Below are 57671 nucleotides of genomic sequence, written 5' to 3'. Positions count from 1 at the left end.
TAAAATGGTCTCCCGACCTCATCCTGCTCGACCACAACATGCCAGGCATGGACGGCCCCACGACGCTGGCGCGTTTGCGGGAGCGACCACAGACCGCAGGCATTCCCGTTATCTACGTCACCGGCACCACGAGCGCAAAGGAGCTGGACGACCTTCGGCGCGTCGGCGTCGCAGGGGTCATCGCGAAACCCTTCGATCCCACCTCGCTCTGCTCACAGATCAACGGAATCCTCTGCAAGAGCCACCGCGAACTGGAAAGAGCGAAGAATGAGCTCGAAGAAAAGGCCGCAATCGCCGATGCCCTCCTCGACTCATCGGAAGACGCGATCGTTGCCAAGGACCTCTCGGGTACGATCCTGTCATGGAACGTCGCGGCCGAGCGTCTCTTCCAGTTCCGGCCGAACGAGGTCATTGGCCGGAGCATCCGTATCCACATCCCGCCCGAGCAGCTGATCCATGACGACTACATCCTCGATCAGGTGAGGCAGGGTCGACATATCGACAATCTGGAAACGCGGCGTTTGCGCAAGGACGGCACCGCGATCGACGTGTCGATCAGGGCCATCCCGATCCGGCGGCGTGATGGCACGATCATCGGCGCATCGATCATCGAGCGCGATATCAGCCGGCAGAAGCGGGTCGAGGACCAGTTTCGGAAGAGCAATGTCTCCCTCGAGCAGGAGGTCGCCGCCAGGACGGCGGAGCTCAAGACCCTCATCGATGCCGTGCCGAGCGTGATCGCCTATTGGGACCGCGACCTTCGATGCCGCTTCGCGAACTCGGCCTATGCGGAATGGTTCGGCCGGTCGCCGGAGGAGCTCGTCGGTTGCCACGTCACGTCCCTGCTGGACGAGACCCTGTTCGCCGAGGCCGAGCCTCATATCCAGGCCGCTCTGTCGGGCCAGCCGCAGAACTACGAGCGCATGCTGAACAAGGCGGATGGAAGCATCCGCAACACCTGGACCAACTACATTCCGCATCGCGACGCCAACGGCGACGTAATCGGCTTTTTCGTACTCGTCACCGACATCACCGAGATGCGCGAAGCACAGCGCATGATCAAGGAGAGCGAAGCCCGGTATCGCATTCTGGCTGATAACAGCTCGGACCTGATCATCCAGCTCGATCGTGACCTTCGCCTCCGCTATGTCTCTCCGGCGTGTCGGGACATCTTGGGGGTGGATGAAAGCGAGCTGCTGGGCCAACAGCCGTACGGCCCGATCCACCCCGAGGATGTCGAGCAGTTGCAGACGACCCTCAATTCGCTGCTGGCCGACGAGGCCGAGCAGAGTTCGATCTCCATCCGCGCCCACGATCGGAACGGCCGCCGGATCTGGCTCGAAGCGGTGATGAGATCGCTCAAGGATCCGGCTTCGGGCGAGACGACCGGGATCGTCGGCGCGCTCAGAGACATCTCGGCGCGCAAGGCCGCAGAGGAGCGATTCCGTCTCGTGGTCGAGTCCACCCCGACCGCCATGGTCATGGTCGACCGCTCCGGTCTGATTTCGCTGGTGAACCGGCAGACCGAACGGCTGTTCGGCTACGACAGCGACGAATTGCTCCGGCGTCGGATCGATCTGCTGTTGCCGGCCGCCGAACGAGATCGGCACCATGCCCACCTCGAATGGTATTTCGCCAGTCCGGTGCTCAGGGAGTCGTTGCAACGCGCGATGGGTCCGGGGCGCGAAGTCTATGGCCGGCGCAAGGATGGCAGCGAGTTTCCCATCGAGATCAGTCTCACGCCGATCGACACGGACGAGGGCGTCATGGTGCTCGGCGCGATCGTCGATATCACGCACCGGAAGCTGGCCGAGGAGGAACGCCGTCAATTCAATGAAAGGCTGGAGCAAGAGGTCGCGCAACGTACCGCCGAGCTCGAGGCCGCGAACAGGGAGCTCGACGATTTTGCCTATGCGGCATCCCACGACCTCAAGGCGCCGCTGCGGGTCATCGACAATGCTTCGAAATGGCTCGAAGAGGATCTTGCGCCGCACCTGACCGGCGAAAACCTGGTGAGCATGCAGCTGCTGCGCGGCCGCGTGAGACGGCTCGAGAAACTGCTCGACGATCTCCTGGAATTCTGCCGCATTGGCCGCGAGGCCGCCGGCAGCGAGATCATTTCCGGTGCCGAACTCATGGACGACGTGCTGGCCATGATGACGCCGCCGGATGGCTTCGAGGTGATCGTCGACCCCGCGTTCGGCGCGATCGAGGTCTTTCGCATGCCCTTGCAGCAGATCATGATGAACCTGATCGGCAATGCCATCAAGCACCATGACAAGGCGGCTGGTCGCATCGAGATCTCCGTGGTCGATCGCGGGTCGCATCACACCTTTGCCGTCAAGGATGATGGTCCCGGCATTCCGGCTCAGTTCCACGACAGGATCTTCAAGATGTTTCAGACCCTGAGACCACGAGACCAGGTCGAAGGCAGTGGCATGGGTCTCGCCATCGTACGCAAGCAGATCGAACTCTCGGGCGGCTCGATCCTCCTCGAATCGACCGTCGGCGAGGGCACGACCTTCTATTTCACCCTCCTCACTCCCAACGCGGCGAAGGAACGGAAACGATGACGGCCGACGCCGAACGGGCGCGCGATGTGACGATCCTGCTCGTCGACGACGACGAAGGCGACGCCAGATCCGTGCAACGCGCATTCAAATCCGCACGGATCATCAATCCGCTGCTGAGAGCCAACGACGGCGCCGATGCGCTCGACATCCTCCGCGGCACGAATGGGAAGACGAAGCTGAGCTCGCCCTATATCCTGCTCGTCGACATCAACATGCCGCGCATGACCGGCATCGAGTTCGTCAGTGAAATCCGGCGGGACGACGGCTTGAAGCGCAGCATCGTGTTCATGCTGACGACCTCGAGCAGGGACGAGGACAAGGTTGCCTCCTACAACCTCAACGTTGCCGGATACATCCTCAAGGAGCGCGTCGGCGAGAATTTTCAGAAGCTCGTCGAATTGATGCAGGGCTATTGGCGGATCGTGGAGTTCCCATGAGCCAGCCACATGCCGCCAGTGACGCCGTGACGATCCTGATCACGGATGACGACGACGCAGACCGCAAGAACGTCATGCGCGCCCTGAGGCGTGCGGGGATCTCCTGCGAATGCGTCGAGACCGACAGCATCGACATGGCGCTGGCCACGTGCGAGCGGCAGTCGTTCGATGTTGCGGTCGTCGACTATCAACTTCCGGGACGGGATGGGCTCGACGGCGTGGAAGCCTTGCACCGGAGCGCCCCGGGGATGTTCATCGTCATGGCGACGGGCCAGGGCGACGCGACCATCGCGACCGAGGCGATGAAGCGTGGCGCATCGGACTACATCGCGAAGGAACACATCAACGAGCGATCCATCGGCCGCATTCTCCGCTATGCGCGCAAGAAAGCCGCCATGCAGCTTGCGCTGGATCAGCAGCGCGAGGAACTGGAACGGTTCGCCGACGTCCTCGTGCACGATCTGAAATCGCCGATTTCCTCGATCCGCGGATTTGCGTCGATCATCAGCCATGCCGTCAAGTCGGGCAATGCCGACCCGGCCAAGATCAGCGACTATTGCGGACGCATGGTCCACCTCGGCGAGCGCATGGTCGCGTTGCTCGACACGCTTCACGAATACACCAAATCGGACGCGCATGTCGTGTTCGAGCCGGTCGACATGAATCTCGTGGTGGAGGACACGCTCTCCAATCTGGGACAGATCATCAGCAACAGGGGAGCGAAGGTGACGCGGGGCGATCTTCCGATCGTCTTCGGCCACGCGCCGCTCTTGACACAGCTGCTCCAGAACCTGATCGGAAACGGCATCAAATATTGCAAGGCCACCGTACCGGCATTGCACGTGTCCGCCATGCCAGAGAAGGCGGACTTCTGGCGGATCGGCGTTCGTGACAACGGCATCGGCATCGCTCCGGAATTTCACCGGCAGATCTTCGAACCGTTCAAGCGATTGCACGGCCGGGACGAGTTCGAGGGCACCGGCCTCGGACTCGCGACTTGCCGGAAGATCGTGGACCGTCACAATGGCAAGATCTGGTGCGAGTCCAATCCCGAGGGAGGGACGACATTCAATTTCACGCTTCCCATTCCGGCTTGAAGATCCGCACACGCAAGCCAACGACCCCGTTGCAGACTGGCGGCGTGACAGACAGCCGCAACTCGTCCTTGTCGTTGCGCAGAACGTCGACATAGCGGCGATCTCGAGATCTGCACCATCCGCGACCGGCATGCTGCGGCGCAGGCGCCGCGCACGGCCTGAGACAGCGGCCGAGCCCGCACCGCCGCCGCCATCGCTCCGCCTGAAATGCGTCGGAATAATCGCTCGGGCACGGAACCGTGCGCCACGGACCACAGTTACTTGAATCCAGCAGAGTCCCACCGCCGAAGTCCGAGCGTTGATCGCGGCACGGGTCTATGCTCGAGGTCGAATCGTCGCGTCGAGACGAAGGGGACGGTAATGCGCGGCTTGATCCTGGCATTGTCCATCATTGCGATGGTCGACAGCGCACACCTTGCCGAAGCGGGGCTGAGCAGCAAACCTCGTGAGACGTCGGCCCCTGCCACCACGGCGATGGCAACCGACGCAGCGTCCCAGGAGACCGAGGATCAGATCGGCCTCACCCGGGCCAAGCGCCGCGACGTGCAGCGCAGGCTTTCCAGCCTCGGCTTCGAAACCAAGGTCAATGGCAAGTTCGACGAGTCCACGCGAGCGGTGATCGCGCGCTGGCAGGAGGAGCGCGGCTACCCCGCCACCGGCTTCCTCAATGCCGCCCAGCACAAGGAAATGGCGAGCGCTGCAGCGGAGGCGCGAAAGGCCGATCGTCCATCGCGCCGTCGCGTCGCGGGGCGTCCGCGCTCGTCGCCCGGTGTCGGCGGCCCCATCGGCGCGATCGGCGGCGCGATGCACAGGGTGGTCGGAGGAATATTCCGACGTTGACGTCCGGGCTCGCCCCCTCGACGCTTCCCATCCCCGCTCGAACTGGGCTGTGATCGCAGGTCCCGCCGTTTCGTTCTGCCGCCTCGACGGGGAAGCCTGACGGGGTCGCGCGTCTCGCGCCGGATCTTGTCGATCCAACCTGTCCAGCCAACCCGCGAAAAAGAATTCTCTTTCTATTTTTCGGAAACAATGGTATCTATCTTCCTTCGTCCCGCCTCGCCATGAGGGGCGCTTCGCGATCGTCACGACGCGCGGGGCTGGGATGCGGTGGGTGCGAGGGTCTCGCAGCGTGGCTCAAGGCCATGCGGACGAACGGGACCGCGCGCCGGCGAAGTCGCATGGTCCTGGTCTCCCGATGCTGAGGCCAAGCGGATGGTGATGATGATCCGTCCGTGACGGGGGCAAGACAGCCCGGTCCCCGGGGAGAGTGCGTATAAGCCGCCCAACCATCGCGCGGGGAATGCCGGGATGTCTCGGCTGAACCTGTGGTGACTGCTGCCTGCTTTTTTTCTGCAGGCGGGCCATGGGTGCGGCCAGCGCCCGGCATTCCTCGCGCCCTCATGATCCCGAGGGCCAAGGCCTCGATCAACTCGGACGCTCCTGGCGTCGCGAGACGGTGATGCGCATGCCGCAGCTTCGCGCCACGCCGGACGCCGGGGACACCTCGTCACCGGCCCGGCCCCCGCTAGTCGCTCCCGAGCTCGACTCCGGCCAGCGCCTCGCTGAGCTTTGCCAGCGCCGTGTGATCCTGCCCCGGGCCGAGCAGCGCCTGCGCGCTGGCGCTGAGTTCGCGACACAGGTTGGAGAACGGCGCGGCGACGCCGCTCGTCCGCGCCACTTCGAGCGCGATCGACAGGTCCTTGACCATCAGGTCGAGGCCGAAGCCGCTGTTGAACTGGCGCGACAGCACGAACTGCCTGAACTTCTTCTGCGTCGAGTTGTTCATGCCGGTCGAGGCATTCAGCACGTCGGTCATCAGGCCGGGATCGATGCCGAACTGCTGGCCGATCAACAGCGCCTCGATGCCGATCAGGAATCCGCCGGCGGAGACGAGGTTGTTGAGCGCCTTCATCGCCTGCCCCGAACCGAGGCCGCCGATGCGATGGATCGTATTGCCCATCGCGCGCAGCAGCGGCTCGACGCGGTCGAGCGCGGCGGCGTCGCCGCCGGCCATGATCGCGAGCTCGCCGGTCTTCGCGCGCGGCACGCCGCCGCTCACCGGCGCATCGAGCATGATGACGCCGAGCGGCGAGAGATCGGCCGCGATCGCCTGCGTCGCCGCCGGGGCGCCGGAGCTCATGTCGATCAGGATGTGCCCCTGCTTCAAGCCGGGTCGCAGCGCGGCGACGGCCTCGGCGACATGCTTGCTGGTCGGCAGCATCGTGATGATGACCTCGGCCTGCGCCGCAGCCGCCGCCAGATCGGCGGCTTCCGTGCCGCCGGCCTCGCGCACGAAATCTGCGGCGCGCCCGGCGACCGCGTCATTGACGGCCACCGCATAGCCGGCTTTCAGCAACTGCGCGGACATCGGCCAGCCCATATTGCCGATGCCGACGAACAGAACGTTTGTCGGCGCGCTCATGCGCCGTCCTTCTTCGGGATCGCGCCTTCGGCGATCAACACCTCATGCGCCGCCTTGAACGCTTCGAGGCCGGCGGGAATGCCGCAATAGACCGTCGCATGCAGCAGGATCTCCTTGATCTCGTCGACCGTCACGCCATTGGTCAGCGCGCCCTTGACGTGCAGCTTCAACTCGCTCGGCTTGCTCAGCGCCGTGAGCATCGCGAGGTTGACGATGCTGCGGGTGCGGCGATCGAGACCCGGGCGGGTCCAGGCATAGCCCCAGCACATTTCGGTGGTGATGTGCTGGAAGGCCATCATGAAATCGTCGGCCTTGGCGAGGCTGCCATCGACATAGCTCGCGCCAAGCACCTCGCGGCGCACCTTGAGGCCCTTCTCGAACAATTCCGTTTCGTCGCTCATCGGCACGTCTCCTTCACTGCAAAGCTTGTTGCATTTAACGCTTCGCCGCGCCGAACGACAACGACGCCGCGCGTCCTTGTCGCTCACGTCCGCACGGCGGAATTGACCGGAGCCCCGGCGCTAGCCGTGCTTGACGATCAGGGTCTTCATCGCGCCGAACTCGTACAGCGCCTCGAAGCCCTTCTCGCGGCCATGGCCGGATTTCTTCATGCCGCCGAACGGCAGCTCGATGCCGCCGCCGGCGCCATAGCCGTTGACGAACATCTGGCCGACCTTGACCTTGCGTGCGACGCGCATCGCGCGCGAGCCGTCGCCGGACCAGACGCCGGCGACCAGGCCGAAATCGGTGCCGTTGGCGAGCCTGATCGCATCAGCCTCGTCGTCGAACGGCATCGCGGCCAGCACCGGACCGAACACCTCCTCGCGCGCGAGTTCGGAGTTGCGGTCAACGCTCTGATAGAGCGCCGGCGCCACATAGAAGCCTTCGCTCGGGACGCCCTCGGCAATCCGGCCGGAGGCAACCCGTTTGGCACCGCCGCTCTCGGCGCGCGCCAGCATGCCTTCGATGCGCTTCTTCTGCACCGCGCTGATGACGGGGCCGAGATCGAGATCCATCTCCGGCGTGCCGGCGGTGATCTTCTCGAAGCGCAGCTTCAGCTCGGACAGGAAGCGGTCCCACATCGACCGCTCGACCAGCACGCGCGAGCCGGCCGAGCAGGTCTGCCCGGCATTCTGCACGATCGCCGCCGCGACGGATGTCAGCGCGGCATCGAGATCGGCGTCGGCGAATACGATCTGCGGCGACTTGCCGCCGAGCTCAAGCGTACAGCCGATGTGATTTCGCGCCGCCGCCGTCTGCACCAGGGTGCCGACCTCCGGGCTGCCGGTGAAAGAGATGAAGTCGATGCCGTCATGCGCCGACAGCGCCGCGCCGGCTTCCTCGCCGAGGCCCGGCACGACGTTGACGGCGCCCGCCGGAAAGCCGGCTTCCGCCGCGAGTTCGGCGAGGCGCAGCGGCACCAGGCAGGCTTCCTCCGCGGGCTTGATCACGGTCGCATTGCCCATGGCGAGCGCCGGCGCCACGGTGCGGCCGAACATCTGGCCCGGATAGTTCCAGGGAATGATGTGGCCGGTGACGCCGAGCGGCTCATAGACCGTGGTGACGAAGAAGCCGTCGAGGAACGGGATGGTGTCGCCATGCACCTTGTCGGCGGCGCCGCCGTAGTACTCGAAATAGCGCGCGACCGCGACGACGTCGGCCTTGGCCTGCTTCATCGGCTTGCCCGTATCGGCGGCCTCGAGCTTCGCCAACTCCTCGGCGTTATCCTCGACGAGGCGGCCGAGCTTCGACAACAGCCGCCCGCGCTCCACCGCCGTGAGCCGGCCCCACGGACCTTCGAGCGCGCGGCGCGCCGCGGCCACCGCGAGATCGATGTCGGCCTTGTCGCCGGCGGCGATCGCGGCGATCACCTGCCCCGTCGCCGGCGCCAGCATCGCGATGCTGCGGCCCGATTGCGCGGGTTGCCATTTGTTGTCGATGAAGACGCCCTTTGCGGCGGGCAGTTTGACATTGGCGTTCATGGCAGCTCTCCGACTTCTTGCGATCCTTCGATGTGTCCTGCTCGGCGCGGCCCGCCGAGGGCGCGCGACGCAGGCAACATGCTCGTTTAAACAGACGCTCTGCAGCTCCTCCTCGGTCATCTCCGATGGCGGCGCGTGCATCGCGATGCGACCTCGCGACAGCACATCAGCGTCGGAGGCGATCGTGAGCAGCCGCGGCATGGTCCGCTCGCGTCGAGCACGCGCTGCACCATCACCGGAGACAGGCCGAGACCCGGCTCGTCTAGCATCAGGAGCCTGGGATTGCACATGATCGCCAGGCCGATCACCAGCATTTGCGGCTCTCCGCCGGACAGCAGTCCCGTTTTCCGGTCCATCATCTCGCGCAGGAAGGGAGCATCATCCCACCCGCTCAGCGCGCGTCGATCGCGTCGGCGCGTCCCAGGCACTTTCCGCTTGCCTCGCGGTCAGATCTCTGTAAATCGTTTTACCGGCTGAGTTCAGCGCACATCAAGTCGCACGACAAGGGACACCAGCGGACTCCCCATGGTAGATAAGCCGCGATCCATCAACGATGTGGCCAGGCTCGCGGGCGTGTCTCCGGCGACGGTGTCGAACGTTCTGACGGGCCGCAAGCCGGTCAGCCCCGCGCTCGCGAAAAAGGTCGAGGCTGCAGTGCGGGCGCTCGACTATCGCGCCGATCCGCTCGCGTCGATGCTGCGCTCCGGCGACGCCCGCATCATCGCCGTGCTCGTTCCCGAGCTCGACAACCCGTTCTTCACCTCGATCGTCTCGGCGATCGAACAATGCGCGGGCGGCGACTCCTATGAAGTGATCATCGCCAGCTCGCATGACGACGAGGCCACCGAGTTGTCCAGGCTCAAGGCGCTGCTGGCGTGGCGCCCGGCTGGACTGATCGTCGTCCCCTGCTTCGACGGCTCTGCCGGCCGCGACGTCATCGAGGCGTCCCGAACGCCCTACGTCATTGGCGACCGCGTCACCGACGCGTTGAATGCCGACACCGTGTCGCTCGACAATTTCGAGGCGGGGCGCATTGCGGCGTCACACCTCATCGATCTCGGCCACGAGCGCATCGTCATTGCCGCGACATCGTTGCGCCTCGCCAACATTCGGCAGCGTTGTGACGGCGCGGCGGAGGCGTTCCGCGAGCATGGATTGCCCGCACCTGAGATCGTCGAGCTCGGCTTCGATCCCGACATCGAGCAGCGCAGGCTTTCGGACTGTTTCGATCGCGCGCCGGCGCCGACCGCGATCCAGGCGCTCACCAACTCCACGACCCTGACGGCCTTGACGACGATCGCCGAGCGAGGCCTCAAGCTGCCGCAGGACGTCTCATTGATCGGCTTCGACGACTATGCCTGGATGCGCGCGCGCGCCACGCCGATCACGGCGATCGCGCAGCCGGTCCGGGAGATCGGCCACATTCTCTGGGAGCGGCTGAGTGCGCGGATCAAGGGAGACGCGTCTCCTGCCAAACACGTGCTGTTGCCGTGCGAGCTGAAGATCCGGGATTCCTCGGCTCCGCCACGTCGGCCAACGACATCGAAAGGACCTGCGGGGCGCAGCGCCCTGCCGGTTCGAAAATGAGCGACTGACACCAAGGAATTCTGGGCCGGAATCGGTCCAGGGCAGACGGATCTCTCGATCCGCAAATGCGCCAATGAGCGCAATTTAGGGAGGGTAGTTAAGGTCATGACGACATTTTCAGCTTCACGACGTGCCCTGCTCGCAAGTGCGGCCCTCGCGGCCGTGCTCGCCACCGGCTCCTTCATCCACCACGCCGTCGCCGCCGACAAGCCGACCATGGGCGTCGTCGTCAAGATCGGCGGCATCCCCTGGTTCAACGCGATGGAAACCGGCATCAAGGAGGCCGGCGCCAAGGAGGGTGTCGACGCCTCGATGATCGGCCCGACCAGCGCCGACCCGGCGCTGCAGGTGCGCGCCATCGAGGACCTCATCGCCAAGAAGGTGAGCATCATCGGCGTCGTGCCGAACGACGAGAAGGCGCTCGAGCCCGTGCTGCAGAAGGCGCGCGGGGCCGGCATCAAGGTGGTGATCCACGAAGGTCCGGGAATCCAGAACAAGGATTGGGATTTCGAGCTCGCCTCGGCCAAGGGCTTTGGCGAGGCGCATGCCGATCTCCTGGCGAAGTCGATGGGCGGCAAGGGCGAATATGCCGTCTATGTCGGCTCGCTGACGGTGCCGCTGCACAATGCCTGGGCCGACGCGGCCATCGCGCATCTCAAGGCGAAGTATCCGGACATGAAGCAGGTCGGCGAGCGCTACGGCGTCGCCGAGAACGTCGACGACAGCCGCAAGACCGCGCTGGATCTGTTCTCCGCCAATCCCAACCTGCGCGGCTTCCTCGCCTTCGGCAGCCAGGGCCCGATCGGCGCCGGTCGCGCCATCGAGGAGAAGGGGCTCACCGGCAAGGCCTTCGTGGTCGGACCGTTCTCGCCCGGCCAGGGCCGCAAGCTGATCAAGGCGGGGGCGATCCTCGGCGGCTACATGTGGAATCCGGCGGAGGCGGGCCGCGTCTTCGTCCGTGTCGGCAAGCTGCTGGTCGACGGCAAGGAGATCACCGACGGCACCAATATCGAGGGCCTCGGCACCGTGCGTCCCGATCCGAAGACGCGCAACATCATCACCGACAATCTGCTGCCGATCAACAAGGAGACGGTCGACAAGCTCGCCGACCTCGGCCTGTGATCGCGCCGTTCGTTGTTCCGGGTCATCCGCGCGCAACATGGTGACAGCTATCGAGAGCGTGGATGGGCCTGGACCATCGCAACGGGCAGACGGTGTGAGGCGAGATGCCAATTGCGCGCGTGCCTCACACCACGGCCTGTGGATATGGATTCCGGGCTCGCGCTGCGCGCGCCCCGGAATGACGACGGAATGCGTTGCTCCTTGCTCGGTCATTCCGGGGCATCCGCGCGCAACATGGCGAAGCCATGTTGGAGCAGCGCGGATGAGCCCGGAATCCATAGCCACGAAATGATGTTGGGAAGCGAGATGGCAACTGACAGCCTGCCTCACACGTCCGCCCGTGGGTATGGGTTCCGGGCTCGCGCTGCGCGCGCCCCGGAACGACGATTGTCCTGATTTCGGCAACCCGGCTTGATCCATGACGGCGGCAACGGCTCATTCCTCTCCTGATCCATCGGACGCGATCCGCTTCGAGCATGTCTCGGTGCGGTTCGGCGGCGTGCGCGCGCTGGACAATGTGTCGTTTTCGGTCGGGCGCGGCGAGGTGCATTGCCTGGCCGGCGAGAATGGCAGCGGCAAGAGCACGCTCATCAAGGTGATTGCCGGCGTCTATCAGACGGCGCCCGGCGCGCGCATGGATTATTTCGGCGAGCGCGTCGAGGCGCCGCATCCGGCGCTGGCGCGCCGCAAGGGTGTGGCGGTGATCTGGCAGGACCTCGCGCTGTTCCCGGAGATGACGGTCGCCGAGAACATCGCCTTCGACGGCCTCGTCGGCGCGCCCCGGCTCGTCCGCTATCGCAGCATCCGCGAGACGGCGCGCGCGGCACTCGCAAAGCTCGGCGTGGAGTTAGACCTCAGCGCGCCGCTGCGCAGCCTGCCGATCTCCGGACGGCAGCTGGTGGCGATCGCGCGGGCGCTGGCCTGCGACTCCAGGCTGATCTTCATGGACGAGCCGACGGCGTCGCTCACGCAGGCCGAGACCGATCATCTGCTAGCGGTGGTACGCACGCTCTCGGCCAATGGCGTCGCCGTCGTGTTCGTCAGCCACCGGCTCGCGGAGGTGCTGGACATTTCCAGCCGCGTCACCGTGCTGCGCGACGGCCGGCTGGTTGGCGTCTACGACGCCCAGGGCATGACGCAGTCGCGGCTGACGGAATTGATGACCGGCCGCACCTTCGACCATTCCGTCACCGCGCGCGATGTCGGCGATGCGCCGGTGGTCGTGCAAACGTCGGGCCTGACCCGCGCCGGCGAGTATGCCGACATCGACCTCACTATTCGTGCCGGCGAGATCGTCGGACTGATTGGGCTGATCGGCGCCGGCCGTACCGAACTCGCGCATACGCTGTTCGGCATGACCCGCGCCGAGACCGGGACGTTGCGCATCGCAGGCCAGCCCGTCTCCTTCCGCAGCAACCGCGACGCGATCGCGGCCGGCGTGGCCTATGTCTCCGAGGACCGGCTTTCGCTCGGCTTGGTGCAGCCGCAGTCGATCGCCGACAACACGGTCATCACGACGCTGCAGCAGCTCACCGGCCCGAGCGGACTGATCTCGGAGACGAAGAAGGCGGCGGCGGTCGCCAAGGGCATTGCGGAGTTCGCGATCAAGATCGGCAGGCCTGAGGATGCCGTCTCGACGCTGTCGGGCGGCAACCAGCAGCGCGTCGTGCTCGCCAAATGGCTGGCGACGGCGCCCAAGCTCCTGATCCTGGACTGCCCGACCGTCGGCGTCGATGTCGGCGCGCGCGACGGCATCTACCGGATCGCGCGCGCACTCGCCGAGAGCGGCATCGCCATCCTGATGATCTCCGACGAGGTACCGGAGGTGTACTTCAATTGCGATCGCATCCTGCACATGGCCGACGGCCGCATCGTCGCGGAGCTCGATCCGCGCAAGGTCTCGATCGCCGAGCTGGAGCGTGCCGTCTATGCGTGACTATCTGCTCAAGCACGAGGGCGAGACGCGACTGTTCATCGTGCTGGCGCTGCTCGTGCTCGGGCTCGGCGTGGCCGCGCCGAGCTTCCTCAGCGCCGGCAACATCGCCTCGCTGCTCAACAACAACGCCGTCAACGTGATCTGGGCGGTCGGGCTCCTGGTCGTGCTGATCGCCGGCGGCATCGACATCTCCTTCGCGGTCGGCGCATCGGTCGTGCAATATCTGACGGCGATCGCGCTCGGCAAGCTGGGCGGCGGCAATTGGATGCTCGGGCTGGTGCTCGCCGGCAGCATCGGCATCGCGCTCGGCTGCATCAACGCCGCCTTCGTCGCCGGCTTCCGCATCATCTCGATCGTGGTGACGATCGCGACCTTCAATGCCTTCTTCGGCCTCTTGATGTTCGCCACCTCCGGCAAGTCGATCTACGACCTGCCGGACTGGTGGACCGACCGTGTCGCAGTGGCCTCGCTGGGCGATGGCGGCGCGCTGACCCTGCCGGTTGCCGCGATGGTCGCGTGCATGGCGGCGACCTGGTTCCTGATCGACCGGACCACGATCGGCCGCCAGCTCTATGCCTTCGGCGACAATCCCGACGGCGCGCGCCGCGCCGGCGTGCCGACTGTGACGATGCAATTCATCGCCTATGGATGGATGGGGCTGATGGCCGGCATCGGCGGGCTGATGCAGGTCAACCTCGCCCAGGAGGTCGTGCCCAATGCGCTGATCGGCCGCGAGCTCGACGTGCTCGCCGCGGTGGTGCTCGGCGGCGCGCGGCTCGGCGGCGGACGCGGCTCGGTGCTCGGCTGCCTGCTCGGCGTGCTCCTGGTGGCGGTGGTGCAGAACGGGCTGAACCTGCTCGGCGTGTCGCCCTACGCGTTCAAGATGGTGATCGGCCTGACCATCCTGGTCGCGATCTCGTTCTCGAATGTCGATCTGTTCGCGCGCCTTCTCGGGCGGGCCGGGGAGGCGCGCTGATGTCCAAGCCCATTCAAGCCCTGCCCCGACTGATCGGCCGCGACACGGCCGGCCTGCTCGGCCTCTACGTGCTGACGCTGCTCGTGTTCGGCCTGTCGGCGCCGAAGTTTCTCAGCGCCGCCAATTTCGAATCGATCGCGTTCCAGCTGCCAGATCTCGGCCTGCTGACGCTGGCGATGCTGGCGCCGATCATGGCGAACGGCATCAACCTCGCGATCATCGCCATTGCGAATCTCAGCGGTCTGACCCTGGCCTGGATCCTCAACATCAATGGCGGGGCGGATGCGGGCGTGCTGGCCTTCGCGATCGGCGTCATCGCGGCGCTCGCGGTGGGCGGCGCCTCCGGCGCCGTCATGGGCGCGGTCATCGCCTATTTCGGCGCGCATCCGATCCTGGCGTCGCTCGCGATGATGATCTTCCTGAAGGGGCTCGGCGAGTTCCTGACCCGCGGCGGCGACATCTCGGGCTTTCCGGATTTCCTGCGCGAGTTCGGCCACGGCGCCATCCTCGGCGTCCCCGTGCCGATGCTGGTGTTCGTCACTGCGGCGATCCTCTGGCACCTGCTGCTGGCGCGCACGCGGCACGGCTTCGCCGTGGCGATGATCGGCTCCAACCCGCGGGCGTCGGAATATTCCGGCCTGCACGTCAAGCGTACGATCACGCTGCTCTACGCGCTGTCCGGCGTGATGTGCGCGCTCGCCGGCATCGTGATGCTGACACGCTTCAACTCCGTGCGCGTCGGCCATGGCGATGCGCTGCTGCTGGTGACGGTGCTCGCCTGCTTCCTCGGCGGCGTCGATCCATTCGGCGGCTTCGGCCGCGTCGCGCCGGTGTTCATCGCGCTGGTGATCCTGCAGACGCTGTCGTCGGGTCTCAATCTGCTCGGCGCCAACCAGCATCTGTCGACCGCGGTCTGGGGCCTGTTCCTGCTCGCCGTCATGGTGCTGCGCTCGGGCTCGCCCATGATGCGGCTGCTGCTCGGCTTCACCCGGCCGCCGCAGGCTGCACCGGAGGCACGCGAGCAGAGCCCGGCGCTGACGCCGGACAGTCCCGCCCCCGGTCATCCGCGCTCGTGAGCCAGCCGTCATGATGACCCGTTCGCACATGCCGCAGCGCCTCTCCCTCGACGACCTCGTGAAGCAGATCAGGACCCGCGAGGGACCGTCACGCCTCGTCGTCGCCATCGCCGGTGCGCCGGGCTCGGGCAAGTCGACGCTGGCCGAGCAGCTCGTTGTCGCGCTCAATGCCACGCAGCCCGGCACCGCGGCGCTGCTGCCGATGGACGGCTATCACTATGACGACGGCGTCCTGATCGCGCGCGGCCTGCGCGCCCGCAAGGGCGCCCCGGACACGTTCGACGTCGGCGGCCTGCTCCATATGCTCGACCGCCTCAAGCGCAACGACGAGGACGAGATCGCCGTGCCGGTGTTCGACCGCGACCTCGAAATTTCCCGCGGCAGCGCGCGGCTGATCCCGCGAGCTGTCCGCACGCTGTTGGTCGAAGGCAACTACCTGCTGCTGGACCAGGCGCCATGGTCGCGCCTGCACGCCTTCTTCGACATCACCGTCGCCATCGACGTACCCGAGGAGGTGCTGCGGCAGCGGCTTGTCGCGCGCTGGCGCGGCTACGGCCTCGGGCCAGACGAGATCGAGGCGAAGGTCGAGGGCAACGACCTGCCGAACGGGCGCTTCGTGCGGGCGAACAGCCGGCCGGCCGATGTCGTGATCGCTGGCCAGGACAGAATTGATTGACAGGAGGCACCGATGAAATTCGGCATCTATTATTCGTACTGGGAGCAGGAATGGAGCGCCGACTGCCTGCGCTATGTCGAGAAGGTCGCCAAGCTCGGCTTCGACGTCATCGAGATCGCCGCCCATCATCTCAACAGCTACAGCCCGGCGCACATCGCCGAGATCGGCCGCGCCGCCAAAGCCAACGGCATCGCGATCACCTCCGGCCTCGGCCCGTCGCCGCAGCGCAATCTGTCCTCGGCCGATCCGGAGATTCGCAAGGCCGGGCGCGCCTTCTTCGAGGAGACGCTGACCAATCTCGCCAAGATCGACGTCCACATCATCGGCGGCGCGCTGCATTCCTACTGGCCGATCGACTATTCGAAGCCGGTCGACAAGGCCGGCGACCGCGCGCGCGGCCTCGAAGGCATCGCTGGTCTCGCTGATTTCGCCGCCGATCTCGGTATCGATCTGTGCCTCGAGGTGCTGAACCGGTTCGAGAACCACGTCCTCAACACCGCCGAGGAAGGCGTCGCCTTCGTGCGCGAGGTCGGCAAGCCCAATGTGAAGGTGATGCTCGACACCTTCCACATGAACATCGAGGAGGACAGCTTCGCCGGCGCGATCCGCACCGCCGGCCCGCTGCTCGGCCATTTCCACACCGGCGAGAACAACCGCCGCGTCCCCGGCAAGGGCAACCTGCCCTGGCACGAGATCGGCGCAGCGCTCCGCGAGATCGGCTACGACCGTGCCGTCGTGATGGAGCCGTTCGTCAAGATGGGCGGCGGCATCGGCAACGACATCAAGGTCTGGCGCGACCTCAGCGACAACGCCGAAGAGGCACAACTGGACGAGGCCGCGCGGCGATCGCTGGAGTTTTCGAGGTTCGTGATGGCGCCTTAGCCCGCGGCTACTGCATCGCAAGATGCAATGCGGGTGAGCGGGGCTCTCCGAGCACAACGCTCCTGGTGAGTCCTCCTCACCCGCCTGCGCGAAGCACAGCCTCAGGCGCGATAGCGCTCGGCGACCTCGGCGTTCGACAGATGCGGCAGCATGGTCTGCCGTGCCGCGTCCCAGGCCTCGAACTCGGCGCCGTTGGCGAGCGACGGCACGGTGGCGAATTCGCCGCGGTCGAGCCCGCGCAGCGCGGCATCGACCAGATCGGCTGCCGACATCACCCACTCCTTCGGCAAATTGCTCGCCGGCAGTCCTGCGATGTCCCAGAACTCGGTGCCGGTCGCGCCGGGCAGCACCACCTGCACATGCACGCCGGTGCCGGCGAGCTCCTTGCGCAGCGACTGGCTGAAGGCGAGCACGAAGGATTTGCTGCCGCCATAGACGCCGTTCAGGATCTCCGGGCCGATCGCGACGATCGAGGCGATGTTGATAATGGTGCCCTGTTTGCGGGCCACGAATTGCGGCACCGCCGCATAGGTGAGTCGCATCGGCGCGGTCACGTTGATCGCGATCATCCTCTCCATCTCGTCGACCGAGGCTTTCGCGAGCGGGGCGGCGCTGCCGAAGCCGGCATTGTTGACGAGATGCGTGATCGACGCGTCGCTCTTCAGCACGTTCTCCACCTCGGCGAGCCCGGCGCGGTCGGTGAGATCGGCGACCAGCGTGCGCACCTTCACGCCGTGGCGCGTGGTGAGCTTGTCGGCGAGCCCGGAGAGGCGGTCCTGGTTGCGGGCGACCAGGATGAGGGCGTGGCCGCGGGCGGCGAACCGCTCGGCGTAGACGGCGCCGATGCCTGAGGAGGCGCCGGTGATGAGGACGGTCCCGGTGGTCTGGCTGGTCATGGCGAAGATCCTTTCTCGTGCCCGCGCGGTCGCGGGGCGTGTTGCGTGGCGAGAAACTAGCCCTGGACGGTCATGTCTCAAATGTCGTATAAACGTCAAATCGAGACACAAGGACCGACGTCATGCGTCAGATCGGCTTCATCATGGAGGACGGCTTCCAGCTCATGGGCGTGGCGGCCGCGACGGCGTTCGAATTCGCCAACATCCAGCTCGGCGAAGAGGCCTACCGGGTCAGCGTGATGTCGGAGCACGGCGGGCCGGTCCGCTCGACCTTGGGCGTGCATGTCGAGACCAGCCCCCTCGGCGACTTTCCCGACACATTGATGGTGGTCGGCGAGCTGCTGCCGCGTCCGATCAGTCCGGGGCTGCGCGCCTATATCGCCGAGGCCGGGCAGAGATCTCGCCGGGTCGCCGGCGTCTGTACCGGCGCCTTCCTGCTCGCCGAGGCCGGGCTGCTCGACGGCCGCAGCGCGACCACGCATTGGGCGCATGCGAGCACGCTGCAGGAGCGCTATCCCGCCATCAGGGTCGATGACGATCGCATCTTCGTCGCCGACGGCAACATCTGGACCTCGGCAGGCATGACGGCGGGGATCGATCTCACCCTGGCGCTGATCGAGGAGGATCACGGCTCCGAGTTGTCGCGCGCGGTGGCGCGGCGGCTCGTGGTCTATCACCGCAGGCCGGGCGGCCAGTCGCAATTCTCGGCCCTGCTGGAGCTCGAGCCACGATCCGACCGGGTCCGCCGCGCGCTGACTTATGCGAAGGAACATCTGCGCAACCCGCTCACCGTGGAAGAGCTGGCCGAAGCCGCAAGCCTGAGCCCGCGCCAGTTCAGCCGCATCTTTCGGGAAGAGACCGGACAGTCGCCGGCCAAGGCGGTCGAGCGCCTGCGGCTCGAGGCCGCCAAGGCCATGCTGGAGGACGGACGGCATTCGATGGACATGGTGGCGCGCGACACCGGCTTTGCCGATCGCGACCGTATGCGCCGGGCCTTCCTGCGCTTCTTCGGCCAGCCGCCGCAGAGCCTGAGGCGCAGCCTGCGGCTGATCGAGGGCGAACCCGAGCCGGCCACTCGCCTGCCGCTCGTGTCCTGAATTGACGCTTCTATGTCATTTGAGACGTGACCGGCGTCTCCTACGCTCTCCTCATCGCAATGTCGAGGAGAGCGACCATGAGCAATGACGAGACCATCAAGTGGCTGGACACATCGCGCGGCCGGCTGGCGTGGCGCGAGGACGGACCCACCAGCGGCGTGCCCTTGCTGCTGCTGCAGCGCTTCCGCGGCACCATGGATGATTGGGACCCGGCCTTCATCGCGGCGATCGCCCAGGACCGCCGCGTGATCCGCTTCGACAGCGCCGGCATCGGACGCTCCGCGGGCGAGGTGCCGGACAGCATCGGCGGCATCGCCGCCGTCGCAGCCGAAGTGATCAGGTCGCTGGGCTTCGGTCAGGTCGACGTGCTCGGCTGGTCGCTGGGCGGCGTCGTCGGACAACAGCTCGCGCTCGACGCGCCGCAGCTGGTGCGGCGGCTGATCGTGGCCGGATCGAGCCCTGGCCCTGTCCCTGACGGACCGCAGGCGCATCCGCGCGTGGCGCAGGTCATGACCAAGTCCGAGAACGGACCGGAGGATTTCCTGTTTCTGTTCTATCCGGAAACCGAAACGGCGGTGGCCGCCGGACGCGCCTCGCTGGCGCGCATCGCCGCTCAGCCGCAGCTCGGTCCGAAGGTGACCGCCGCGGCATTCATGGGCCAGGTCAAGGCGATCTCGAGCTGGCCGGGCGTGCTGCACCGGGCCAAGGAGCTGCGGCTGCCGATGCTGGTCGCGAACGGCGCGCATGACGTGATGCTGCCGGCCTACCGCTCCTACGTGCTGTCGCAGCAGGCCCCGGATGCGAAGCTCGTGCTCTATCCCGATGCGGGGCACGCCTTCCTGTTTCAGGAGATCGACGACTTCGCGGCCGAAGTGGACAGATTTCTCACGCACTGACGATCAAGCATCCCGGCACGCCGTGCCGGGATGCAGACTTTTCTCAAGCTGACAACTCGTCTCAAACGCCGAGCTTCGCCTTGGCCAGCGGCAGGCTGCGAACGTGCCGCCCCGTCAGCGCCGCCACCGCATTGACCACCGCCGGCGCGATGCCAGGGAGACCGGGTTCGCCGACGCCGCCCATCGGTGCGCCACTCTCGATGATCTCAACGTAGACCTTCGGCATCGCGGCGCGCGACAGGATCGGATAGTCATCGAAATTATGCGACTGGCGTTGGCCGTCCTTGTAGGCGAGTTCCTCGAACAGCGCCGCCGACAGGCCGAGCGCGGCCGCCGATTCCACCTGCGACTTGACGATGGCGGGATTGACGATGCTGCCGGGATCGAACGCGACCCAGAGATTGTGGACGCGCACCTCGCCTTTCTCCAGCGAGACCTCCGCAATGGTCGCCGTCTCCGAACCGAACGGCGAAGCCAGCGCGACGCCGCGGGCGCGCTTGCCGCCCTCGGCATCGTAGGGTCCGCGCTTCCAACCGCCGGACATCTTCGCCACCGTCTCGAGCAGCTTGAGATGGCGCGGCTTGTCCTTCAGCAGCGCCAGCCGCAGCTGATACGGATCCTGCTTGCCGGCATCGGCGATCTCGTCGAAGAAGCCCTCGTAGAAGTAGTCGTTCATGGAGTGACCGACCGAGCGCCAGAATGCGATGGTCACGGGGTGCGCGAACTTCACATACTCCATGCTGCGATGGACGATCGCATAGGGCTTCTCGACAATGCCTTCGACCGCGGAGCTGTCGACCTTGCCGCCGGCGGTGACGCCGAACCAGCGCCCCATCGGCCCCTCGCCGACCGTGCGGACCTGGATCGCGATCGGTTTGCCGTCCTTGTCGAGCGCCGCCTTGAAGCGGCTGAAGCTCAGGGGACGCAGCGCGTCCATCTTGAACTCCTCCTCGCGCGACCATAGCACCTTGACCGGACGCTTGGTTGCCTTGGCGAGCAGGATCGCCTGCTGGAACGGATTGGACGAACCGTAGGCGAAGTGGCGGCCGAAGAAGCCGCCGAGGATCGGCGAGTGCAGGATCACCTTGTCCGGCGCGACATCGCCGACCTTGGCCGCGATGCCCTGGAACAGCTCCGGCATCTGGTTGGGCACCCACAGTTCGAGCGTGCCGTCGGCATTGAAGCGCGCCATCGAGGACGGCGGCTCGAGCTGGCCATGGACCAGATAGGGCGCGTCATACTCGGCTTCGACGATCGTCGCGGCGCCGGCAAAGGCCGTCGCGACATCGCCGTCCTTCTCCGCGGAGACGCCGCTCGCGTTCGACGCCTTCAGCGCCGCGAGCAGACCTGCCGAGGAATAGTCGGCCGCGACCGCATCGAAGCCGCTCGCCGGCGCCTTGGACCAGGTGACATCAAGCGTCTCGACCGCCTTGCGCGCGCGATACCAGCTGTCGGCGGTCACGGCGACGGCGCCGGGCAGTCGATGCACGGCATGGACGCCGGGCATCGCTTTGACGGCCGCCTCGTTGCTCATGCGCTCCGGCTCGGTGCCGAGCACGGGCGCATGCTGGATCGCCGCGTACAGCATGCCGTCGAGCTTCTGGTCGATCGCATAGACGGCCTTGCCGGTCGACTTGGCGCGGACATCGAGCCGCGCCATCGGCTGGCGGATGTAGCGGAAGGTCGCGGGATCACGCAGCGCGACGTTGGCGGCTGGCGTCAGCGCGAGCGCCTGCTCGGCGACATCCCCATAGGCCACGCGGCGGTTCGAGGCGGCGTGAACGACATGGCCATCGTCGGTCGTCAACGTGTCCGGCTTGACGTTCAGCTTCACTGCGGCCGCGCGGATCAGCATCTCGCGCGCGCTGGCGCCGAGCTTGCGCATCACCTCATAGCTCGACCGGGTCGAGAAGCTGCCGCCCGTCAGCCGCAGACCGTTGATGATGGCGTAGTCCGGACCGGGCGGCGCACATTCGACCTCGAACCGGCTCGGATGCACGTCGAGCTCCTCGCCGACGATCTGCGCAAGGCCGGTGTTGATGCCCTGCCCGCCTTCGACGAAGGGACTGAGCAGTTTCACCGAATTGTCCTTGCCGATCACCAGAAACGCCGGCACGCGCGTGCCGGGCTTCACGGCAGCAGCGGTCTGGGCACGTGCGCCGAGCGCCGGCAGCAAGGTGCCCAGCACGACAGCGCCGGCGCCAATTCCGAGCAGGCGGCGGCGCGACAGGTTGGTTACACCCTGAACGGACAGCAGCGGCAGAACGTTCGACAGATCGGTCTTGAAGAGCGCGTTCATCGTGATGTCTCCTCAGGCCTCGGCCGCGCGACGGACGGCGGCGGCGATGCGGTTGTAGGTGCCGCAGCGGCACAGATTGGTCATGGCGTCGGCAATGTCGGCGTCGGACGGCTTCGGATTTTGCTTCAGGAGCGCGGTGGCGGCCATCACCTGCCCGGACTGGCAATAGCCGCATTGCGGCACCTGGTCGGTGACCCAGGCTTCGACGACCTTGCGGCCAATGCTGTCCTGCTCGATCGCATCGATGGTGCGGATGTCGGCCGTGCCGATACTGTCGAGCGGCACCTGGCAGGACCGCGTCGCCTGCCCGTCGATCATGACCGTGCAGGCGCCACACTGCGCGATGCCGCAGCCATATTTCGTTCCGGTCAATCCCAGCGTATCCCGGAGCACCCAGAGCAGCGGCGTATCCGCCTCCGCCGCCACCTCGTAGTCCCGGCCGTTCACGTGAATTCTCGTCATTGTGATCTTTACCTCGGTCTGGAGCGGCAGGTTTGCGAGGGAGCGCGCTCGGATGGGATGACGAACGTCCGTCAATCTCGGACATGGCTTTGGGACGTGGTACGATCGGGGGCGACCTCGGGCAATCCATACCTTGTCATGGGGTGAGAAGCGCCACAGCGGAACCGCGATCACGATTGCGGTGTTGGGTCCGTGATGGCCCGGTCTTCCGCTCCGCTCAAAGCAGCAACATCGGCAACCGCGCGGGCGCGACGACGACTGCCGTCATCCAGCGCGCCGCTGGGACGCCTTGCGCTCGATCTGCTGCAGCAATGGCAACGGGCGGCGCCGAAAGGTCTGGTGTTCGTCGCGAGCAACGATGCGCGCGCCGAGCATCTGGCGGCGGTGATGCATACGATGGATCCGGACTGCGACGTGCTCGTCCTGCCACGTTTCGACACTCCCCCCTTCGATGATGCCGAACCGTCGCGGGAGGTTTCTGGACGGCGCGCTCACGTGCTGCGACGCCTTGCTGAAGACGCGGCACGGCCGTTCCTGGTTTCGACGGTCGAGGCGCTGCTGCCACGCGTCCCCGCCCGGCGATACTGGAGCGACGCCAGCTTGCCGATCAATGTCGGACAGCCGATCGACGTCGAGCGGTTTCGCGACGCGCTGATCGGTCTGGGCTATGAGCCTGATGATCCGCCGGACTATCCCGGCGGCGTTCTGTTTCATGGTCAAACGACGGAGCTCTTCGCCGCCGGCGCGCTCGGGCCGGCACGGATCAGCCACGCCGACGGCGTGATCAGCGGCATCCAATTCTTCGATCCCATCACTCAGGCCGAGATCGCAGCGACGACAATGCTGACGATCGATCCGATGTCGGAGCGGCACCCCGGCCGCGATATGGCGTCGGCCGACATTTTTGACTATCTCGATGGTGCCGAGCTCATCGCCGACGCCGATGTGTCGCACCGCGCGGAGCTACGTCATGCGGTCATCGACGAAGCCGCGGTCGATGCCGACCGGCGCGCACGCGCGTTCATGGGCCGCAGCGCCTGGGATCACGTCATGCGGAGGGCTACCATTCTGCCTCCCTCGGCGGATGAGGAGCAGGTCCCGAAATTCGCCCTGCAGCGATCGCCCTCTACAGCGCTTCGGCGCTACATCGCCACGTGCAGGCAGCGGAAGGCCCGCATCATCTTCACCGCGGGCACCGAGAACGATCTGCAGCGCATGGAGCGCATCAGCGGCACCACGTTCCCGCGGCGTGCCGACTGGTCGATGGCAACGCGAACACGCGGTGACGTGATCGCCTCGCTGCTGGTCGATCTCGAGCGCGGCTTCACGATCGACACGCCGCGTCCGCTGGTCGTGATCACCGCGGCCGAGGTTCTCGGCAGCCGCGCCCGGCATCTTCAGCCGATGGCGCGGCGGCAGGCCATTGCGGTGGAGCCCGAGATCAGTCCCGTTCCCGGCAGCGCCGTCGTTCATCTCCAGCGCGGGCTCGCGCTGCTTGAGGGGCTTGAACTGGTCTCGACCACGGATGTCAGCACGCGCGAACTGATCCGCCTGGTGTTTGCCGACGGCGAAGCGATCCTGCTGCCGGTCGCGGAGCTCGCGCTGATCTGGCCCTATGCGCGAGATCCGAGCGGGATCAGGCTCGACGACGCCGAGGGCCGCTCATGGGCCGCACGCTGCCTCCAGGCAGAAGGTGAGATCGACCGCATCGCCGGGCGGCTGTCGGAGCTGATCCGGGCGCGCCGGCACAGCAAGGCGCAGCGGATCGTCGCGCCCGCCGTGGACTATGAGCGTTTCGTGGCGCGCTTCCCCTATCTCGCCACGCCGGATCAGGCCGCCGCGATCGAGGATGTGCTGAAGGATCTCGCCTCGGGACATCCGATGGACCGGATCGTGTGCGGCGATGTCGGCTTCGGCAAGACCGAGGTCGCGTTGCGCGCAGCCGCGGCCGCGGTGTTCGCCGGACGGCAGGTGGCTCTGATCGTTCCCACCACGGTGCTCGCAGCCCAGCACGTCCAGACCTTCACGAAACGTTTGGCGCCGTTCGGGATCGAGATCGGCCAGCTCTCGCGGCTGTCGTCGGCCGCCGATGCGCGCAGCGTCAAGCGGCAACTCGCGGACGGCTCGCTCCGGCTCGTGATCGGCACCACCGCGCTCACCGCGGAGGACGTTCGCTTTGCCGATCTCGGTCTCGTCATCATCGACGAAGAGCAGCATTTCGGGGCCGCCGAGAAAGCCAGGCTCTCGGCGTTGCGATCCGGTCTCCACACGCTGACCATGAGCGCCACGCCGATCCCGCGGACCATGGCCGGCGCGATGGCAGGCCTGCGCGATCTCAGCGTCATGGCGACACCACCGGCACAGCGCCTGCCCGTCGTGACCAGGATCGCGGCGGCGCTCGATTCCACGCTGGCGATGGCGTTGCGCCGGGAACATCGGCGAGGCGGCCAGAGCTTCGTGATCTGTCCGCGCATCAAGGATCTCGGCCCGATGCAGGAGCGCCTGCGCCAGGCCGTCCCGGAGCTTAGCATCGCTCTGATCCATGGGCGCATGCCGGCGCGCGACATCGACGCACAGCTGATGAGGTTCGTCGCCGGAAAGGTCGACGTGCTGCTGGCCACCAACATCGTCGAGAATGGCCTGGACATCCCCCGCGCCAATACGATTCTGATTTCCGGCTCCGAGCAGTTCGGGCTTTCCCAGTTGCATCAGTTGCGTGGCCGCGTCGGACGCGGCGGTACCAGAGCGTTCGCCTATCTGCTCACCGATGACCCAGGCGAAGCCGCGGAGAAGCGGCTCGCGGCGCTCCAGGAGCTGAGCTTTGCCGGCGCCGGATTTCAGATCAGCGCGCGTGATCTCGACCTGAGGGGCGCGGGCGATCTGTTATCCGAACAACAGGCGGGCCATGTGCAGATCTTCGGCCCCGCGCTCTACCACGAGCTTCTGGGACGCGCCTTGAAGGGCCGGCCGCATCGCGCCGCCGACATGTGGACTCCGGAGCTGCATGTCGATGTTCCCGCGTTCCTGCCGACCGACTACGTGCAAGACCCGACCACGCGGCTGGAGGTCTATGCACGGCTCGCCCATGCAGAAACCGCGGCCGAGATCGACGACATCGCCGATGACATGCAGCTCCGCTTAGGGTCTCTTCCGCCCGCAGGGGCCAATTTGATCGCGACGACGCGGATCAGACTGGATTGCCGCGCGCTCGGCATCGCCCGACTTGACGTCGGCAGCGGAGGCATCGCCGCGCGCCTCAGACGTTCCGATTCAGCCGCCGCGAGCGCGCGCACAAACAACCAGATCCGCTCGCGCCTCGTCTACAAGCACAAGATCAGCCGACAGCAGATGCTGTCCGCGGCTGTCCGGTTCCTCGCGGCGCTGAAGCAGAAGGGCATGACCGGACCGCGCGAGCCATCAAAGCGCGGTCAGAAATCCGCAACCTTGGTGGACCGCGGGCGCGCGAAACGTTCGGGCGAATAGGACGCGGGGTCGACGATCGGAACGGCACCCGTTGCGAGATCGGCGATGAGATGGCCGGCGCCGGGACCTATGCCGAAACCATGTCCACTGAAACCGGCAGCCACGATCAAGCCGGGCAGCGCGGCGAACTCGCCGATGGCAGGCACGCCGTCGGGCGTCGAATCGATGTAGCTCGCCCATGCCGCCGTGATCCGGCTCTGCTTCAGCGCCGGGAGCAGTTCGAGCGCACGCGCATGCGTCAGGCTGATCGTCGCCCGATCCGGCGCGGGATCGAGGATACGATTGTGCTCCATCGGCGTCGGCTCATCGAGGCGCCAGCGCCCGACGGTCTCATGTCCGGCGCGCAGGCCCTCGAACCCGCCGGGCAGCAGGCTGCGCCATCGCTTGGCGAACATCGGCAGAAAGTGCGGCGCGAAGCGGAACTGCTGCAAGGTCGGATCGACGCGGCCGCGCCCGCTGATCGCGAGCGTGTGGCCGCCATCGCCGCGCCGCGTGATCGAAACGGCCGCCGTATGCAACGCAGGAGGCAGCGGCTCGGCGGACGGCGACAGCGCGAGGGCTGAGGCGCGGATCGAGGCGATCGGCAGCGCCGCACCGATCTGATGACAGAACGACGACGCCCACGCGCCCGCCGCCAGGATCGCCAGCGGCGTGCGGATGGTGCCGCGCTCGGTGATCACCGCCGACAACCGGCCTCCGCTGGTTTCAACGCCGCGCACGGCGCACATCTGGTGCACCGAGCCGCCCTGCTTCAGGATCGCACGCGCCACCGCGGGCGCGGCATCTGCGGGACTAGCGATGCCATCCGTCGGCGAGAACACGCCGCCCTTCCAGCTGCGTCCGGTGGCTGCGCCGCGCTCGGTAGCCTGCCGGCTGTCCAGCATGAAGGTCGTGACGCCGGCGGTCTTGGCGAATTCGCCCCAGCGTGCCCAGCCGGCAAGCTCCGCCTCGTCATTGCTGAGATAGAACAGACCACAGCGCGAGAAGCCGGTGGTCTCGCCGCTGTCCGCGGCAAAACGCTCCCACAGATCGAGACTCAGCGTTGCCATCGGCAGCTCGCGCGCATCCCGGTTCTGCTGCCGGCACCAGCCCCAGTTGCGGCTCGACTGTTCGGCGCCGATCCGCCCCTTCTCGATCAGGGCGACGGCAAGCCCGCGACGCGCGAGGTAATAGGCTGCGAAGACGCCGACGATGCCGCCGCCGATGATCACGGCATCTGCACGTTCGGGCAGCGCGGGCGACGTTTCGACGTGCACCAGGGGTGCGGGCATGCGGCTTCTCCAGCTTTTCGGCTGGCACAGGTTAGAGCGGTATCCGCCACTCCATGTCCCGGATTCGGCTGTCCGACGGCATATCATTCTGCATTCGCCCGCTCCCCCGGCGTATTGTTTCGCACCGCATATTCCTCGGGCATCGCGGCCGGATCACGCCAGAAGCGAGAAGACGGCACATCCGCTCGATCGAGCTTGTGTCGCTCGCACCTCGGAGGCTGCGACCGTCGCGCTGAGCGATCTTCACCGGGAGATGCGTTCAGGTGGCGCCAGTTGCCAGTGCAGACCGAATCCAGCCGTCGACCTCCGCGAAAGGCATCGCGAGCTGTTCCTCCGCGGTCAGGCGGCGACCATTGGAGGTCACACCACCGGCCGCGACCTCGAGGACCTTCCGGATATTGTCCTGCGTCCAAAGCTTTTCCCGAACCAGGCTGGCGGCGTGTTCATTGTGAGCGAGCTTGTACTTTTCGATGACATAGATGAAGCCGTGCAGTTTCTGCCACCACACTTTGACATTGGTGAGTGCGATCCAGGTCGTCTCGCTGTCGGAGTCCACCGAAACGATGGGCACGATCGCAACCGGCGCGCCGCTGGTCTTCAGATAGCCGACGATGTCGAAATCGACGCAAAAGTCGAAAACGTCCATGCGTTCGAGCAGGCCCAGGAGATACTCCCGTTCGAACATCTTGAACGGGCAGGTGACGTCCCCAAGAAGCAGGTCGAAATCCAGCAGCGCGTGGACGCGCTTCAAGATGTAGTTGGCGTAGGATTCGCTCTCGCGCGTCGTCTGCCATTCGGAAATGCGCGTGGCCCGGCGGTCGCCGATCGCCGCCTTTTTTCCCTTGCCCAACAATTCGTGCAGGAAGAGCCCGATCTGGCCCAGATGATTGCTGTTGTCGCAGTCGGTGTACATGACATAGTCGTGCCCGTCCTTCGCGGCCCGCTGCATGCCGTGGAGGATGGCCCCGCCCTTTGTCGAGGACATCGCGCCGTCGAGCTTGGACAGCGGCAGCTCCGAGGACGGCAGGGCGTCGCGGAGCTTGAGCAGGACGATGTTCCTCCATCCTGCCTCGTCGACGATTGTCCGTGCGACCTCGAGGCTTCCATCGGGACACTCGTCGTCGACGATGTAGATGCTCCAGGTCACCGGCGTGTCGCGGAACAGCCACTCCAACTCCGCCACCTTGGCGCGCAAGGCGTCTTCGCCGGTCGGATTGTCCGCGGAATAAGGCTGGAGTCGCCGAACCTCCTTCCACACGGCAAAGACGATGCCGATGCTGAGCCTGCGGTCGATAGTCCGGACGAAGCGCCGCGCATCCGCAAGGAAGGCGACGAGTTCGGCGAGCACGTCGTCGCCTTTGGCGACGCCGAGGATGGATGTCCGGTCCGTGATGTCTTCGGCCACCAGCAGATCGGCCACTCGGAAGGCGTTGGCGCGGTAGGTCCAGGAGCCCAGGAACCGGACGACATAATCAGTGTCCGGCACAATCTTGGCGGTGCTTGTCGCGGCCATGTCAGTTCTACACTCCAATCCGGCGATCCATTTCGATGGCTCGATGTGCTGTGCGAAGGGCGGCTAGAACGGCGCGTGCCGCAGATCGAGGTCTTCAGTCCTGTCGAGCATGAGGCTCAGGACACGTGGCGGGGTCAGCGGCAGCTCCTGCACTCTCTTGCCGGTGGCGTTGGCGATGGCGCAGGCGATCGTGCCGCCGACATTCAGGATGGGCACTTCGCCCGCTCCCTTTGTCCCGAACGGCCCCATCGAAGGCGCGCCTTCGTGCAACGCGATCTCCACGGGGACCACGTCCTGCGCCAGCGGAACCCTGTAGCTGCCAAAACCCGACTGCGCGATCTGCCCCTCGGGATCGATGGTCACCTCTTCGTGCAGCGCGTAGCCGAGTCCCTGGATCACGCCGCCCTGAATCTGGCCGTGAATGGCGCTCGGGTTGAGCGCCCGTCCGACGTCCTGCACCACCCGATAGCTGAGGACCTCGACATGTCCGGTATCCGGATCGATCGCGACTTCACATTCGTGGACGGCAAAGACGGGAATGTCGACGGCATCCAGGAAGTGCCCCGCCGCGCAACCCATCATGGCGGGCACTCCCGCGCGAGTGAACGAGCCGCTGCCGGAGATCGGGCCGCTGACCGACTGAGCATGCTCGGCGATCCTGGCGAGCGAGATGCCCCCGCCAGCTCTCCCGATAATTTCCACATGGCCATTCTTCAGTACCAGCTGGTTGGGGCTGGTCTGCAGCATCTTGCTCGCGACCTCGAGCAGCTTCCGACGCACCTCGTCGCATGCGACTGAGGCGGCCGCGCCAAGTGACACGGTCGTCCGCCCGCCGCCCACGCCCACGTCGAAGCCCGCCGCATCGGTATCGGCGGCATGGACCACGACGTCGTCGGGCCGAATGCCGAGCCGGGCCGCAACGATCTGCGGCAGGGATTGCATCATGGTGCCCTGCCCGATTTCCACCCCGGCCGTCACCAGCGTGGCGCTGCCATCGGGGTTGAGGTTGACGGTGGCCGCGGAGGGCCCGACAAACACGAACCAAGTCCCCACCGTGGTCGCCTTGCCGTAAAGGCGCTCCCCGGCCTCGGCTCGCTTGGATGGCCGGGAGCGGGACATTGCTTGCATGCGGTCCAGCATCGGTCCGAGGACATGTCCCTCGAACACCTGCCCCGTCGATCCGATGTCGCCGTCGCCAAGCACGTTGCGGCGCCTGAACTCCAGCGGATCCATGCCGATGGCGCTGCAGATCTCGTCCGTGTGACGTTCGAGCGCGAAGACGTTGTAGACGCCGTTGCAGGCGCGGAACGCGCCATTGGGCGGGGTGTTGGTATAGACCGCGCGGCTGGTCATCTTGACCGCGCCGAGGCGATAGGCCGATCCCAGCGTATGCGCGGTCATCGTCGTCAGATAGATCTGCTCGCCGCCATAGGCGCCACAATCCATCAGCACCGTGGCCTCGCGGCCGACGATATCTCCCGACCTGCTGACTGCTGAACGGATGTGGATCTCGGCGTTCTCCCGGCACGGGCAGGTCTGCAGTTCTTCCTGCCGTGAGTTGATGACGGCGACGGACCTCCCCGCCACCAGCGCAAGCGCAGCCGCATAGGGCTCGATCGAACAGCCGTACTTCACTCCGAAGCCGCCACCGACGGGCGGCACGGTGACACGAACCTGGGAGGGAGGAAGACCGAGTGCACGCGCGGTCACGTTCTTCACGGTCCAGGGCGCCTGCGTCGAGGCGACCAGGTGAATCCTGCCGTCCTCATAGGAGGCGATAGCCCCGCGCGGCTCGAGCTGCATGTGGCTCTGCCGGCCGACCCGGAAGCTGCTTTCGATGATTTCGACGTCGCTGCGGGCAAAGGCCGCCGCCGTATCTCCGCGTGCAACCGTCGCCTCCCAGGCGATGTTGCCGCCTCGCCTGCCGCCTTCGGCCTCGAGCAGCACTTCGTAGCGCTTCCAATCGCGGTGCACGAGATGCGCATGGCTGGACAGGGCCTCGGCCATGGTCAGGACCGCAGGCATCGCCTCCAGCCTGACGCCGATCGCGGCCGCCGCTTCCCGCGCCTGCCGAAGCGTATCCGCAGCAACGGCCGCGATCGGCTCTCCGTGATAGCGCACGACGTCGCTCGCAAAGAGAGGCTGGTCGGCAATGCCGATGCCGAACCTGCCGGGCGCATCCTCCGCGGTGACGATAGCTCTCACGCCAGGCATCCTGCGCGCGGCGGACGTGTCGATGCTCACGATCCGCGCCGACGGCATGGTTGCGCGCAGGACGAAGCCGTGCAGCATCCCCGGCCGGACCTGATCCACCATGTAGCGGGTGCGTCCACGCAACTTGTCCCGGGCGTCACGCCTCGCGAAATTGACCACCGCAGCCAGGGCTTCTGCTTCAGACATCTGTGCGCCCCTCGTTCCTCGCAAGCGTCAGCGCCACATCGACGATGCGCTCGTAGCCGGTGCAGCGACAGACGTTGCCGCAGAGCCCACGCTTGATGTCGTCGCGCGAGGCCAGAGGCTGCTGCGCGAGCAGGTTCGTCAGGCTCATGACGATGCCGGGAAAGCACATGCCGCACTGGACGGCGCCCTCCTCCTCGAGGGCCCGCTGCAGGGGAACAAGATCACCTTCATCGCCGAGCCCCTCGATGGTCAACACGCTCTTGGCGTCGACCAGTCCGACCGGAGTAAGACAGGAGATCACGGGCACCCCGTCGACGTGGACCATGCAGGCGCCACAGAAGCCTTCCCGGCAGACGTCCTTGGCGCCGGTCAGGAAGAAGCTGTTGCGCAGAACATCCAGCAGCGGCGTCACCACGTCTCCGTCGAAACTGCGCTCTTCGCCGTTCACCTCGATGCGGACCGCCATGTCTTTCCGCTCCTACTAGTGTTGCTGCAGCTTTGCGAAGGCGCGCCGCACCAGGGTCGGCAATACCTTGACGCGATACCATCCGGGCACCTCGGGTCCGTCCCGACCGACAAACTCGTCGGCCAGATCGAGGGCAAGCTGGTGGATGCGCATCGCATCGAGCGGCAGCCCCTCAACCGCCCGTTCCAGGCCGCGCCATCGCCGGGCGACAGCTTCGACCGATCCAACGGCAATGGCGGCGCCTCGCATGTCACCGTCTGGCCGACGTTCGACGGCAACACTGACGATCGCCACCGGATAATCTCCGGCCTTCCTGAGCGGCAAGCGCGCATGGGCGGAGGCAAGTGGGCGCCGCGGGACAAGCACGGACACGAGCAGATAGGCGCTTTCAAGCCTCTGCCGAAGGCCAAGGAAGGCATCGAGGCTCAAGAGCTGGCGACCTTCCGTCGTCAAGATCTCGACTTCGGCATCGTGACAAAGCAGTGCCGGGACGAGGTCCGCGGCAGCGAAATCCGCCGTACACAGATTTCCGCCTACGGTTGCTGCCTGACGGACGGCAGGATTGGCGGAATCGCCGGCCGCCGTCACCAGCCCGCTCAATTCCGGAAGCGCTTGTAGTTCGCGTACGAGCCTTGCGTGGGTGACAGCACTGCCAATCCTCACATGGGTTTGCGTCACCTCGAGGCGATGCAGTTCAGGAACCTGCGCGAGCGAGACATAGGCCGGCTTCATCGGTTCCCGACGAAATGGCGCCCGCATGATCCATGTGGCTCCGGCCATGATCGTCCCGCCCCCCAGATCGGAAAGCGCCGCAAGCGCTTCCGCAACCGTCTCCGGCTTGTATAGACCGGTTCTCTGCTGAGCTCGCATGTCCTCCTCCAGGCGAATTTCCGGTGCATTGGCGATCGCGGCGTCCCCGCCGCTGACCATCAGGCGGGTTGCCGCAGGTCGTGTTGAAGGTCGATGGCGAGCAGGCGTGACGCCGTTTCGGCGGCGGCTGGCGCGGCAGCCAGGATCGCTCCGTCCTGCGCGCCGCTTTCGATGAAGCTCTCGATCACCCCGCCCGCCTCGCGCACCAGGACCAGCCCGGCGATCACGTCCCAGACGCTGGTCCGCGCGTCGGCATAGCCGTCCAGCCGACCATCAGCGACCTGGGCGAGCATCATGGCCGACGAACCAAACCGCCGGTACTCGCAGCCATGTTCGAGGATGTGATTGATCTGCCGGGCGTGTGCTGCAGCGCTCTTGCCGCGAGTGAAGCCGACGCCGAAGACGGACTTGCCGGCCGAGCTCTGCATGTTGACGGTGATGGGCTCGCCGTTGCGCGTCGCGCCCCGACCCGCCGCAGCGCTGTAGAGTTCGTCCTTGACCGGATCGTAGATGACACCCAGCACCGGTTGGCCTTCGATCGCAGCCCCGATCGAAACGCACCAGCTCGGGCGATCGCGCATGAAGTTCGAGGTGCCGTCGATCGGATCGAGCACCCAGACAACCCGTTCGCCTTCCCGATCGAGCCCAAACTCCTCGCCAAGAATGGCGTGATAGGGGAAGGCCTCCTGCAGGCGCTTCCTAATCAGCAGCTCGACGGCCCTGTCGACCGCCGTGACGAAGTCTTGCGGACCCTTGGTTTCGATCTCGAGCGGCTTGTTCTGACGCAGATAGGACAGAGCCAGGCGGCCGGCCGCCTGTGCTGTTGCTTCCGCAACAGACTGCATCAATACGAGGGTCTGCTGATCCTGGTTCGTGAAGGAAAATCCCATCTTGCTCGCCCTTCGTTGCGTGTCACGATGCGCGGAAACGATACTCCGTCACCTGCCGATAGGTGTCGCCGGGCCGCAGCACGGCGTCGGAGAAGTGTCGATGGTTGGGGCTGTCAGGGTAGCGTTGCGGCTCGAGGCAGATGCCGCAATGCTTGCCGTAACGCGCGCCGTCGAGGCCGACGGCCGGCCCCTTGAAGCTGCCGCCGTCGTAGAGTTGGAGGTGCGGCTCGGTCGTGAAAACGTCGAGGGCCATTCCCGTTCGTGGCCCGAACAGCGTTCCGGCATGGACCAGATCGTTGTCCGGCACGGGCTGCCGGCGCAAGACGAAGCCGATGTCATAGGTGACGTTGTCCGGATTGCGCAGCGGTCTCTGGCGGTGAAAGTCGAACGGCGTGCCGGAGGTCGACCGGATTTCGCCGGTCGGAATGAGATCGTCGTCGACCGGTGTGTAGAAATCCGCCTCCGCCAGGAATTCATGGTCGATTGCGTTCGGCACGGCCGCATCGGCAAAGCCGGGCGGCAGTTCGAGGTTGAAGTAGCCATGGCTCGCAAGGTTGCAGAGCGTCGGAGCATCGGTCGTGGCGGTCAGCTCAACCCGCAGGGTCGCCGGACCAAGCAGCCGATAGACGCAGCGAACGTCGAGATTACCAGGAAAACCGGCGTCGCCATCCGGAGAGCGCAGCGACATGGTCACCGATGATGGATCATGGGTGTCGAGCATCCAGGGCCTCCGGCTGAAGCTCTGACCGTCGCCACCTCCGTGCAGCATATGCTTGCCGTCCTGATTGAGAGGCAGTTGACAGACCAGGCCATCGAGGTCGAAACGGCCGTTCCTGATCCTGTTGGCGAAGCGCCCCGCAATCGTCCCGGCATAGGCCGTGTCGGCGACATAGTCGTCCAGCGTGTTGTAGCCGACCACCACCCTTTGCCGGCCGCGAGCTGTGGGAATCAACAGGTCCCGTACGGCCGCGCCCCATGTCAGGATCCTGGCCTCGATGCCATCGTCCGAGCGCAGGGTGACCTCGTGGATGTCGACGCCGTCGACATGTCCAAAAACCCGGTTCTGCATCTCCCCATCCGTCTTGTTGCTTCGCCGTCGGCGCCGTTTGCGTCAGACCAGATACTTGTTCGGACTCCGCCTAGCGCCCCCTCCGGCGTTTTCGCTGCCGCGCTCATCCAGCCCAGGATTGCTCGGCACGAGTTTCTCGATGGCGACGGTTGCGATCGCGTCCGCGTCGTCGATGAATTCGTCCCACACGCCCGGCTCGATCACGCCGACATGCAAGAACCACCTGGCAGCCTCCGTGGGGATTCCGAGCACGTGGATGCGGTCCTTGACTTCGCCGTCCCTGGTGACCGGATGGAACGGCTTGGCGGTGACTTGGACGCCGCCGCTGCCCATGAAGCTCCTCAGCAGTCCGGCATCGGCCAGCCTGCGAATGGCGGGATTGTCGTCGACGTCGACATTCGGCACCGGCACATATGCGTCGATGAGGACATCGACGACCGCGCTGTAGTTCTCGACTACATTCGACGAGGCGATGAAGCCTGCCCCATCCGCTTCGCGAAAGCTCGCACCTGGACCAAGCAGTTCAACCAGGCCGCTTTCGATCAGCGCGAGCAGTTGCCTGGCCCGAGTCAGGGAAGGTCCGGTCGAGAGGAAGGCGATGGTCGGGCCGATGCCGGTGATGAATTCGCAGTGGGACGTAGGGGTCAGCCCGCCCAGGTCCACAGCCTTGCGGATAAGGGGCCTGATGAAACGCAGAACATCGAGACCGGCCTTGACCGGATCGGTGAACTCGCCCGCCTCGGAGCGGGCGACATCCTGGCGAACCAGCGCAATGACCGCCCGCCTGAAGGCGTCCTGGCTCGGGAACGACATGCCCTTGAACGGCGCGGCGATCGCTTCGAGGTCGAGCAGACCTTCCACGCCAAAGCAGCGAGCCAGCTCCGACATCAACGGCATGATGGTCGCGGTGCTGACGTCACACGCGTCAAGCTGCTTGCTGAAGCTGTCGAAGCGATCGGGCCCGAGCGTCCTTTCGATATAGGCGAGGTTCACTTCAGCCGTGAGCCAGGGCAGGTAGCTGGTGCGGAAGCATGCCGGCCCCTCGGCACGGATCTTCGCGATGCGTGTCTCGGTGAATAATCGCGGCGCAAAGCCGACCCCTGCGGGACGATCATTCCTGCCGCGCATGGGCAGCGGGAAGCCGCTGCGTGATCCGGCCACGATCAACCGCGGCTCGCGACCGCTTCGCACATATCGGATATCCCCATCGTTGCCATGAGCAAACCGGCCGCCACGACCGAGGGTGAGCTCCGACAGCACGTCATAAAAGGAAAGACCAAGCCCCCTGAGACCGATGGTCTGCCCCGACAAGTCCGCCGGGAGAGACAAGCCGCTTTGAAAGGTCTCGAGCAGATCGAAAGAGGTCAGGTGCCGTGATGACGCCGTTGATCCCTGCCTCGCCGATTTTGCCTTGCTGAGAGGATAGCCAGAACAGATGACGAGACGGTCGACACGGAGACTGTCGCGCCCGGATTCGAAGCTCAGCACATACTCGCCGGCATGCTCGGCGATGTCGGTGACCCTGTCCTGCACCCGTTCGATGTGCATCTGCTCGGGCATGTTCAGTTCGACCACGTCGAGGACGAACTTGAGGTACTTCCCGTAAAGCCCCCGGGGAGCCAACCCCGAAGGACCGGGATAATTGACGTCGATCTGCCGCCACCATTCCATGAATGTCGGTCCATATCCCGCGCGCCAGGCCGCTCCGTCTGGCGGGTTCGGGAACATCGTCACATTCTTGCAGCGCGTGTTCATCAGCAGCCAGTCGGGCTGGTCGGTGCGCCAAAGGCGGCCGCAACCGACCTCCACGCTGTCGATCGCATAGACCACCAGGGATCGAAGCGTTGATCGCTCCGCGAGCCTGCCGGCGAGCCGCTCGATCACGGAAATTCCTCGCGGCCCGGTGCCGATGATGGCGATACGCTCCGGCGTCACGCTCCAGCGGTCCGCTGTCTCCGACATGTTGAGCATCGGCTGTATCATCGGTACCTCATCCCAAGCAGCATTGGCCGCTCCAGCGGTTTCCGAAAAAGGATCGCGTAGATCGAAGCCGACCGGGGCCGGCTCTCCGGCAGCCGGCGTCAGGCCTTGCCGTCGTGCAGGTGGAAATCCCAGCCGAGATAGTTGCGCGTTGCGTCGACGATGACATCGCTGGCCGAGCAGAAGTTCGCGGCGACGTGATGCTCGAAGCCATTCTCGCAGATGTAGCGCAGCAGCTTCTGCATCTCGGGGATCTCGACCACACCGGCGCCGCCGAAGGTCTCCAGCGGATCCTCGGTGAACTTGCCCTCCCCGACATATCCGCAGATCCGTCCGGATGTGTCGTCGGTGCTCACGCGGATAAAGGTCATATGGCCGGACTTGATCGAGCCGTCGACCGTTCCGTAGGTATTGTCCTTGCCGACGGTGCCAGCAATGATTTCCTGGAAGTCCATCCGGTAGTTCCTGAAGAACTCCTTGGGCAGGTTGCTGCAATGGAAACACACGGCCTTATTGGCGTTCGAGCCATAGTTGTTATTCCAGTCGAGCAGTGCGCTCGGTGTCCCCGAGGCCAGGGCCAGCATGTGCATGCCGATCAGCCCGCAGACGTCCACTTCGCAAGCGCTGGACATCAGCTTCGAGCTCATCATGCTCATCATCGTGCAGGGCACGACGCCATAGTTTTCCTCCAGCGAGGTCCAGCATTGGATCGCGCTGATTGACACATCGGCCTCACGCATCCACTCTTCGGTCACCGCTGCAAGCTTTGCCTGCCTGAGAATGGCTGCGTGGGGCACGCCCTTGATATCGATATAGCTGCGGATCGCATCGAGCTTTTCGGTGACGATCGCGTGGTCGTCGGTCAACCGCGACACGCGGCCGAGGATTTCCGAGAGGTCCAGCGTGATGACGGAAATCCCCGCTTTCTCGAGCAGCTTTTCGCTGTAGCGGACGGTGTTGAAAGCCTGCGGCCGCGCGCCGATGGCGCCGATCCGCAGCCCGCGCAGCCCCCCGACGACGCGGCAGATCGCCGAGAAGCGGGCGAGATCCTCTTGAAACTCATCGCTCAGCGGATCAACGCAGTGGGACTTTGTCAGCGAATAGCGGATGCCGTACTGACGAAGGTTGTTGCAGGCCGACATCTTGCCGCAGAAGCTGTCGCGGCGCCACTGGATCGACATCTTGGACGGATCGTCGGGAGTCGCCTGGATCAGGACGGGCACATTCAGGTCGGACAGGCGCAAGGTGTCGGCGATCGGTCGCTCTTCCCCGAAATTGGGGAGCGTAACGATGATGCCGTCGATGTCGCCAGCGCGGCTCTTGAACAGGGCGGCGCATTTGCGGGCATCCTCGAAGGACTGCACCGCGCCATGTTCGGTATCGCCCGTGCTGAGAACGACGCAGCCGTGACCGGCCCGCTCGAGCGCGCGGATCATGTGCTCCCGGCCGGTCGCCGCGAGATGGCCCGGAAAGAAACCGCGACTTCCAACGATGATGCCAAATTTCATAGACTTCATTTTGATGCTTCCAACCTTTGCCGGCGCACCATCGATCTGCCGCGCATGAGCGATGGGCTCCGGCGTGTTTCGAAGTGCGGATGTCGTCGGGTGTGACGGATCAGCCTGGCGTCATGCGCTCAGCGCTGCGCCGGCGTCGCAGGTCAGCACGGCATCGAGGACCGAGATCTGCTCGGGCCAGGTCAGCCCCTTGCCGAAAGCCTCGTCGAACAAGGCAGAGCCGATGGTGAAGCCCCAGGGCCTCAGTTTCCGCACCTGCTTGAGGCGCTCGAAGGTGTTGATGCTACCGCTGACGATGGTCGCGTGAGGGCCAACTGACTTCAGGACCGCCACCCCGAGGTCATGAGGATCGCCGTCCTTGTAGCGGTACATCGACAGGCAGATGCCGTCGGCGCCACTCGCAAGGACGCGCTGACCGTCCTGAACGACGTCCTCGGTGCTGCCGTAGAGATAGCGCGGCACTCCCGCCCGACGCCCGATCGTCGGGAAATACACCACGGGCGATCCCTGCAGCAGGGCGACCACGGAGGGATGGAATTGGCAGCCGATGAGATATTTGCACTTGTTGCGGATGGCGAATTCGGCTGCACGCAGACAGTCGTCCTCCATTTCGCCGAACGATTCGAAGACGATCGTCTTGCCTTTGTCCGCGATCACCTTCGCGAGCTCGCCGGCACGATCAGCCGAGATGCCGGTGTCCTTGAACCCCCAGAACTGGGTCGGGGCATGATTGGACGCCTCGAACATTTCCCTGGCGTTTTCGACCGTCAGATCGTTGTTCGTGAGCATCGAGATGATTTTGACCATTGGCGCTCTCCCCGCATTTTTTTGTAGATCGTGCGACACTCGAGAGCCGGCGCGACCACGCGCCGACGCAAACGACATCCTCACCCGCAGGCCGGCGCGAAGCCGGACCGCCGGCCACCGATGTGACATCGAGAGCTTCGGCCTGCCGCAGCCCGAGTTCACACAGCGCTTCCCACCCCGACGATGCCAGCCGCCTCGTCTTCGGCCCGATCGGACCGCGGGACGGCTGCGACGACATCGGCTCAAGACACGCGAACACTGAAACGTCGCACCGCCACGTCTGGACGCCCGCCCCAAGGGGACCAAAGCAACGCCGCACAAGCAGCGACCGCACCGTCATTTGTGCGGTACGTACCTCATTCTGATACAGGTTGTCAATTGATTATCTTGCTCTATCTAGTTGCCGCTCTTCGGAAGACAGGCGCAGCAGCGTGAGCAAAGCACCGAAGGCCTTCGAAGCACCCGCACAACAATAATTGGCTATTTCTATAGCATATGCGAGCATTCCATCGACTGGAACGATGTTGCTGGCGGATCATGCGCCCTCTCCCTATGTGGAGCCGACGGATTTGTCGTGCGGCCGACGTCAGAACATCGAAGCGATCGGGGATGCCAAATTCTCTTTATAATGCGGTGCGCACCTCAAATTTGTCCGATTTGAGGTTCGCTGATCCGGACTGCCGCACGCTCTCCTCCTCGACAGGCCGGCGCTGGCAGCGGCTGCGGGGCGGCGCTAGGCACGATTCTCGTTCAGGCCGACCACGCCGAAGGCGATCCAGCTCCAAGTCGCATGATCGAGCAGGCAACCCTGCAGCGTCGGTGCGATCGTCGCCGGAGCGACGACCGAGCCCAGCGCAAATCTCGTCAGCGCTGAAAGACGATCCTTCCTCCGACGAGCGTGATATCAGCCTTGATGTCCTTGATCTGCTCGTCCGGGACGGTCATGTAGTCTGCCGAAAGGACCGTGAGATCGGCGAGCCTGCCCGGCTGGATCGTCCCCTTTCGCGCTTCGTCGAACGTGTAGCGTGCAGCCGCCGACGTGTAGAGACGAAGCGCCTGCTCGCGACTGATCGCCTCCGCCGCGCCGTAGACCTTGCCGTTCGGATCCTTCCGCGTCACCATGATGTACATGTTGAGGAACGGGTTGATCGGGTTGACGGGAAAGTCCGATCCGGCACCGAGGTTGTCCAGCCCCATCGTCTCGATCAGGGTCTTTGTCGGTACGGCGCGATCGGCTGTCGGCCGCCCCAGGAAGCGCTCGACGGTCGCAGCCTTGTCCCACATGAAGACGTTCTGGAAGTCGACCCTGAGCCCCAGCTTGCGCGCACGCTCCATCTGCTCGGGCCTGATCAGGCTCGCATGGATCAGAACGAAACGACGATCCTTTATGGACCTTTCCTTGTCGGCCGCCTCGAAGGCGTCGAGCACCTGGTCGATGCCGAGATCGCCGACGACATGCACGCCGACGCGCCAGCCGTGGCGATGGCAGATCGAGACGAGTTGCGCCAGCCGCTCGGGCGTCTGCTGCGCGATACCATGGTAATTGTCGTGGGAGTCCGGGTAGACGTCACGCATCAGGGCCGTCTTCAGCGTCATGCCGCCGTCGTAGAAGATCTTGATCCCGGCAAACCTGACCCAGTCGTCGCCGAAGCCGGACGATACGCCGTTCCCCGACATGATTGCGTCCCAGGCGTTGAGATCAGCGGGCGGCTCCGGCCTGTACATCAGTCCCGTCCGCAGCGTCGCTCGTCCGGACGCGGCGAGCTTCTGCAAGGTGCTGATGTCGCGCGCTTCCGTGGCGCCTTCGACGACGCTCGTGATGCCAAAACTGTTCAGCGCGCCTTCGGCCAGCGTGAACTGCCTGATTTCATCCTCTTCGGTCCATGGCGGAACGGCCTTCTCGACCCGGTCGATCGCGGTCTCCAAGAGGAGGCCGGTCAGTTCGCCGGCGACGTCGCGCTCGAACGAGCCCCCGTCCGGGTTCGCGGTGGTCTTATCGATGCCGGCCTTCTGCAAAGCCATTGAGTTCGCCATCGAGAAATGCCCGACGGTGCGCAGGTAGACCGGATTGTCCGGCGCGACGCTGTCGATCTCCTGCCGCGTCAGATAGCGCTTCTCGGCGAGCTGTGACGGCGGATGCCACGCGCCGCCAACGATCCACTCGCCCGGCTTCCTCTTGGCGACGAAGGCCTTGATGGCCTCGAGCGCGTCCGCGACCGTCTTCGCCCGGCCCATCACGACGACATAGTCACCGAGGCCAGCCGCCTTGAAGTGCGCATGGGTATCGATCAATCCTGGAACGACGGTCTTGCCCGCGACATCGAGCACCTGCGTGCGCGCGCCGGCCAGCGCCCGCATCGACGCGCTGCTTCCGACCGAGAGAATCTTTCCGTCCCGGACGGCGATCGCCTCGGTGACGCTGGATTGCTCGTCGAGGGTCAGAACCTTTGCATTGACGAGGACGAGGTCGGGCGCGTTGACCTCGGCCTGCTGGGCTATGGCAGGCGTCGAGCCTGCGAGCAGAATTCCCACACCGATGAGCGCGAGAGCCGTCGATCTGCAGACCATTCCAACCTCCAGATGATTGCATTCGGTAGATGAACATTTGGTCTTCCTTCGATGATAGCCGCGCACTTCGAAGCAGTCCAATGATCCGGCGCGCCGTTTGTCTACTTGCCATTTTCGAAGCTGCTGATCATCGCGCGGCATCGCGATCATCTCCTGTCGGGTGAGATAACCGATGCCCAGTCAGCGGACAGCACCCTGAGGGATTCGTCGGCGATGCAGCACCTGCGGTCTGCGTGTAGCAAACAGAGCACGCGGCAGAACCACAGGTTCAGATCCGCGCGGATGGCCCGTCGGCTGCATCATCATGCAGTTGATCAGCGACATCATCACGGCGCATCGGCGTCGGCGTGCTTGCCCGCGACGTCGACCGCGTCATCGGAGGCGCCTCTCCAGGCTGTCGAAGACGCGCTGGGAGAAGAGACTGAACCCACGCTCGTCAGCCATGACGATGCCTGCCAGACGCTGCGTCGTCACACTTCGAGCCACTCCTGGCGCACCGCGGCGTCGGCCTTGAGCTGGTCCGGTGTTCCTTCGAACACGACGCGGCCATGGCCCATCACGTAGACGCGCTTGGAGATGCGCATCGCGATCGAGAGCTTCTGCTCGACCAGCAGGATCGCGACGCCGGCCGCAGCGATCCGCGCAATCAGGTCGCCGACCTGCTGCACGATCAGCGGCGCCAGGCCTTCGGTGGGCTCGTCGATCATGATCAGATCGGGGTCACCCATAAGCGTCCGGCAGGTGGTCAGCATCTGCTTCTCGCCGCCCGACAGGACGCCCGCAGGCGTATCGGCGCGCGCCGCGAGATTGGGGAACATATCGAGCATGTCCTGCAGGCGCCACTTACCCGGCCGCCGGATATCCTTGATGCCGAGCACGAGATTCTGCCGCACCGTGAGGCTCGGGAAGATGTCGCGATGTTCGGGCACGTAGCCCAGTCCGAGGCGGGCGATCTTGTAGCTCGGCAGGCCGGCAATGTCCTTGCCCTTGAAGCGGATCGTCCCCTGTGGGCTGACCTCGCCCATGATCGCCTTGACGGTGGTCGAGCGTCCGACGCCGTTGCGCCCGAGCAGACTGACGACTTCTCCGGCGGCGACGTCGAGATCCACGCCCTGGAGAATGTGGCTCTTGCCGTAATAGGCGTGGAGGTTCCTGACTTCGAGCATCAGTGGACCTCCTCGCCGAGATAGGCTTCCCTCACCTTCGGGTCGCGCCGGATCTCCTCCGGCGTGCCCGACGCGATGATGTGACCATAGACCAGCACCGAGATGCGATCGGCAAGGCCGAACACCACGCTCATGTCGTGCTCCACGATCACCAAGGTCCGCCCCTCGGTGAGCCGCCGGATCAAGGCCACCGCGCGCTCGGTTTCCGCGTTGCTCATTCCAGCGGTCGGCTCATCGAGCATGACGACGGTCGCGCCGCTCGCGATGGTCACGCCGATCTCGAGCTCGCGCTGCTCGGCATAGGTCAGCAATCCCGCAGGGACATCGCGCCGGTGGGTGAGATGAATGTCGTCGAGGATTTGAGCGGTCCTCTCGCGCACCTCCGGCAGGCTGTCCACATTCTTCCAGAACGCATAGCGATGCCCCGTTGCCCACAGCACGGCGCACCGGACGTTCTCCCACACCGTCATGCGGGAGAACACGTTGGTCACCTGGAACGATCGCGACAGGCCGCGGCGGTTGATCTCGAACGGCCGCAGGCCGGAGATGACCGCGCCGTTCAACCGCACCTCGCCCGAGCTCGGCCGGATGTGCCCGCTGATCAGGTTGAACGTCGTGGACTTGCCGGCGCCGTTCGGGCCGATGATGGCGTGGCGCTCACCCTTGGCGACGCTGAGATTGAGGTCGCGGATGACGCTGACATTGCCGAAGCGCTTTTCAACGGCGCGGACTTCGATGGCTGTGGTCATGCCAGATACCCCCGGTCACGCGCCTCGGTGGCGGCCCCGTCCCAGGCGCTTGCGATCCGCCGCCACGTCAACCGCGCGACGAAGAAGCCACCGACAACCAGTCCTGCGGCGACAGCCCACGTCACCGGTGATTGCGGATTGAACGGCACGCCGATCAGGTTGATCGCTTCCCCACCGGAGTAGCGCGCGACCGTCTCGATGGTCAGGATGACGCCCCAGGCAAGCGCCGCGGTCGGTAGGACGGCAACGAGATAGGACGGGATCACCATTCCGAGTGTCCCGGCCCGGATCAGCGGCCGGTGCATCATCAAGAGGCCGGCGATGCCGCCCGGCGAGAACATGACGATGCCGATAAAGATGATGCCGAAATAGAGCTGCCACACGCTGGTGAGGCTCGTCAGCCCGAGCTGGAGATAGGTCACCAGGATGGCGCCGAGGATCGGACCGAAGAAATAGGCGGTGCCGCCGATAAAGGTCGAAAACAGCACGAGGCCCGACTGGATCGCGCCGAGATAGGCGGAGTTGGCGATCTCGAAGCTGATGCCCGCAAGTCCGCCGGCGATGCCTGCGAAGAAGCCGGCGAAGCAGTAAGCGAGATAGCGCACGACGTGCGGGTCGTAGCCGATGAACTGGACGCGCTCGGGATTGTCGCGCACAGCATTGCTGATCCGGCCGAGAGGTGTTCGAGTGAGCGCGTACATCGCGATCGCCGAGAGCACCAGCCAGAACGCAATGAGGTAATAGACCTGCAGCTGCGGCCCGAAGGTCCAGCCGAACATGCGCGGCAAGGCCGTGCGGTCGGTGGTGATGCCGGCTTCGCCGCCGAACACCGAGCGCAGGATCAGCGACGACGACGCGACAAGTTCGCCGATCCCGAGCGAAATCATCGCGAACACCGTGCCTGCGCGCTTGGTCATGACCCAGCCGAGGAGAATGGCGAAGGCGAGCCCGCCCAGCCCGCCGAACAGCGGAATGAACGGCAGCGGAATCGGCCAGCCATGCGCGACCACGGCGTTCATCATGTGGCAGGCGGCAAAGCCGCCGAGGCCGTAGTGAACCGCATGACCGAACGACAGCAGCCCGGTCTGGCCGAGCAGGATGTTGTAGGAGAGCGCAAAGACGATCGCGATCCCGATCAGGCTGAACGAGGTCAGCGATCCGCCCGAGCTGAACAACAGCGGAAGAATGATCAGCACGGCAATGCCGAGCAGCCAGATGGCGTAGAAGCGGAGGTGGGAGCCGGCCGGCTTCGCCGAAACGGGCGAGGCCGAAGTGACTGCTGCGGTCATGATTCACGCGTCCCCATCAGGCCCACGGGACGCACGATCAGCACCAGCACCAGCAGCAAATAGGGCACGATCGGCGCGACCTGCGCGATCGTGACGTTCCAGATGTCGGTGAGCACCGATGGTCCGGCGGAGGGATCGAGCGGGCCGAAGGCGCTCGCCAGCGAGCCGTTCAAGGCGACGGCGAAGGTCTGCACCAGGCCGATCACCAGCGAGGCGATGAAGGCGCCCGGCAGTGAGCCGAGGCCGCCGAACACGATCACCACGAACAGGATCGGCCCGAGCGCCGCGGCCATGTCGGACTGCGTCACCAACGCTGGTCCGGCGATCACACCGGCGAGACCGGCCAGCGCGCTGCCGACCCCGAACACCACCATGAACACGCGTCCGACATTATGGCCGAGATGGCCCACCATGTGGGGATGCGTCAAAGCCGCCTGCACGATCAGGCCGACGCGGGTGCGCTTGAGCACGACCAGCAGCACCACGAAGATCGTGACCGACACCGCCAGCATGAACAGCTTGTAGGCCGGATAGTTGGTCGAGAAGATCGTAAACGCCGGAAAATCCAGCAACGCCGGCACGCGATAGTCGAGCGGCGTCTTGCCCCAGATCATCGAGACGATCTCCTCGATCGCGAATGCGAGGCCGAAGGTCAGCAGCAGCTCGGCCACATGCCCGTGCTTGTGCGTATTGCGCAGGCCATAGCGCTCGACCGCCATGCCGATGGCGCCGACAAGGAGCGGCGCCAGCAGCAGCGCCGGCCAGAAGCCCAGCCATTTGGTGAGCTGGAAGCCGAAGAACGCGCCCAGCATGTAGAAGCTGGCATGGGCGAAATTGAGCACCCCCATCATGCTGAAGATGACGGTGAGCCCGCTCGACAGCAGGAACAGCAGCATGCCGAACAGCACGCCGTTGAGGGTGGAGATGACGATGAGTTCAAGCACGGCGCACTCGCGAATGTCGGGCTTCTATGCCCTGGCCGCTCATTCCCGGTCAGATCGGCGAAAGGCCTCCCGCTCGGTTGGGCCGTGCGGGAGGCCTGCGCGGATGGTTACGGCCGCGTCATCTTGCAGGTCGTCGACACCATGGCCTGGGGCGTGTCGACCTTGGTGACCAGATGCCATCCCCAGCCGGTGTTCTCCTCGTCGAACGGCTCGTTTGCCGCGAGCTTGCCGAAGGACGAGACGTAGATCGGCTGGAAGAACTGATGGTCATCCTTGCGCATGATCCCGGTGCCGCCGTCCAGAACCTCAAACTTCAGATCCTCGAGCGCCGCGGCGACCTTGACCGGATCGACGGAGTTGGCCTTCTCGGCCGCCGCCTTGAACATGCGCATCTCGTTGACCGCGCGCGGATACCACAGCGACAAATTGACCTTGGCGCGGAATGCCTTCTCGTAGTCCATCGCCGCCTGATTGCCGGAGTTGGCGAAGCCTTCCGTGAGCTGGAACACCTGATGATCCAGGCCAGTCTGCTTGATCGCGGTCGGACCGCCAGCGCCGCCGGCGTAATACGTGTACCAGTTGACCTTCAGGCCGGCGTCAGCCGCGGCCTTGAGCAGCAGCGCGATGTCCTGGCCCCAATTTCCGGTGATGACGCTGTCGGCGCCGGACGCCTTGATCTTGGCAATGTAGGGCGAGAAGTCCGTGATCTTCAGCAGCGGATGCAGTTCATCACCGACGATCTGGACGTCGGCGCGCTTCGCGGCCAGCATCTTGCGCGCGTCACTGCGGACCGACTGGCCGAACGAATAGTCCTGGTTGATCAGATACACCTTCTTGATGGACGGGATGTCCTTCATGTAGTTGGTGAGCGCCTCCATCTTGATGTCGGAGCTCGCGTCCCAGCGGAAATGCCAGTAGCTGCACTTCTCGTTGGTCATGCTCGGATCGACGGCGGCATAGTTGAAATACAACACTTCCTTGCCGGGATTGCGGGTGTTGTGCTTGGTGACGAAGTCCTCCAGCGCGAGCCCGACCGACGATCCGTTGCCCTGCGTGATATAGCGAACGCCGGCGTCGATCGCCTTCTGAGCCTGGACCAGACTCTCCTGCGGATTGGTCTTGTTGTCGAACGGTACGATCTCGACCTTGCGGCCGAGAATGCCGCCCTTGGCGTTGAGCTCGTCAGCCAGATATTGGAACGTCTTCAAGCCACCCTCGCCGACGCTGGCGCCGCCGCCGGACAGCGGATCGATGTAGCCGATCTTGATGCTGTCCTCGGCCTGTGCGGCATGGCCGAGCATGGGAGCGATCAGGGCAATGGCCAAAGTTAACTTGCGCATATTTGTTTCCTCACTGGCTGTCGACTTCAGTCGATCGATCGATGCGCATGATCGCGCAATTTGAGAAGGCACTGAGCAGAATAACGGCCGGAACACAAGCTCAAGGATGGAGAGAAGGCATGTTGCAGTTCCGACATGCGCGGCAGCAGCGCTTCGCTGCTCGAACGTTTCATCGCGCGGAATGTACGCGGCTATGGCCAGCCTCCTTCCCGACAGGACGCGCGCGGCAAGGTCATGTCGTCTGTTCCGCCATGTCGGACAGCGCCGCATAGGTTCCACTTTGAAAGATCGGCAGAGCACGGCGGCCCGCAGCGCCGCGCCCGGCGGCAATCGTGGCCCCTATTCCGGCCGAGACCGGCACCTGATGCTGGATCAGATAGATCATGATCAGGTCGTTGACGGGATCGGCCTGCCACCACGTGCCGAAGATGCCCGGCCAGGTCATCGATCCCGACGCGCCGCAGGCATAGGGATTGCCAACCGACGTCTCGACGATCGCAAGTCCAAGCCCGAACCCGCACGTCTGCCACAACGGCATGCCGGCGAAAGGGACCTGCCGCTGCGACGGCGTCAAACGGTTGGTCCGCATCAGCTCGACGGTTTCACGCCGCAGCAGCCTGACGCCGTTCAGCTCCCCTCCTTCGAGCAGCATACGCGCGAACCGATGATAATCGGGCGCGGACGAGATCAAGCCGCCGCCACCAGGCGTGTAGGCGGGCGGCGCGTCATACATCACCGGCTCGAGCTTCGCGAGCCGTCCTGCCGCCTCTTCATAGCTGTAAAGGCTCGCGAGACGATCGCGCTTGTCGTGCGGCAACCAGAAATCGGTATCGGCCATGCCGAGAGGGGTGAAGATGCGCTCTCGCAACACCTCCCGGAACGGCTTGCCTTCCACCCGACCGAGCAGGAAGCCGAGCACGTCGGTCGAATGACCGTAATGGAAACGGTCGCCGGGCTGATACGCGAGCGGCAGCCTGCCAAGCGCGGCGAGCCATTCGTCCGGCGTCGACCGGTTCATGGCGGGATCGCCAAGCGCACACTCGTAGGCGAGTTTGAGCGGGCCGTCCGAAAAGAACGCGTAGGCGATTCCGGAGCGATGCGTCAGCAGATCCTCGATCGTGATCGCGCGGTCGGCGGGCACGGTGTCGTCGAGCGGGCCAGCGGGGTTGCGTAGCACCCTGACATCGGCGAGCTCCGGAACCCAGCGCGAGATCGGATCCGCCAATCCGATCCTGCCCTCCTCGACCAGCATCATCGTCGCCACCGACGTGATCGGCTTGGTCATCGACGCGATCCGGAACAGCGTGTCCGGGCGCATCGGGCTCTTGGTTTCGACATCGCGCCAGCCGATGGTCTCGGCGTGAACGACCTCGCCGCCCCGCGACGTCAGCGACACGATACCTGCGAGCTCGCCGCGATGGACGAACTCGGCAAGCGCTGGACCGATCGCAGCGAGCGCCGCGGGGTCGAAGCCCCGGCGGCGGCGAACGGCTTCACTGGTCATACGCGGCGCTCCGATCGCGAGAGTTCTGTGGGCAGACGTCGGCGCAGGACGGCCGGCGGCACGGCTCGCAACCGGCGCAATGCCGAGGCGAGACGAGATGACCTAGTCCGCCTTGAAGTCGTCGGTCAGGATCGGCCCCGAGATGACCCAGCGCTGGCCGTCGAATTTCATCATCTGAAATTGCTTGTTGATGCGGTAGTCATCCGACGTCGTCGTGATCGACATCCCCGGCAGCCCCAGGTCAGGTACGAAGCCCTTGATGTTGGTCGCCTGTTTCATGATGTTGGCCCGCGTCAGCTCGTCGCCGCACTGCTTGAGGATCTGGACGAGCAGCGCCGCGGTCGAGTAGCCATAGGTCGCGTAACCGCTGTTGGCGTCCTCGCCCGGCGCGTACTTCGCCATGAACGCCTTGTAGCGCTTCATCCCCTCGTCTTCGGCCCATTGCGGATCCAGCGGATCCTTCCCATAGGCGACGGAGATGATGTCCTTGGCGTTCTCCAAGCCGGCAGGGACCAGCACCTGACCGACCCCCGTCGCATTGACCTCGAGAATGTGCACCGGCTTCCAGCCGAGCTCGGCGGCTTTCCGGATCGATTGCGCTGCGAATTTCGGCGTCGACATGTTGTAGAACAGGTCGGCACCCGACGCCTTCAGCGTCACCAGCTGCGAGTCGACGGTCGGGTCGGACACCTCGTAGGAGAGCTCCTTGACGATCATGCCGGCCTTGGCGCCGAGCCCGTCCTTCAGCCCCTTGACGTAATCTTTGCCCAGATCGTCGTTCTGATAGAGGATGCCGATCTTGGCATTCGGAAAGTTCTCGAGAATGTATTTTGCGTAGATGTGCGCTTCCGACTGGTAGTTCGGGTTGGCGGAGATGGTCCACGGGAAATTCTTGGGATCGGTGAAGCGGGACGCGCCGCTTCCGGCCAGCAGCTGCGGCACGCCCTTGCTGTTGAGATATTTCTGCACAGCGGCATTCGGCGGCGTGCCGATGATCTGGAACGTGGTGAGCACCTCGTCGCTTTCGACCAGCTTGCGCACCTGCTCGACCGTCTTCGGCGGGCTGTAGGCGTCGTCATATTGAATCAGGCTGATCTTGCGTCCGTTGACGCCGCCCTGCTCGTTGATCATCCGGATATAGGCCGCTTCCGCCCTGCCGATCGCGCCGAAGGTGGACGCCGGCCCGCTCGAGGGATTGGTCTGACCGATCTTGATCTCGGTATCGGTGGCGCCGACGTCGTATTTCTTCTGCGCAATCGCCGGAGTTGAAAGGGCCGCGCCAAGCATCAGCAGGGCGGCCGCCGTCGACTTGATCCGTGTCATGTGTCCTCCCGAGTGCGGCCGATCGATCGCCAGCCTTTGTTGATGACGTCAGCGCACCGAGGGCCGCAGCTCGGGCTGCTCACCTGCTCGGAGATCACGTCCGTCACGCTTACAGACCTACCGTCCGGCCAACGTCCGGTCAAGTTCATTCATTTAGCACTAAATGAAATTGTTGGAACGCCGAAGTCCCGCTTGACCGGGAGCGCCCGTCCCCGCATCGTCGAGACAGCAATGGCGCCGCGCGCCGATCAGGGATCAGGGAGAGCATGGCAGCACAGCCGAAGTCCGAGGGGCGCCGCACGCGCGCGGAACAGCGCGCGACGACGGTGAAGCTCATCCTCGACACCAGCGAGGAGCTGTTTGCGCAGCTCGGCTATTACGGCGTGACGATCAAGGACGTCGCCGACAAGATGGGCATCCATCCCGCGCTGATCCATTATTACTTCGAGGGCAAGAGAGCGTTGTTCGATGCCGTGTTCGAGCGCCGCATGGAATACGCGGTCACGGTGCGCACGGCCGGCTTGGATGCCTACGAGGCCAAGGTCGGAGATCGCCCGACCGTGGAAGGCGCGTTGCGCGCCTATTATGATGGTGCGTTCGACGTCTACGTCAACGAAGAGGACAACTGGCGGCACTTCGGCCGCATTTTCGCGCAGGTCGCCAACGCGCCGGGCTATGGCGTGGAGATGTTGGACGCCTATCTCGATCCGATGGTGCTGCGTCTCATCGGGCTGCTGCAGAAGGCGTTGCCCGACGCCGCGCCCGAGGACCTGTTCTGGAGCTTTCAGTTCACCTCCGGCGCCTACTCGCTGATCCTGTCCCGGACCGGCCGCATCGACCGCCTGTCCGGCGGTCTGTGCAAGTCCGACGACTTCGTGGCCGTCCGCGAGCGATTCGTGACCTTCATGGCCGGAGGCTTCAACGCGCTCTACAAGCGGCGCAAGCAGAAGTCGAAATGAGCGCCGCCCGGCGTCTCCATACGATGCAAACAAGCCGGAATGAATGATGACAGCTCCCTATGTCCCGCAAATGGCTCTCTATCGGCGATGGCTGAGGGACAATCGCGGCCTCCACTTCGAGACCTTCGAGGAGATGCGGCAATGGTCCATCCGCGACCTCGACGGCTTCTGGCGTAGCATCTGGGACTATTTCGACCTGCAGTCGCCCACCGCGTTTTCATCCGTGCTGGCCGAGCGCACGATGCCGGGAGCCGTCTGGTTCCCCGGCGCTTCGGTCAACTACGCACGGCAGGTGTTCCGTCACGTCGACGCCGCCGAGGCCGCGGGCCTGCCCGCGATCATCAGCAGCGACGAGGATGGGACGCTCAGGGAAACACCCTGGCGGGAGCTGCGGCGAAAGGCGGCCGCGCTGGCGCTGCATCTGCGCGAGCAAGGCGTTGCGCCCGGCGACCGGGTCGCCGCCTATCTGCCCAACATCCCGGAAGCCATGATCGCGTTTCTCGCCTCCGCCAGCATCGGCGCGACCTGGAGCGTCTGCGCACCCGACATGGCCGCGCCGGCCGTGATCGACCGGTTCAAGCAGATCGAGCCGAAAGTGCTGATCGCCTGCGATGCCGTCACTTACGCCGGCCGCCGGCATGATCGCCGCGACGTCGTCGAGGAGCTGCGCCGGTCGTTGCGGACGGTGAGCCAGGTCATCCTGCACAGTGACGACGCCGGCGCGCAAGCCGACGGGGCTGTCCGTCTCGCGGATATCCTGGCGAGCTCAGGCCCGGCCATCGACGCCTTCGAGCCGGAATGGCTGCCCTTCGATCATCCGCTCTGGATCGTCTATTCGAGCGGCACCACGGGGCTGCCGAAGCCGATCGTGCATGGCCATGGCGGCATCATCATCGTCACGCTGGCCCTGCTCGGGCTGCACAACGACATTGGTTGCTCCTATCAGCCCAACTCGTTCGGCGAGCGCTATCACTGGTACAGCTCGACCGGCTGGATCATGTGGAACAACCAGATTGGCGCGCTGCTCAACGGCACCACCTGCTGCATCTTCAACGGCAGTCCGGCGGGGCCGAAGGACAATCCGGACTGGACCACGCTGTGGCGGTTCGTCGCGAACTCCCGCTCGACGTTCTTTGGAGCCGGCGCGGCCTTCTTTGCGAGCTGCGTCAAGGCGGACATCAACCTGGCGGACGCCGGCGATCTGTCGCATCTGCGCTGCCTCGGCTCGACCGGCTCGCCGCTCAGCGCCGATACCCAAGCCTGGTTCGATCAGCGCTTCGCTGAGCTCGCCAAGGTCAATGGCAGCCGCGCGCAGGCGCAGATGTGGTGGTCGAACATCTCAGGCGGCACCGACTTCGCCGGCGCCTTCATCTGCGGCCATCGCGAACTGCCGCAGGTGCCCGGAACGATGCAGTGCCGCGCGCTCGGCGCGGCCGTCGAGGCCTTCAACGACCAGGGCGAGCCCGTCATCGGCGAGGTCGGAGAGCTCGTCTGTACCGAGCCGATGCCGTCGATGCCGCTGCGCTTCTGGAACGACGCAGGACATGCGCGCTATCTTGCAAGCTATTTCGACACGTACAAAACCAGCGACGGCGCGGCAGTCTGGCGGCACGGCGACTGGCTCAAGGTCGATGCAGATGGCTCCTGCATCATCTATGGCCGCAGCGACGCCACCATCAATCGCCATGGCCTGCGGATGGGAACGAGCGAATTGTACTCGGCGATCGAGGCGCTCCCGGAGATCCTGGATTCGCTGGTCGTCGATCTCGAATATCTCGGCCGCGACAGCTATATGCCGCTGTTCGTCGTGCTGCGCGACAACGTCGCGCTCGACGATGCCATGAAGCGCAAGATCAACATGGCGGTCGAAGCCAGCCTGTCACGGCGCTTCGTGCCCGACGAAATCTTTGCGGTGGCGGAGATCCCGCGCACGCTGTCGGGCAAGAAGCAGGAGCTCCCGATCAAGAAGCTGCTGCTCGGCCAACCGCTGGACAAGGTCATCAACCGCGATGCGATGGCCAATCCAGGTTGCCTCGATTGGTACATCGCGTTCGCCAGCGCTCGCTTGCACGGCACTTCAGGCGAAGCGCTCTGACGAACAACCCCGGAGGAAATGTGGGGACCAGCAGTATGTCCTTGGAAGGCTTGGTGGGTGCACTAGGGCTCGAACCTAGGACCCGCTGATCAAGAGGCGCATGATCTGCCAGTAAGATCAATGTCTGTTCCGACAAACCTACCCTCAACTCTGCATTGAATCTCCAACAGACCTCAGGATCGTGTCATATTGAGTGATGATGCAGAATCCAGCGCGAGCCTTCAGGCTACTGCCGCCTGACCAGTCCGGCTCTCGCAGCTGAATACCGCGATCCGCCTGGGTGGCGACTTGGACCGTGCAACTGGAACGGTTCGACCTGTGCAACCCGGCGTCAGAACAGCAACACGCCATCGTCTGCTTCGACCTCATCGACGTCTTGCGAGGGCGCACCCGCAACGAGGCCGAAGCTGCTCAGGAACCTCCGGTGAACTTCGCGCTCCCGCTCCATCGTATAACGACCGAGGGCATCGTCGAAGGCTGCCTGGTCGCTCGCCGTAGGCAAGGCGCCTTGCGCGCTCGCACTGCTTGCGTTCAATTGCGCGGCAACACTGGACAATTCGGCCGTGCTCTCGTCGAGATGGGATATCAGCTGCCGAACCGATCCCATGAGCTCCTCGAATTCGGCGCCCTCGCGGATCAGGCGGTCGACTATCGTCCCGAGACGTGCATTTCCGGACTCGACCCCATTGATCGCATCGAGGATCGCCGGCTCCAGCCCGGCGAGTTGGGCAGGCTCGCCTTCGAGGCGAAGCGCCCGGAGCTCGAGCGCCAGGGTTTCGATGACTTCGAGGGCCGTCTTGAGCCGGCCGGCGCCAGCGGCAACCAAATCGGCCGTAGCCCTGAGTTCGTTTGCGATCACGACGAAAGCACTACCTCTGCTACCAAGGTGACCCGCCTTGAGGCTCGCATTCATACCGATCAAGGTAATATCGAGGACTGCCTCGAGCAGAGCTGCAACGGCGACGCGAAAGCGGCCCAGCAGCTCCTCGACCATGAGGAGCGCGTCGTCGACCGACGTGCCCGCTCGTTCGCAGGTGGCAATGAGGGTCGAGGCCTGCGCCAGCACCTGTTTGGCACGGGCAAGAACGGATACGGCATCATCGCCCTGATCACCATAGAGCGACCTGCCTTGGCCGATCACGCCGGTCGCATCGCTCAGAATGCTCGACAGCGCGTGCAAGATCGCCGCGGTATCGTTCTGCAGCTCGCGCTTCGCATCATCCAGCTGCATCGATTGCAGACGGCACAGAAGGGTTGGCAGTGTCGCCAGGTCGTGACGCGATTCCGGATCCGTAACTCCTCGTTCACGGCCGGCAAGTTCGAGTCCCCAACGGATGTGCTCCAGCCGTTGCCGCGTGCTGTCTCCGGCCTGCAGCGAGACGATCGAACGAGCGACGGCCTGGGCGATCTTCTGCGTACTCCCGCCTGCCGACTCCGCAAGCTTAAGGCTGTTGCCCCGCCGCTCGTGCATGACGGAGTAGGCAGCGATCAGCTCTTCCCCGGTCGCGAGAAGCTGGGTGCGGTAGCGCTGGTCGAAATCACTCTGCCGATCGAGAGCGGCCTCGACCGCCTTTGCGAGCAGGTCCTGATCCCGCGCGCAGGCCTCGAGCAATTGCTTCACCGAGCCCGCGATCTCATGCGCCTGCCGCGTAAAGGCAAGGAAGTTGTCCCGGTCTCCCTCCAGCGATGCGGCCTCGATGCGCGCGCTCCGCGCGATGATCGAGATAGTCTGGACATGCTTGAACAGAGTCCTGAGTTGGCCCGCCGCCTCGGCCGCGCTTTGCCGGAGGCGGCCGAGCAGCGCCGTCTCAGCTGGCAACGCCTGCGCGAGACGATCGAGTCGGTTGGCGATGTCACGAACGGCACTCGACGCCTGCTCGATCTCGGTGCCGGACATTCCGCTGGCCAGCGCCGCCAGATCGTGATTCAGCTCCTGAAAGATCGCTTGTCCGCGGCCGAGCCGCTGTCCCGCCTGCAAGAAGGTTTCTTCGATGTACGACGAGACGTCATCGATCGCGGCGAGGGACGTTCTGATCGCTTCCCGTGGGCAAGTTTCGGCCATCACGGACCTAATCCGCCAGGAGCGGCTGTCCCGCCTGAGACCAGAGCATGATCTCGCGCGGGATCTGGTTCAACGAGACCACTTTCTCGACGGCGCCGCGGGCGATCGCCTCCTTAGGCATACCGAACACGACGCAGCTTTCCTCATCCTGCGCCCGCGTTGCCGCGCCCAGCTTGCGCATCTCCAGAAGTCCCCGCGCCCCATCGTCACCCATGCCTGTCATGATGATGCCCAGTGCGTTACTGCCGGCATGTTGCGCGGCTGAGCGGAACAGCACGTCGGCCGATGGACGATGCCGCGACACCGGCGGACCGTCCTTGATCGCAATGACATAGCGGGCCCCCACGCGCTGCAGCAGCATGTGACGAGCACCCGGCGCGATATAGGCACACCCCTGTTGCACCGGCTCGCCATCTTCGGCCTCCTTGACCTGGATCCGGCAGATGCCGTTCAGCCGCCGCGCAAACGCGGCCGTGAAACCCGGCGGCATGTGCTGCACGATCAAGACGCCGGGGCAATTCGGCGGCAGCACCTCGAGCACCTCATTCAGCGCCTCTGTCCCTCCGGTCGAGACGCCGATGCAGACGATGCGTTCCGTCTTCCGATGCCCGCGTCCCTCGATGGGCGGCGGGATGATGGCATCCGCCGTCAGCCTCTTCTCGACGACGGTCTTTCGCTGCGGCCGCCACCGCACCTTCGCGCCAGCTGCCGACTTGACAGCATCGCGCAGCCGCGTCGAGCATTCGAGCAACGCCTGACGCGTGTCGATGCGCGGCTTGGGAATGATGTCGACCGCGCCGGCCTCGAATGCCTCGAACATCAGTTCCGAGCCTTCGTCCGTCAGCGACGAGCAGATGATGACGGGAATCGGATGCTGCGCCATGATCTTGCGCAGGAACGTGATGCCGTCCATGCGCGGCATGTTGATGTCGAGCAGGATCACGTCAGGGAGTTGAGCCTCCAGGCGCCGCGCGGCCGCATACGGGTCGGAGGCCGTAGCCATGATCTCGATCTCGGGATCCTCTCCGAGGATCGCCGCCAGAATCTGGCGGACCGACGCCGAGTCGTCCACGATCAGCACGCGAACCTTCTGCCTTGCCATCGTGCCGAGTTCCGCTGCTAGACTTTGAAGATCGTCGGCTGCACCTGCTTCAAGCCGGGTACAACGCTGTGAATCATCGATTCGGAGTGTCCAACCATGAGATAGCCACCCGGCCGGAGGTGCGTGCACAGGCGCTCGATGACCTTCCGCTGCGTTTCGCGCTCGAAATAGATCAGCACGTTGCGGCAAAAGATCATGTCGACGTCGCGGTCGACCGGGTAGCTGGGCTCCATGAGATTCATGCGCATGAACCCGGTCAGGCGGCGCAGCTCGGGCACGACACGCACCTGATCGCTCTCGCGGTTTCGCGACATCATGAAGTAGCGCTTGATGAAATCCGGCGGCACCGGTGCCAGCACGTCGGTCGTATAGATCGCGGTCCTCGCTGCATGCAGCACGACGTTGGAGATGTCGGTGCCCAGGATCCGGAAGCCGAATCGCGATCCTCTCCGGTTCATGTCGTCGAGCACCATGGCGGCGGTGTACGCCTCCATGCCGGTGGAGCAGGCCGAGCTCCAGATCTTCAGATCGTCGCGACCGCGAGAATTCAGGAGCTCCGGAACGGCGACATCGCGCATGAAATCGAAATGTGACGGCTCTCGAAAGAAATCCGTCTTGTTGGTGGTCACGACATCGATGAGATGCGCGATCTCGTCCTCGAACCGGCCGTCATGAAACAGATTGTCGACATATTCGTTCAGACAGGAGTAGTTCAGCGCGCGAACACGCTTGTGCAGCCGCCCCTCGACCATCAGCCGCTTGGCCGCCGGCAGCTTGATTCCGACCTGTCCCTCGATCAGCTTTGAGATGGTTTTGAAATGACGTTCTGAAAGATGCAACGCACTCTCCGGCACAGCCGAGCTCCGGACGCTCAAGCCGCAGCAGCGGCGGCCGGCGCCGCCGCTGCGGACGGCATCCCCGAGGGCATTCCTTCGTGGGCCATCAGACGGATGAGATCGAAAATGATGACGAACTTTTCGCCTTTGCGTCCGATGCCCGCGATGTAGTCGGACTTCCAGCGTCCGCCGACATCGGGCACCGCTTCCATCGTGCGATCGTCGATATCGGTGACTTCATAGACGCAATCCGCGACAAACCCGACGCCGACGATGCGGTTCTCGAACGCCACATCGAGAATGATGATCCGCGTAGCATCGGTGGCGGGCGCGCTGGGCAAGTCGAGCTTCAGGCGCAGATCGACGATGGGATAGCCGCTGCCGCGCACGTCGATCATCCCGAGCAGGAATGCGGGCGCATGCGGCAGACGGCAGATCGGCCGCATGTCCAGGATTTCGCGGACGTTGCGAATGCTGATGCCGAATGTCTCGCCGTCGAGACCGAGCGTCAGATATTGCGTCGATTCGGCCATGTCGTTCTTTCCGAGCAGTAAGGGTTCGTCGTCCGGCGCGGCCGTCCCGCGGCCGCCCGCGTGTCACGCCCTGCGTTGAAATTCGGCGTCGTGGTGGTCTCCGCCATCGGCCAGATCGAAGGCGAAGCCGCCGGAGGCAGCCTTGACGGCGCGCGCCGGCTTGGCCGCGACCGCCTTTCTGCCGACCCGGTCCACGGCCGCCATCGTCGCGGCCTTGGCCTTGAGCTGGCTGACGGCCCGCTCGATTGGCGCCGGCGCGCTGCCATGCGCCCTGGCTCCGTCATCGATCCTGAAATAGGCGATGGTGGACTGCAGCTGCTCGGCCTGCGAGGCGAGTTCCTCCGAGGTCGAGGACACCTGCTCGGATGCACTCGCATTCTGCTGGCCGACCTTGTCGAGTTGCTGAATGGCCTGGTTGATCTGGGCCGACCCGATGTCCTGCTCGCGGCACGCGGCCGTGATCTCCACCACCAGCTCCGCCGTCTTCTTGATGTCAGGCACCAGCTTGGACAGCATCCC

At 65.0% G+C, this 57671-nt stretch carries 45 protein-coding genes and 1 pseudogene (1 of these 46 running past the window's edge); 16 read left to right on the top strand and 30 right to left on the bottom strand.

The features are described from left to right. The 4 genes from ACQR1Y_RS29655 to ACQR1Y_RS29640 form a co-directional block, all read left to right on the top strand. Nucleotides 1-2573: the 3' portion of a PAS domain S-box protein gene (locus ACQR1Y_RS29655; protein WP_434879190.1), read on the top strand. The gene continues 169 nt to the left of window position 1, outside the view; only the last 2573 of its 2742 coding nucleotides appear in the window; its start codon lies off the left edge, out of view; it ends in the stop codon at nucleotides 2571-2573. After that, nucleotides 2570-3010 carry a response regulator gene (locus tag ACQR1Y_RS29650; protein WP_434860200.1) on the top strand — a complete coding sequence of 147 codons (441 nt, stop codon included), beginning with the start codon at nucleotides 2570-2572 and terminating at the stop codon, nucleotides 3008-3010. Before ACQR1Y_RS29655 ends, ACQR1Y_RS29650 begins: the two co-directional genes overlap by 4 nt. Further along, nucleotides 3007-4107, top strand: a complete 1101-nt coding sequence (locus tag ACQR1Y_RS29645; protein ID WP_434879191.1) for a sensor histidine kinase — start codon at nucleotides 3007-3009, stop codon at nucleotides 4105-4107. Before ACQR1Y_RS29650 ends, ACQR1Y_RS29645 begins: the two co-directional genes overlap by 4 nt. Nucleotides 4108-4467: 360 nt before the next feature. Further along, the gene (locus ACQR1Y_RS29640; RefSeq protein ID WP_434879192.1) at nucleotides 4468-4947 is read left to right on the top strand and encodes a peptidoglycan-binding domain-containing protein; all 480 of its coding nucleotides are present in this window, start codon (nucleotides 4468-4470) and stop codon (nucleotides 4945-4947) included. Nucleotides 4948-5632: 685 nt separating this feature from the next. Here the strand turns inward: ACQR1Y_RS29640 and ACQR1Y_RS29635 are convergent. From ACQR1Y_RS29635 to ACQR1Y_RS29620, 4 genes are all read right to left on the bottom strand, one after another. Next, on the bottom strand, nucleotides 5633-6529 hold the full coding sequence (locus ACQR1Y_RS29635) for an NAD(P)-dependent oxidoreductase (protein WP_434879193.1): 897 nt from the start codon (nucleotides 6527-6529) through the stop codon (nucleotides 5633-5635). Next, the gene (locus ACQR1Y_RS29630; RefSeq protein ID WP_434879194.1) at nucleotides 6526-6930 is read right to left on the bottom strand and encodes a carboxymuconolactone decarboxylase family protein; all 405 of its coding nucleotides are present in this window, start codon (nucleotides 6928-6930) and stop codon (nucleotides 6526-6528) included. The genes ACQR1Y_RS29635 and ACQR1Y_RS29630 overlap by 4 nt, the downstream gene beginning before the upstream one ends. 120 nt (nucleotides 6931-7050) lie before the next feature. After that, nucleotides 7051-8511, bottom strand: coding sequence for an aldehyde dehydrogenase family protein (locus tag ACQR1Y_RS29625; RefSeq protein WP_434879195.1), 1461 nt, complete (start codon nucleotides 8509-8511; stop codon nucleotides 7051-7053). Nucleotides 8512-8627: 116 nt separating this feature from the next. Beyond that, nucleotides 8628-8867, bottom strand: a complete 240-nt coding sequence (locus tag ACQR1Y_RS29620; RefSeq protein ID WP_434894327.1) for an ATP-binding cassette domain-containing protein — start codon at nucleotides 8865-8867, stop codon at nucleotides 8628-8630. A gap of 169 nt (nucleotides 8868-9036) precedes the next feature. Here ACQR1Y_RS29620 and ACQR1Y_RS29615 point away from each other — a divergent pair, with 169 nt between their 5' ends. The 7 genes from ACQR1Y_RS29615 to ACQR1Y_RS29585 all read left to right on the top strand — a co-directional run bounded on the left by ACQR1Y_RS29615 (nucleotide 9037) and on the right by ACQR1Y_RS29585 (nucleotide 16766). After that, a complete protein-coding gene (locus ACQR1Y_RS29615; protein WP_434879197.1) occupies nucleotides 9037-10098 on the top strand; it encodes a LacI family DNA-binding transcriptional regulator in 1062 nt (353 codons plus the stop codon). Nucleotides 10099-10203: 105 nt separating this feature from the next. Then, complete coding sequence (locus ACQR1Y_RS29610; protein ID WP_434860208.1) at nucleotides 10204-11220, top strand: substrate-binding domain-containing protein; 1017 nt, start codon at nucleotides 10204-10206, stop codon at nucleotides 11218-11220. Between the two features lie 418 nt (nucleotides 11221-11638). Next, complete coding sequence (locus ACQR1Y_RS29605) at nucleotides 11639-13156, top strand: sugar ABC transporter ATP-binding protein (RefSeq protein ID WP_434879198.1); 1518 nt, start codon at nucleotides 11639-11641, stop codon at nucleotides 13154-13156. Then, nucleotides 13149-14132, top strand: coding sequence for an ABC transporter permease (locus ACQR1Y_RS29600; RefSeq protein WP_434860210.1), 984 nt, complete (start codon nucleotides 13149-13151; stop codon nucleotides 14130-14132). The genes ACQR1Y_RS29605 and ACQR1Y_RS29600 overlap by 8 nt, the downstream gene beginning before the upstream one ends. After that, nucleotides 14132-15208: an ABC transporter permease gene (locus ACQR1Y_RS29595; RefSeq protein ID WP_434879199.1), complete on the top strand. Its 1077-nt coding sequence runs from the start codon at nucleotides 14132-14134 to the stop codon at nucleotides 15206-15208. The genes ACQR1Y_RS29600 and ACQR1Y_RS29595 overlap by 1 nt, the downstream gene beginning before the upstream one ends. Before the next feature lie 10 nt (nucleotides 15209-15218). Further along, nucleotides 15219-15884 (top strand): nucleoside triphosphate hydrolase, encoded by a 666-nt coding sequence (locus ACQR1Y_RS29590; protein WP_434879200.1) that lies wholly within the window; start codon nucleotides 15219-15221, stop codon nucleotides 15882-15884. A 12-nt stretch (nucleotides 15885-15896) separates the two neighbouring features. Next, the gene (locus ACQR1Y_RS29585; RefSeq protein ID WP_434879201.1) at nucleotides 15897-16766 is read left to right on the top strand and encodes a sugar phosphate isomerase/epimerase family protein; all 870 of its coding nucleotides are present in this window, start codon (nucleotides 15897-15899) and stop codon (nucleotides 16764-16766) included. Nucleotides 16767-16867: 101 nt separating this feature from the next. On the opposite strand, the gene ACQR1Y_RS29580 is transcribed toward ACQR1Y_RS29585, so the two are convergent. Beyond that, complete coding sequence (locus ACQR1Y_RS29580; RefSeq protein WP_434879202.1) at nucleotides 16868-17662, bottom strand: SDR family NAD(P)-dependent oxidoreductase; 795 nt, start codon at nucleotides 17660-17662, stop codon at nucleotides 16868-16870. A gap of 122 nt (nucleotides 17663-17784) precedes the next feature. Between ACQR1Y_RS29580 and ACQR1Y_RS29575 the strand changes: the two genes are divergently transcribed. Together ACQR1Y_RS29575 and ACQR1Y_RS29570 are read left to right on the top strand one after the other, a co-directional pair. Beyond that, nucleotides 17785-18759, top strand: a complete 975-nt coding sequence (locus ACQR1Y_RS29575; protein WP_434879203.1) for a GlxA family transcriptional regulator — start codon at nucleotides 17785-17787, stop codon at nucleotides 18757-18759. A gap of 77 nt (nucleotides 18760-18836) precedes the next feature. Continuing rightward, nucleotides 18837-19655 carry an alpha/beta fold hydrolase gene (locus tag ACQR1Y_RS29570; protein WP_434879204.1) on the top strand — a complete coding sequence of 273 codons (819 nt, stop codon included), beginning with the start codon at nucleotides 18837-18839 and terminating at the stop codon, nucleotides 19653-19655. A 61-nt stretch (nucleotides 19656-19716) separates the two neighbouring features. Here ACQR1Y_RS29570 and ACQR1Y_RS29565 read toward each other — a convergent pair whose 3' ends face one another. Together ACQR1Y_RS29565 and ACQR1Y_RS29560 are read right to left on the bottom strand one after the other, a co-directional pair. After that, a complete protein-coding gene (locus tag ACQR1Y_RS29565) occupies nucleotides 19717-21954 on the bottom strand; it encodes a molybdopterin cofactor-binding domain-containing protein (protein WP_434879205.1) in 2238 nt (745 codons plus the stop codon). A 12-nt stretch (nucleotides 21955-21966) separates the two neighbouring features. Next, nucleotides 21967-22416 carry a (2Fe-2S)-binding protein gene (locus ACQR1Y_RS29560; RefSeq protein ID WP_434860218.1) on the bottom strand — a complete coding sequence of 150 codons (450 nt, stop codon included), beginning with the start codon at nucleotides 22414-22416 and terminating at the stop codon, nucleotides 21967-21969. A 195-nt stretch (nucleotides 22417-22611) separates the two neighbouring features. Between ACQR1Y_RS29560 and ACQR1Y_RS29555 the strand changes: the two genes are divergently transcribed. Further along, on the top strand, nucleotides 22612-25899 hold the full coding sequence (locus ACQR1Y_RS29555) for a DEAD/DEAH box helicase (protein ID WP_434879206.1): 3288 nt from the start codon (nucleotides 22612-22614) through the stop codon (nucleotides 25897-25899). On the opposite strand, the gene ACQR1Y_RS29550 is transcribed toward ACQR1Y_RS29555, so the two are convergent. The 18 genes from ACQR1Y_RS29550 to ACQR1Y_RS29465 all read right to left on the bottom strand — a co-directional run bounded on the left by ACQR1Y_RS29550 (nucleotide 25845) and on the right by ACQR1Y_RS29465 (nucleotide 49565). Beyond that, nucleotides 25845-27170 carry an NAD(P)/FAD-dependent oxidoreductase gene (locus ACQR1Y_RS29550; protein WP_434879207.1) on the bottom strand — a complete coding sequence of 442 codons (1326 nt, stop codon included), beginning with the start codon at nucleotides 27168-27170 and terminating at the stop codon, nucleotides 25845-25847. The genes ACQR1Y_RS29555 and ACQR1Y_RS29550 overlap by 55 nt on opposite strands. Nucleotides 27171-27429: 259 nt before the next feature. Beyond that, nucleotides 27430-28683: a hypothetical protein gene (locus tag ACQR1Y_RS29545; protein WP_434879208.1), complete on the bottom strand. Its 1254-nt coding sequence runs from the start codon at nucleotides 28681-28683 to the stop codon at nucleotides 27430-27432. 63 nt (nucleotides 28684-28746) lie between these two features. Further along, nucleotides 28747-31083 (bottom strand): xanthine dehydrogenase family protein molybdopterin-binding subunit, encoded by a 2337-nt coding sequence (locus ACQR1Y_RS29540; protein ID WP_434879209.1) that lies wholly within the window; start codon nucleotides 31081-31083, stop codon nucleotides 28747-28749. Further along, the gene (locus ACQR1Y_RS29535; protein WP_434879210.1) at nucleotides 31076-31549 is read right to left on the bottom strand and encodes a (2Fe-2S)-binding protein; all 474 of its coding nucleotides are present in this window, start codon (nucleotides 31547-31549) and stop codon (nucleotides 31076-31078) included. Before ACQR1Y_RS29535 ends, ACQR1Y_RS29540 begins: the two co-directional genes overlap by 8 nt. A 15-nt stretch (nucleotides 31550-31564) precedes the next feature. Beyond that, nucleotides 31565-32479: an FAD binding domain-containing protein gene (locus tag ACQR1Y_RS29530; protein WP_434879211.1), complete on the bottom strand. Its 915-nt coding sequence runs from the start codon at nucleotides 32477-32479 to the stop codon at nucleotides 31565-31567. Next, nucleotides 32479-33309: an inositol monophosphatase family protein gene (locus ACQR1Y_RS29525; protein WP_434879212.1), complete on the bottom strand. Its 831-nt coding sequence runs from the start codon at nucleotides 33307-33309 to the stop codon at nucleotides 32479-32481. The genes ACQR1Y_RS29530 and ACQR1Y_RS29525 overlap by 1 nt, the downstream gene beginning before the upstream one ends. Nucleotides 33310-33331: 22 nt before the next feature. After that, on the bottom strand, nucleotides 33332-34378 hold the full coding sequence (locus tag ACQR1Y_RS29520; RefSeq protein WP_434879213.1) for an aldose epimerase family protein: 1047 nt from the start codon (nucleotides 34376-34378) through the stop codon (nucleotides 33332-33334). Between the two features lie 42 nt (nucleotides 34379-34420). Next, a complete protein-coding gene (locus ACQR1Y_RS29515) occupies nucleotides 34421-36361 on the bottom strand; it encodes an FAD/NAD(P)-binding protein (protein ID WP_434879214.1) in 1941 nt (646 codons plus the stop codon). A gap of 98 nt (nucleotides 36362-36459) precedes the next feature. Continuing rightward, on the bottom strand, nucleotides 36460-37794 hold the full coding sequence (locus ACQR1Y_RS29510) for an L-fucose/L-arabinose isomerase family protein (protein WP_434879215.1): 1335 nt from the start codon (nucleotides 37792-37794) through the stop codon (nucleotides 36460-36462). 192 nt (nucleotides 37795-37986) lie between these two features. Next, entirely contained in the window at nucleotides 37987-38760 is a 774-nt protein-coding gene (locus tag ACQR1Y_RS29505; RefSeq protein ID WP_434879216.1) for a hypothetical protein, read from the bottom strand. A 786-nt stretch (nucleotides 38761-39546) separates the two neighbouring features. After that, nucleotides 39547-41250 carry an amidohydrolase gene (locus ACQR1Y_RS29500; protein WP_434879217.1) on the bottom strand — a complete coding sequence of 568 codons (1704 nt, stop codon included), beginning with the start codon at nucleotides 41248-41250 and terminating at the stop codon, nucleotides 39547-39549. A gap of 470 nt (nucleotides 41251-41720) precedes the next feature. Continuing rightward, nucleotides 41721-42416 carry an ABC transporter ATP-binding protein gene (locus ACQR1Y_RS29495; RefSeq protein ID WP_434860230.1) on the bottom strand — a complete coding sequence of 232 codons (696 nt, stop codon included), beginning with the start codon at nucleotides 42414-42416 and terminating at the stop codon, nucleotides 41721-41723. Further along, a complete protein-coding gene (locus tag ACQR1Y_RS29490; protein ID WP_434860231.1) occupies nucleotides 42416-43165 on the bottom strand; it encodes an ABC transporter ATP-binding protein in 750 nt (249 codons plus the stop codon). The genes ACQR1Y_RS29495 and ACQR1Y_RS29490 overlap by 1 nt, the downstream gene beginning before the upstream one ends. After that, nucleotides 43162-44454, bottom strand: a complete 1293-nt coding sequence (locus ACQR1Y_RS29485; RefSeq protein ID WP_434879218.1) for a branched-chain amino acid ABC transporter permease — start codon at nucleotides 44452-44454, stop codon at nucleotides 43162-43164. The genes ACQR1Y_RS29490 and ACQR1Y_RS29485 overlap by 4 nt, the downstream gene beginning before the upstream one ends. Then, a complete protein-coding gene (locus ACQR1Y_RS29480) occupies nucleotides 44451-45398 on the bottom strand; it encodes a branched-chain amino acid ABC transporter permease (RefSeq protein WP_434860233.1) in 948 nt (315 codons plus the stop codon). Before ACQR1Y_RS29480 ends, ACQR1Y_RS29485 begins: the two co-directional genes overlap by 4 nt. 107 nt (nucleotides 45399-45505) lie before the next feature. After that, on the bottom strand, nucleotides 45506-46738 hold the full coding sequence (locus ACQR1Y_RS29475; RefSeq protein WP_434879219.1) for a branched-chain amino acid ABC transporter substrate-binding protein: 1233 nt from the start codon (nucleotides 46736-46738) through the stop codon (nucleotides 45506-45508). A gap of 232 nt (nucleotides 46739-46970) precedes the next feature. Next, nucleotides 46971-48242 (bottom strand): serine hydrolase domain-containing protein, encoded by a 1272-nt coding sequence (locus tag ACQR1Y_RS29470; RefSeq protein WP_434879220.1) that lies wholly within the window; start codon nucleotides 48240-48242, stop codon nucleotides 46971-46973. 102 nt (nucleotides 48243-48344) lie between these two features. Beyond that, complete coding sequence (locus tag ACQR1Y_RS29465; RefSeq protein WP_434879221.1) at nucleotides 48345-49565, bottom strand: ABC transporter substrate-binding protein; 1221 nt, start codon at nucleotides 49563-49565, stop codon at nucleotides 48345-48347. Nucleotides 49566-49831: 266 nt separating this feature from the next. Between ACQR1Y_RS29465 and ACQR1Y_RS29460 the strand changes: the two genes are divergently transcribed. After that, nucleotides 49832-50524 (top strand): TetR/AcrR family transcriptional regulator, encoded by a 693-nt coding sequence (locus tag ACQR1Y_RS29460; protein WP_434879222.1) that lies wholly within the window; start codon nucleotides 49832-49834, stop codon nucleotides 50522-50524. Between the two features lie 46 nt (nucleotides 50525-50570). Then, on the top strand, nucleotides 50571-52619 hold the full coding sequence (locus ACQR1Y_RS29455) for an acetoacetate--CoA ligase (protein ID WP_434879223.1): 2049 nt from the start codon (nucleotides 50571-50573) through the stop codon (nucleotides 52617-52619). A 331-nt stretch (nucleotides 52620-52950) separates the two neighbouring features. Here ACQR1Y_RS29455 and ACQR1Y_RS29450 read toward each other — a convergent pair whose 3' ends face one another. The 5 genes and pseudogenes from ACQR1Y_RS29450 to ACQR1Y_RS29430 form a co-directional block, all read right to left on the bottom strand. Further along, nucleotides 52951-54681 carry a chemotaxis protein gene (locus ACQR1Y_RS29450; protein WP_434879226.1) on the bottom strand — a complete coding sequence of 577 codons (1731 nt, stop codon included), beginning with the start codon at nucleotides 54679-54681 and terminating at the stop codon, nucleotides 52951-52953. A gap of 7 nt (nucleotides 54682-54688) precedes the next feature. Beyond that, nucleotides 54689-55783, bottom strand: a complete 1095-nt coding sequence (locus ACQR1Y_RS29445) for a protein-glutamate methylesterase/protein-glutamine glutaminase (RefSeq protein WP_434879227.1) — start codon at nucleotides 55781-55783, stop codon at nucleotides 54689-54691. 17 nt (nucleotides 55784-55800) lie between these two features. Then, the gene (locus ACQR1Y_RS29440; RefSeq protein ID WP_434879224.1) at nucleotides 55801-56622 is read right to left on the bottom strand and encodes a CheR family methyltransferase; all 822 of its coding nucleotides are present in this window, start codon (nucleotides 56620-56622) and stop codon (nucleotides 55801-55803) included. Nucleotides 56623-56654: 32 nt separating this feature from the next. Beyond that, nucleotides 56655-57152: a chemotaxis protein CheW gene (locus tag ACQR1Y_RS29435; RefSeq protein WP_012046566.1), complete on the bottom strand. Its 498-nt coding sequence runs from the start codon at nucleotides 57150-57152 to the stop codon at nucleotides 56655-56657. Nucleotides 57153-57215: 63 nt separating this feature from the next. Continuing rightward, nucleotides 57216-57671, bottom strand: a pseudogene (locus ACQR1Y_RS29430) (methyl-accepting chemotaxis protein); the annotation flags it as partial.

Origin of the sequence: Bradyrhizobium sp. HKCCYLRH3099 (genome assembly GCF_051167855.1) — a bacterium.
GTDB lineage: Bacteria > Pseudomonadota > Alphaproteobacteria > Rhizobiales > Xanthobacteraceae > Bradyrhizobium.
Note: the sequence above shows the minus strand (reverse complement) of the source record. Positions and strands in the feature narration are given on the sequence as shown.

Bases quoted from the DNA above. Each gene is read 5' to 3' on its own strand.
- ACQR1Y_RS29535 (WP_434879210.1), bottom strand. From the start codon at position 31,549: ATGGCGGTCCGCATCGAGGTGAACGGCGAAGAGCGCAGTTTCGACGGA.
- ACQR1Y_RS29475 (WP_434879219.1), bottom strand. From the start codon at position 46,738: ATGCGCAAGTTAACTTTGGCCATTGCCCTGATCGCTCCCATGCTCGGC.
- ACQR1Y_RS29490 (WP_434860231.1), bottom strand. From the start codon at position 43,165: ATGACCACAGCCATCGAAGTCCGCGCCGTTGAAAAGCGCTTCGGCAAT.
- ACQR1Y_RS29640 (WP_434879192.1), top strand. From the start codon at position 4,468: ATGCGCGGCTTGATCCTGGCATTGTCCATCATTGCGATGGTCGACAGC.
- ACQR1Y_RS29520 (WP_434879213.1), bottom strand. From the start codon at position 34,378: ATGCAGAACCGGGTTTTTGGACATGTCGACGGCGTCGACATCCACGAG.
- ACQR1Y_RS29470 (WP_434879220.1), bottom strand. From the start codon at position 48,242: ATGACCAGTGAAGCCGTTCGCCGCCGCCGGGGCTTCGACCCCGCGGCG.
- ACQR1Y_RS29650 (WP_434860200.1), top strand. From the start codon at position 2,570: ATGACGGCCGACGCCGAACGGGCGCGCGATGTGACGATCCTGCTCGTC.
- ACQR1Y_RS29485 (WP_434879218.1), bottom strand. From the start codon at position 44,454: ATGACCGCAGCAGTCACTTCGGCCTCGCCCGTTTCGGCGAAGCCGGCC.
- ACQR1Y_RS29460 (WP_434879222.1), top strand. From the start codon at position 49,832: ATGGCAGCACAGCCGAAGTCCGAGGGGCGCCGCACGCGCGCGGAACAG.
- ACQR1Y_RS29515 (WP_434879214.1), bottom strand. From the start codon at position 36,361: ATGATACAGCCGATGCTCAACATGTCGGAGACAGCGGACCGCTGGAGC.
- ACQR1Y_RS29560 (WP_434860218.1), bottom strand. From the start codon at position 22,416: ATGACGAGAATTCACGTGAACGGCCGGGACTACGAGGTGGCGGCGGAG.
- ACQR1Y_RS29615 (WP_434879197.1), top strand. From the start codon at position 9,037: ATGGTAGATAAGCCGCGATCCATCAACGATGTGGCCAGGCTCGCGGGC.
- ACQR1Y_RS29500 (WP_434879217.1), bottom strand. From the start codon at position 41,250: ATGGTCTGCAGATCGACGGCTCTCGCGCTCATCGGTGTGGGAATTCTG.
- ACQR1Y_RS29530 (WP_434879211.1), bottom strand. From the start codon at position 32,479: ATGGTCAGCGGCGGGGACGCCGCGATCGCCAATGCACCGGAAATTCGC.
- ACQR1Y_RS29465 (WP_434879221.1), bottom strand. From the start codon at position 49,565: ATGACACGGATCAAGTCGACGGCGGCCGCCCTGCTGATGCTTGGCGCG.
- ACQR1Y_RS29600 (WP_434860210.1), top strand. From the start codon at position 13,149: ATGCGTGACTATCTGCTCAAGCACGAGGGCGAGACGCGACTGTTCATC.
- ACQR1Y_RS29590 (WP_434879200.1), top strand. From the start codon at position 15,219: ATGATGACCCGTTCGCACATGCCGCAGCGCCTCTCCCTCGACGACCTC.
- ACQR1Y_RS29545 (WP_434879208.1), bottom strand. From the start codon at position 28,683: ATGGCCGCGACAAGCACCGCCAAGATTGTGCCGGACACTGATTATGTC.
- ACQR1Y_RS29620 (WP_434894327.1), bottom strand. From the start codon at position 8,867: ATGGACCGGAAAACGGGACTGCTGTCCGGCGGAGAGCCGCAAATGCTG.
- ACQR1Y_RS29580 (WP_434879202.1), bottom strand. From the start codon at position 17,662: ATGACCAGCCAGACCACCGGGACCGTCCTCATCACCGGCGCCTCCTCA.
- ACQR1Y_RS29550 (WP_434879207.1), bottom strand. From the start codon at position 27,170: ATGCCCGCACCCCTGGTGCACGTCGAAACGTCGCCCGCGCTGCCCGAA.
- ACQR1Y_RS29610 (WP_434860208.1), top strand. From the start codon at position 10,204: ATGACGACATTTTCAGCTTCACGACGTGCCCTGCTCGCAAGTGCGGCC.
- ACQR1Y_RS29455 (WP_434879223.1), top strand. From the start codon at position 50,571: ATGACAGCTCCCTATGTCCCGCAAATGGCTCTCTATCGGCGATGGCTG.
- ACQR1Y_RS29540 (WP_434879209.1), bottom strand. From the start codon at position 31,083: ATGTCTGAAGCAGAAGCCCTGGCTGCGGTGGTCAATTTCGCGAGGCGT.
- ACQR1Y_RS29445 (WP_434879227.1), bottom strand. From the start codon at position 55,783: ATGGCAAGGCAGAAGGTTCGCGTGCTGATCGTGGACGACTCGGCGTCG.
- ACQR1Y_RS29645 (WP_434879191.1), top strand. From the start codon at position 3,007: ATGAGCCAGCCACATGCCGCCAGTGACGCCGTGACGATCCTGATCACG.
- ACQR1Y_RS29435 (WP_012046566.1), bottom strand. From the start codon at position 57,152: ATGGCCGAATCGACGCAATATCTGACGCTCGGTCTCGACGGCGAGACA.
- ACQR1Y_RS29450 (WP_434879226.1), bottom strand. From the start codon at position 54,681: ATGGCCGAAACTTGCCCACGGGAAGCGATCAGAACGTCCCTCGCCGCG.
- ACQR1Y_RS29570 (WP_434879204.1), top strand. From the start codon at position 18,837: ATGAGCAATGACGAGACCATCAAGTGGCTGGACACATCGCGCGGCCGG.
- ACQR1Y_RS29510 (WP_434879215.1), bottom strand. From the start codon at position 37,794: ATGATCCGCGCGCTCGAGCGGGCCGGTCACGGCTGCGTCGTTCTCAGC.
- ACQR1Y_RS29505 (WP_434879216.1), bottom strand. From the start codon at position 38,760: ATGTCGTTTGCGTCGGCGCGTGGTCGCGCCGGCTCTCGAGTGTCGCAC.
- ACQR1Y_RS29605 (WP_434879198.1), top strand. From the start codon at position 11,639: ATGACGGCGGCAACGGCTCATTCCTCTCCTGATCCATCGGACGCGATC.
- ACQR1Y_RS29555 (WP_434879206.1), top strand. From the start codon at position 22,612: ATGGCCCGGTCTTCCGCTCCGCTCAAAGCAGCAACATCGGCAACCGCG.
- ACQR1Y_RS29565 (WP_434879205.1), bottom strand. From the start codon at position 21,954: ATGAACGCGCTCTTCAAGACCGATCTGTCGAACGTTCTGCCGCTGCTG.
- ACQR1Y_RS29575 (WP_434879203.1), top strand. From the start codon at position 17,785: ATGCGTCAGATCGGCTTCATCATGGAGGACGGCTTCCAGCTCATGGGC.
- ACQR1Y_RS29495 (WP_434860230.1), bottom strand. From the start codon at position 42,416: ATGCTCGAAGTCAGGAACCTCCACGCCTATTACGGCAAGAGCCACATT.
- ACQR1Y_RS29525 (WP_434879212.1), bottom strand. From the start codon at position 33,309: ATGGGATTTTCCTTCACGAACCAGGATCAGCAGACCCTCGTATTGATG.
- ACQR1Y_RS29585 (WP_434879201.1), top strand. From the start codon at position 15,897: ATGAAATTCGGCATCTATTATTCGTACTGGGAGCAGGAATGGAGCGCC.
- ACQR1Y_RS29635 (WP_434879193.1), bottom strand. From the start codon at position 6,529: ATGAGCGCGCCGACAAACGTTCTGTTCGTCGGCATCGGCAATATGGGC.
- ACQR1Y_RS29630 (WP_434879194.1), bottom strand. From the start codon at position 6,930: ATGAGCGACGAAACGGAATTGTTCGAGAAGGGCCTCAAGGTGCGCCGC.
- ACQR1Y_RS29595 (WP_434879199.1), top strand. From the start codon at position 14,132: ATGTCCAAGCCCATTCAAGCCCTGCCCCGACTGATCGGCCGCGACACG.
- ACQR1Y_RS29625 (WP_434879195.1), bottom strand. From the start codon at position 8,511: ATGAACGCCAATGTCAAACTGCCCGCCGCAAAGGGCGTCTTCATCGAC.